Here is a 57,671-nt window from a genome sequence, read left to right as displayed (position 1 = left end):
GCGAATGGCAACGTGTGCGGCTGGCTGCGGTATTTGCGCAAATTGATCGGCAGATTAATGGGCAAGGGCAAATATTAATTTTAGATGAGCCGATGACCGCTCTCGATATTGCGCAACAAAAAGCAATAGACGATCTGATTACTGAACAGTGTGCATCGGGCCTTTGTGTGGTTGCCAGCAGCCACGATCTTAATCACAGCTTACTGCATGCCGATATAGCCTGGCTTTTATACCGTGGTAAGGTTGTTGCGCAAGGTGAACCCTCAGGGGTACTGACAGCGGATCGCTTATCCTCGCTGTACCACATCAGGTTTCGTCAGTTGGAGCTGGAAGGACGGACTTTATTAACCGTGATGCCCTAATGCGGCTGGCTTGCCACGCGCAGCGGTTTCCCGTTACATTAACGCGGTTGCAACTTAATAAGGATATGCTGCGATGCGGATGGGCTTGCTGATTCTGGTCTTGCTGTTGGCGGGATGTAGCCATCATTCGCCGCCTGTCAATGGGCGTCTCTCCGATTCAATCACCGTTATTGCGCAACTTAATGATCAACTGGGCAACTGGCGAGGCACACCGTATCGCTATGGGGGCATGAGTCGTCGTGGCGTTGATTGCTCTGGCTTTGTCTATCTTACCTTCCGCGATAAATTTGATTTGCAGTTGCCCCGGACAACGCTGGCACAAAGCGATATCGGAACGCGCATCAGTAAAGATGACCTGTTACCGGGCGATCTGGTGTTCTTCAAAACCGGTAGCGGTGAGAATGGGTTGCATGTCGGCATTTACGATACCGATAATGCGTTCATTCATGCCTCTACCAGCCAGGGCGTGATCCGATCGTCGCTAGATAATGTCTATTGGCGAAAAGTCTTCTGGCAGGCAAGACGGATTTAACAATGTGAATATACTGTTGCTTAAGTCCAATTTAAATCAGAAAAATCCTCACGTTTAAACTCTTATTTTAAATGGTACTTTACCTGAAACGATTTTAATTATAACAATAACCCTACATTTAAATTTCAGGATTGCTGAAATTGCTTTTCACTATATTTGGCTTAAGGATTCCATTCATACGGCAAACGGCAATGGAAGCATAAAGATATCCATCACTTCCATCGTTTGATACTATTGCCTGGTTGATTTCAATCATATACGATGCGTTAATCGCCGTGTCTTCTGGCTACCGAAATGAAAATTCACTTAAGTGCCGACTATCAGTCGGAAATTTGGTTTTATCCTGCCTATACAATGAATGGGCAGTTAACCGCTGTAGAACTGGTGAGTCAGTTCGTTCATGAAAGTGCGCCAATTACGCTGCCGCAGGATTTGCTGTTGCCACAGCTAAGTGATGCTCAGCAGCTGCGCCTGTTACAAAGCCAAATTGCACTGCTGGAGCAGAACTACGCTTTTTTGCTCAACATAATGTTAAAGCGTCGATGCGCATCGATCATAATATGTCGGTTACCCTACTTGAAAGTGAGTTTTTGACGCGCAAAGTAAAACAGCTGCCTTTTTTACTGCTGGATATCAGTGAAACGTTTCCGCAACTCTCCCAGGGGATTAATAATCCCTTACTGGCCTCTCTTAAGCATGAATTCAAATTATCGCTTTCACAATTTGGGGCAGGGAAGTCACCTTCCAATGCGATATATGATAATTTATTTACCTGTATCAAACTTGATAAACAATTTGTTCACTCGCTGGCAAAGCGCGCATCGTTCCAACCCTTTATTCAAAGTATCGTCGATAATTTCCATTCACACTGTGAGCAGATGATTATTTGCGGAATCGATGACGATCTTATGTTGAATAAAATCGCCTTTTTGCCCGGTTTACATATTCAGGGCGCATTATTTCCAGTGGTTAAATCCGATGCGCTTGATAGCTTGATCTGCGCTGACAGTTGCGCTCCGCCTTCATTACACCCGCATTAATGCTTTCTGTCCTGTCTCTGTTTTCAGCGTTACACTAAAAGTTTTACAACGACGGCATGTACCCTCGCCGCTCGGGAGAAACGATGCAATTTGAAAACAGTTGGTTTCATGAACTGCAAGGCAGCTACACCGCACTTAACCCTACGCCACTGGCGGGCGGTCGTCTGCTGTATCATAACGCGCCTTTAGCGGCCTCTATGGGAGTCGATGAAAATCTGTTTCAGGGAGAAGGCCATGGCGTCTGGCATGGCGCGGACCTGTTGCCGGGTATGCAGCCCCTGGCGCAGGTTTACAGCGGTCATCAGTTTGGCGTCTGGGCTGGACAGCTTGGTGACGGCCGCGGCATTTTACTGGGTGAACAACGCCTGGCTGATGGCGGCAAGCTTGACTGGCATTTAAAGGCGCTGGGCTAACGCCTTATTCACGTATGGGTGACGGGCGAGCCGTTATTCGTTCGACGGTACGTGAGTTTCTGGCCTCTGAAGCGTTGCATCATCTTGGTATTCCCACGACGCGTGCGCTCACCATAGCGATTGGCGATGAACCAGTGCGCCGTGAAACCACCGAGCGCGGCGCAATGCTGATGCGCATTGCGGAAAGCCATCTTCGCTTTGGTCACTTTGAACATTTTTTTACAGTAATCAGCAAGACAAAGTGACCTTGCTGGCAGATTACGCTATTCGCCATCACTGGCCCCAGTGGGCCGATGAGAGCGATCGCTATCTGTTGTGGTTCACTGACATCGTGATGCGCACCGCGCGTTTAATTGCGCAATGGCAAAGCACAGGTTTTGCGCATGGTGTGATGAATACCGATAACATGTCAATTCTGGGCCTGACGCTGGACTACGGCCCGTTTGGCTTCCTTGATGACTATCAACCAGACTTTATCTGTAATCACAGCGATTATCAGGGGCGCTACAGCTTCGAAAACCAGCCGATGATCGGGCTGTGGAATCTTAATCGTCTCGCGCATGCACTATCGGGCTTGCTTACCACGGATCAGCTTAAACAGGCACTGAGCCATTATGAGCCAGAGCTCATGCGTGAATGGGGTCAGCGCATGCGCGCAAAACTGGGTTTGTTTACCGCTCAGGACGAAGACAATGAGATTCTGTCCGGCCTGCTTACGCTGATGGAGAAAGAGCACAGCGATTATACTCTGACGTTTCGCCTGCTGAGTAATACGCAACAAAACGAGGTGCGCTCACCGTTGCGTGATGAGTTCATTGATCGCGATGCCTTCGACAACTGGTATACGCGCTACCGTGACCGTCTGCTGAAGGAAAACATGCGTGATGAAACGCGCCAGGCGCAGATGAAAACCGCCAATCCGGCGCTGGTATTGCGCAACTATCTGGCGCAACAGGTGATTGAAGAGGCAGAACGGGGCGAAACTGAGGCGCTGGCGCGGTTACATCATGCGTTACAGCAACCTTTCAGTGACGAAACGGCCGCTGAATATCGTCAGCGGCCGCCAGACTGGGGAAAACCCTGGAAGTTAGCTGCTCCAGCTAATTAAAACCGATGTGAAACAGCCTCGGCGAGCAGGGCCAGCACCGCTTCGCTGTCCTGCCAGCTGAGGCAAGGATCGGTAATCGACTGACCATAAACCAGCGGTTTTCCACTGACGACTTTTTGATTGCCTTCTTCGATGAAGCTCTCAATCATCACGCCCGCAACCGCACGCGAACCCGCCTGAATCTGTTGCGCAATATCCATCGCCACGTCGCGCTGCCGACGATGCTGCTTCAGGCAATTACCGTGGCTGAAGTCGATCACCATCTGCTCTGGCAGATTAAATTCACGCAGACTGGCCGCTGCTTCGGCAACATCACTGGCGTGATAGTTCGGCTGTTTACCGCCGCGTAAAATAACGTGTCCATGTGGGTTGCCACTGGTTTGATAAATCGTCATTTGCGCGTGTTTATCGGGCGATAAAAACATATGGCTGACGCGCGCGGCGCGAATGGCATCCACAGCAATACGGACATTGCCATCGGTGCCATTTTTAAAACCGACCGGGCAAGAGAGGGCAGACGCCATTTCGCGGTGAATCTGGCTTTCCGTCGTGCGTGCTCCGATTGCGCCCCAGCTGATGAGATCGGCAATAAACTGCCCGATCACCATATCAAGAAACTCGGTGGCGGTTGGCATGCCGGTGGCATTGATATCAATAAGCAATTTTCGGGCAATACCGATGCCGCGATTGACATCAAAGCTGCCGTCCAGATCGGGATCGGAAATCAGTCCCTTCCAGCCGACAACGGTACGCGGCTTTTCAAAATAGGTGCGCATGACGATTTCCAGGCGATCCTGATACCGCTCACGCAGTACATTCAGGCGTTGCGCATAATCCAGAGCCGCCTGGGGATCGTGCAAAGAGCAGGGGCCAATGATTACCAGCAGGCGCGGATCTTCGCCGGAAAGAATACGGGCGATACGCTTGCGCGCCGCAATCACATTTTCGGCAATGGCGGCAGAAATGGGATATTCTGCCGCCAGCATAGCAGGCGTAATCAGGCTGCCAATGCGCGCCGTACGCAGTTCGTCTGTTTTATTCATGAGTGTCTCGAAAGCTGTTCTTCGCAACGGTGAAATACCGGGAAGTGATGATGGTCACAATAAACCATTAGCTTGCGAATACAACCCGGTATGCAGAAAACGAGAAAATATCAACGGCAGCCACGGTTTACATCATAATCAGTGGGGAATTAATACATTCTGCGCGTCAGCCCCATGATGTCGAGAATCTTAGTGGCAATCTCTTCTACCGAATAGTTGGTACTGTTGAGATAGCGTATTTGATGGGTGCGGAACAAGGCTTCAACTTCACCCACTTCCATTCGGCACTGGCGCATTGATGCGTAACGGGTATTTTCCGCACGCTCCTGCCGAATAGCCGCCAGGCGTTCTGGATCGATAGTCAGGCCAAACAACTTATGTTGGTGCTGGCGCAGCGCGGGCGGTAGCTTCAGGTTATCCATATCATCGGCGATAAACGGATAGTTAGCGGCGCGGATACCAAACTGCATAGCCAGATAAAGGCTGGTGGGCGTTTTGCCACAGCGCGATACGCCCAGCAGAATCACCTGGGCATCTTCTAAACCGCGCAGTGAGATACCATCATCGTGCGCCAGCGTGTAATCGATAGCGGCAATACGCGCATCATATTTTCCCAGATTACTGGCATCCAGACCGTGGGTGCGATGCGCGACCGGGGCCGGTGATAAACCCAGCTCCTGCTGTAAAGGCGCAACCAGCGCCTGAACGATGTCCTGACAGAACCCTTCACTCTGGACAATGATGTCACGTACTTCGGGCGTTACGATGGAAAAAAACACCAGTGGACGAATGCCGCTTTGCTGATAAATAGCATTGATCTGGGCTTTAACGGCCTGAGCGCGCTGTACATTTTCAACAAAAGGCAGCGTGACACTATTGGCGTTGACCGGAAACTGCGACAGCACGGCATGACCCAGTACTTCGGCGGTGATTGCCGTGCCGTCTGAAATATAAAATACGCTTCTGTCAGTACTCATGATAGATACCTGCCTCTGGCGGAGGGATGTAGGGAGATAGGATGATGATATAAGTTAAAATAAAATGAAAAATCCATATTACATCTTTATGAATGTTTTATTTTCTGAATAATTCACTGCAAATTTCCTCTTTCAATTATTGAAATGCCGTTTCTTTCTTTATAAATTTTTGCTCCAACCCAATATGAAGCGCAAATAAGGCTGGTTTTAGTTGCGCAACGGAAAAAGTGCTGTAAGTGGCTGAAATCGGTTCAAATTCATTTCCATCAATCATTTAGCAATAAATAAGCAGTTTGCGCAACATCCAGCAATAACAGGTACAAATCCGAAATTAAGAATTATCATCAGCTTTAACGATTCAACACTTAGTCTTTATTTGGGCAATGTGCCAGGCTGTTTTGGCAAATTGCAACAAGATGTTCCATGTGCCCACTCATTTTTAAAGGATAAGCTCAATGTCCAATAAAGGCGAACAGCCGCTAGTGCTCTGGTATAACCAGCTAGGCATGCATGATGTTGATCGGGTGGGAGGCAAAAATGCCTCTCTGGGTGAAATGATTACCAACTTGTCGTCGCTGGGTGTATCTGTCCCTAATGGTTATGCGACCACATCTTATGCATTTAATCAGTTTCTCGATCAAAGCGGGCTGAACCAGCGTATCTATGAACTGCTGGACAAGACCGATATTGATGATGTTGACGAACTGGCGAAAGCCGGTAAGCAGATTCGTCAATGGGTGGTGGATACGCCATTCCAGCCGGAACTGGAAGCCGCCATTCTGGAAGCCTACCAGCAGCTCTCAGCAGACGATGCAGAAGCCTCTTTTGCCGTGCGCTCTTCAGCCACCGCAGAGGATATGCCGGACGCCTCATTTGCAGGTCAGCAGGAAACCTTTCTTAACGTACAAGGCATTGATGCGGTCATGATTGCGGTCAAGCATGTTTATGCTTCGCTGTTTAACGACCGAGCCATCTCTTATCGCGTACATCAGGGCTACGATCATCGTGGCGTGGCCTTGTCAGCAGGTATCCAGCGCATGGTGCGTTCGGATCTGGCTTCATCTGGCGTCATGTTTACCATTGATACCGAATCGGGCTTTGATCAGGTGGTGTTTATCACTGCGGCGTTAGGTCTGGGCGAAATGGTAGTGCAGGGTGCCGTTAACCCGGATGAATTTTATGTCCACAAGCCAACCCTGGCGGCAGGGCGTCCCGCTATTGTACGACGCAATATGGGCTCAAAAAAGTGCGCATGGTATACGCTGACTCGCTGGAGCATGGTGAGCAAGTGCGCATTGAAGATGTCCCTGAAGCTGAACGCGATCGCTTCTGCTTAAGCGATGACGAAGTGCAGGCGCTGGCAAATCAAGCGGTGCTGATTGAGCAACACTACAAACGCCCAATGGACATTGAGTGGGCGAAAGATGGTCACACCGGTAAATTATTTATCGTGCAGGCGCGTCCTGAAACCGTGCGCTCTAACGGACAGGTGATGGAACGCTATACGCTGCAGGGTAAAGGCCAGGTTGTAGTAGAAGGCCGCGCAATTGGTCATCGTATCGGTGCGGGTGAAGTCAAAGTTATTCATGATATCAGCGAGATGAACCGCATTGAGAAAGGTGATGTGCTGGTAACCGACATGACCGACCCTGACTGGGAACCGATCATGAAGAAAGCGTCCGCTATTGTGACCAATCGCGGTGGACGAACCTGCCATGCTGCCATTATCGCGCGTGAACTGGGCATCCCAGCCGTGGTGGGGTGTGGTGATGCAACCGATCGCTTAAAAGAGGGTCATAAAGTCACTGTCTCCTGTGCAGAAGGTGATACCGGTTATGTCTATGACAATCTGATCGATTTTGACATCACCAGTTCGCAGGTCGATAAGATGCCTGATCTGCCGTTGAAGATTATGATGAACGTTGGCAACCCCGATCGCGCCTTTGATTTCGCCTGTTTGCCCAACGAAGGCGTAGGTCTGGCACGTCTGGAATTCATCATTAACCGTATGATTGGCGTCCACCCAAAAGCGTTACTGGAATTCGACCAGCAAACCCCCGAGCTACAACAGCAAATTCGTCAGATGATGAAGGGTTTTGACGATCCGGTGGAGTTTTACGTTGCGCGCCTTACTGAAGGCATTGCGACGCTTGGCGCAGCCTTTGCACCGAAACGGGTAATTGTGCGTCTTTCTGACTTTAAATCGAACGAGTATGCCAACCTGGTGGGGGCGAACGTTATGAGCCGGAAGAAGAAAACCCTATGCTCGGCTTCCGTGGTGCGGGTCGCTATGTTGCCGATAGCTTCCGTGACTGTTTCGCGCTGGAATGCAAAGCGGTAAAACGTGTGCGCAATGAGATGGGCCTCACTAACGTTGAAATCATGGTTCCGTTTGTTCGTACCGTTGAACAGGCTGAAGCGGTGGTTGAAGAGTTAGCGCGTCAGGGACTGAAGCGCGGAGAGGATGGCTTAAAAGTTATCATGATGTGTGAAATCCCTTCTAACGCTTTGCTGGCGGATCAGTTCCTGCAACACTTTGATGGCTTCTCTATTGGCTCAAATGATATGACGCAACTTGCGCTGGGACTGGACCGCGATTCAGGCGTCGTCTCTGCACTGTTTGATGAGCGTAATGAGGCGGTCAAGGCGCTGCTTTCCATGGCAATCCAGGCGGCAAAAAAGCAGGGGAAATATGTCGGTATTTGCGGTCAGGGGCCGTCAGATCATCAGGACTTTGCGGCCTGGTTGATGGAAGAGGGCATTGACAGCCTGTCGCTAAATCCTGATACCGTGGTTGAGACCTGGTTAAGCCTGGCGAAGCTGAATACCGCTTCTGATTAAAGGATTAATCTCACGTAAAAGGCCAGCACTGCTGGCCTTTTTTAATTTAGCTGGGATTACAAAGGCAAAAAAAAGCCCATCACAGGGGATGGGCAAAGACTACACACAGCAATTCTTTTCTTACTCAGGGGAAAAGGTTGTTTGTAAATCAGTGGTTTGATTCAAAACTTAATAATCATGTTATTCACCTGGCTCGCTGGCGTCTTTAAGAATCCTCTTATTAGTTTAAAGCCAATAATCTTTTGTCACGTTTTTATGTCCGCCAGAGGGAGGAAACTGTGCATAAAGTAATCTTTTTTAAGCGTGAACGGCCTTTTTTAGCCTGAAAGTGGCTTTTTTCTTAAAATTCGCTTATGAAAAATAATATTAACGTGACGAAAAGAATCAAGGCAGTTAACTACCATTAACCGCCTTAATCATTGCAGGGTTATAACGTAGGGTGTTCTTCGTCGTGATCAGCGAGTTCTTCCACAACCGTTAGCGGGTCATCACTGGGCGCGGGCGCTTCATGTACCCAGACTGAAACCAGCCGGTAAGAAACAGCCAGCACAACCGGGCCAATAAACAACCCGATCATACCAAAGGCAATCAGCCCGCCAATAACGCCGGAAAGGATAAGTATCATTGGCAAATCAGCGCCCATACGAATTAACACCGGGCGCAGCACATTATCCAGGGTGCCAACAACGCAACTCCATACCAGTAAAACGGTGCCCCATGTGGTGTCGCCACTCCAGTAGAGATAGATAATGGCAGGCACCAGCACCGGCAACGGCCCCAGTTGCACCAGGCAGCAGAGTATCATTAACACCGTTAATAGCGTGGCGTAAGGGATGCCGGAAATAGCCAGGCCGATTCCTCCCAGGACGGCCTGAACGAGGGCGGTAACCACCACGCCTAAGGCCACTGCGCGTATTGCCTGACCCGCCAGTAACACCGCAGCATCACCACGACGACCCGCCATACGAAATGCGAAGTGGCGGATGCCATGTGCCGCTTGTTCACCACGCCAGTAAAGCAATACGCTGAATAGCAGCATCACCGCAAGATGGATCATGAAGCGGCCAAAATGACCGGCCTGCGCAACAAAGAAGCCGGTTGTCCGTCCTACATAGGGCTGTAGCTTAGCCATGATTGCCGCGCCGCCTCCCGCTACCAGTTTTTGATAGCTGGCATAAAGCTTTTCGCCCACCATTGGCACATCATTCAGCCAGATTAGTTCAGGCAGCATGTGGCCTTGTGTCGCCCAGGCAATCACTGGCGCACTGTTATCTATCAAACTGTTTACCAGCAGGGCGATAGGAATAATAAACAGCAGCAGCAAAATAAGCGTCATCGCAATAACGGCCAGTGAACGGCGTCCCCACAGCCAGTGCTGAATCTTTAACATCAGTGGCCAGGTGGCAATGACCACCATACTGGCCCAGGCAAAACCAAGAATGAACGGTTGAACCACCCATAAACAGGCGATGATCAATAATAAGATAAACATTAAGGTGAACAGTATCTGCGGTAGATCCATGTCCCGGTACAGGCTTTTCATAAAGAGTGATGACCTCGTTTGAATCCTTCAAATTCGGGCTTTTCGCGCCCGGTTTAATCATGAGCTATTTAAAGGCGTTTAAACAGAGTGGGGAGGGAAGGAATTTACCTTTCCTGAAAAAACGGCAGCCGCTTAAAAAATGTGATAAAACGGGGGATTAATGCAAATAACACAGACGCAAACGTTTACAACATCTCGGTCTCACACTCATGATCCCACAGATTTCACAAGCGCCAGGCCTTGTTCAACTGGTGCTGACATTCCTTGAGTCGCTTAAAGAGCAAGGCTTTACTGGCGACACAGCGACCAGCTATGCCGATCGTCTTTCACTCTCAACGGATAACAGTATTTACCAACTGTTACCCGATGCTGTGCTGTTTCCCCGTTCTACTGCTGATGTGGCGCTGATTGCCCGGGTAGCGGGTGAGGCGCGTTTTTCCACGCTGGTGTTTACACCACGCGGCGGCGGCACCGGTACCAATGGGCAGTCACTTAATCAGGGCATCATTGTTGATATGTCGCGCTACATGAACCGTATTCTGGAGATTAATCCTGAGCAGGGATGGGTGCGCGTCGAAGCAGGTGTGATAAAAGATCAGCTTAATGCTTACCTGAAGCCGTTTGGATTCTTTTTTTCACCTGAATTATCCACCAGTAACCGTGCAACGCTTGGCGGCATGATCAATACCGATGCGTCAGGTCAGGGTTCGCTGGTATATGGAAAAACCTCGGATCACGTATTAGGTTTGCGCGCGGTACTTCTTGGTGGTGATATTTTAGACACCCGACCGATGGCAACGGCGCTGGCAGAAACCTTAGCTCAGGCACAAACCCCGGAAGGCCGAATCTATCAACAGGTCATAGAACGCTGCCGGGAGCAACGTGCATTAATTCTGGAAAAATTTCCTAAACTGAACCGTTTTCTGACCGGATACGATCTGCGTCACGTCTTCAGTGATGATATGCAGACATTCGATCTGACGCGCCTGCTGTGCGGCGCAGAAGGCACGCTGGCCTTTATTACAGAAGCGCGGCTCGATATTACGCCGATCCCAAAAGTGCGGCGTCTGGTTAACATTAAGTATGATTCCTTTGACTCTGCGCTGCGCAATGCGCCTTTTATGGTCGAGGCGCAAGCCCTGTCGGTAGAAACCGTTGATTCAAAGGTATTAAACCTGGCGCGTGAAGATATCGTCTGGCATTCCGTCAAGGCGCTGATCACCGACGTACCCGACAAAGATATGCAAGGCCTGAATATCGTAGAGTTTGCGGGCGATAATGCTGAACTGATTGAAAGGCAAATCAGCAGCCTGTGTGAGCGGCTGGATGGACTCATGACGCAGCAGCAAGGTGGTGTGATCGGTTATCAGCTCTGTAACGAGCTCAGCGGTATTGAGCGCATTTACAACATGCGTAAAAAAGCAGTGGGATTACTGGGCAATGCCAAAGGCCGGGCCAAACCGATTCCTTTTGTGGAAGATACCGCCGTTCCGCCGGAGCACCTCGCCGATTACATCGTGGCGTTTCGCGCGTTGTTAGACAGTCACGGCCTGAGCTACGGCATGTTTGGACACGTGGATGCGGGTGTATTGCACGTGCGACCGGCGCTGGACATGTGTGACCCGCAGCAGGAGATGTTGATGAAGCAGATCTCCGACGAAGTGGTGGCGTTGACGGCACGCTATGGCGGCCTGCTGTGGGGTGAACACGGTAAAGGTTTCCGTGCCCAGTACAGCCCGGAATTTTTTGGCGAAACGCTGTTTAACGAGTTGCGTCGTATTAAATCCGCGTTCGATCCACACAACAGACTCAATCCCGGAAAAATCTGTACTCCGTTCGACAGCCACGACGAGATGATGCAGGTAAGTGCCGTGACACGCGGCGCTTATGATCGGCAAATTCCCCTCACGGTGCGAAACGACTGGCGCGGAGCGATGGAGTGTAACGGTAACGGCTTATGCTTTAACTTCGATGCGCGCAGCCCGATGTGTCCGTCGATGAAAATCACCCGTAACCGCATTCATTCGCCAAAGGGACGTGCCACGCTGACGCGTGAATGGCTGCGCCTGCTGGCGGAGCAGGGGTGGACCCACTGGTGCTGGAGAAGCAGCTGCCAGAGAATCGTCTTTCACTGCGCGCCTTGATTAGCCGCACGCGTAATAGCTGGCATGCTAACAAAGGCGAGTACGACTTTTCGCACGAGGTGAAAGAAGCGATGTCAGGTTGCCTGGCCTGTAAGGCATGTTCAACCCAGTGCCCAATCAAGATTGACGTCCCGAATTTTCGTTCGCGCTTCCTGCAGCTTTACCACACGCGTTATCTGCGCCCTGTGAGCGATCATCTGGTGGCTGCGGTAGAAAGCTATGCGCCTCTGATGGCAAAGGCACCGAAGACCTTTAACTTCTTTCTTCAGCAGCCGTGGATGCGTGAGATGAGCAAAACCCATATCGGCATGGTCGATCTGCCGCTGCTCTCTGCACCGACTCTTAAGCAGCAGCTCAGTGGTCATCCGGCGATGAATATGACGCTTGCGCAGCTGGAGACGCTGAATGAGGCTCAGCGCGCAAATTGCGTGCTGGTGGTGCAGGATCCTTTTACCAGCTTTTATGAGGCGAAACTGGTCAGCGATTTTGTCAAACTGATTGAGAAACTCGGCTATCGCCCAGTGCTGTTGCCATTCTCGCCTAATGGCAAAGCGCAACACGTCAAAGGCTTCCTGCAACGCTTTGCGCGTACCGCCAGCAAAACCGCCGATTTCCTTAATCGGATAGCGAAACTCGGGATGCCTATGGTGGGTGTCGATCCCGCGACTGTGCTCTGTTATCGCGATGAATATCGTCAGACACTGGGCGAAGCACGCGGTGATTTCCATGTGCAACTGGTGCATGAGTGGTTACAAACGGTGGTTGCAGAGCGCGCGGTGCAAAACGCGAGTGGCGAAGCCTGGTATCTGTTTGCGCACTGCACAGAAGTGACCGCGCTGCCCTCAACGCCTGAGCAGTGGCGGGATATTTTCTCGCGCTTTGGTGCGAAACTGGAAAATATTAACGTGGGCTGCTGCGGCATGGCGGGCACTTACGGCCACGAAAGCAAAAATCTCGATAACTCGCTGGGAATTTATGGACTTTCCTGGCATCCGCAATTGCAAAAGCTGCCACGGCAACGCTGCCTGGCGACCGGCTACTCCTGTCGCAGCCAGGTTAAACGTGTTGAAGGCAATGGGATGCGCCATCCTCTTCAGGCGCTGCTGGAAATGGTGTAAAATATTACCCGCGACGTTATGGTGCGGCTGGATTAGAATATCCAGCCGGCGTGACGGACAAAGTCACTTTGCAGGGCGGTGGCTTTGTCCCATTCGCCCACCATCGCTAACTGATGGCAAAGCCGGGTTAATGACAAACGCGCCAGTTGGTAAGCTTGAATACGAAATAATCGGTCACGATCGCTATTTCCCATCTCTTGCACTAAACGGTGATGAAGTTTGCCCATGGCATGTAAATAGCTGTGATCGTCCCCGTTGAGCTGGCAGATCTCTGCCATATCCAGGCAGGTATCGTTGAACTGACGTAATTGCTGAATGGAACAGTCGGCGCGGTCAAGTTTTGCCTGCGCCATATAAAAATCGACGGTAATGTCACGCACTGAAAATTTATATTCATCGATTTTATGCTGTAGCCAGGCAGAGACAGAAAGCGTCATAGTGCCACCCCGAACGTGAATGATAATAATTATCATATTCAACTGGGCGCGGAATGCAATTACTCAGGCAGAAAAAATTTATTGATTTACATCGCCTGTTAATAAAATCGGAAATAACAATCTGTTTACATCGCAGAAAGGCGTAACCTATCAATAACCCTGTTATACAAAAGTGATGAAATGCAATTTCACTATTTATTAACAAGTTACATTGCATATCTTCACTTTTACTCTCTCACCGCAAAGTGAGTTGAAGAGACTATGCTTAATAAAGCAGCGATTAAAAACAGCACAAGATGATTATCCCTGCAAAACAAGAGGTTGAAGTGATCGACCAGATCACTACCATAGGGGATAGCCTGAAAAGGTCCGGACTCAAGAGGTACTAACATGGCATCTGTTAATGCAGACTCTTTCTCACCTGACGACTTTGTCTGGAAAGGGCTGACGCTGACTGAAACCGCAGCGAAACAAATTCTCAATCTGGCCGCACAAGACCCTGAAGTCAAGGGACTGCGACTGAGCGTGAAACAATCCGGCTGTGCCGGTTTTGGTTACGTCATGGATCTGGTGAAGCAGCCAGAGGATGACGATCTGCAGTTCTCGTTCCATGGCGCAACGCTGTTTGTGCCGCTTCAGGCCATGCCGTTTGTCGATGGCACCGAAGTGGATTACGTCCGCGAAGGCCTGAATCAGATCTTTAAATTCAATAACCCTAAAGCTCAGCACGCCTGCGGGTGTGGTGAAAGCTTTGGCGTCGAGTAAGTGAAATATGTCACGACACAGCGAAGCATCTGAAGATGTACAAATGTGGGAAGGCAAGCTCAATTACAAAGAGGGCTTCTTTACCCAATTGCAAACCGAAGAGTTTGCTCACGGTATCAACGAAGATGTGGTGCGAGCCATTTCAGCTAAGCGTAACGAACCAGAGTGGATGCTGGAGTTTCGTCTCAAAGCTTTCCGTGCCTGGCTTGAAATGGAAGAGCCGCACTGGCTGAAAGCGCACTACGAGAAACTCGATTATCAGGATTACAGCTATTACTCAGCGCCGTCCTGCGGCAACTGTGACGATAGCTGCGCCTCAGAACCGGGCGCAACGCAGGCATCAGGCAGTACGCCAGCCAGCGACTATCTGACGCAGGAAGTTGAGAACGCGTTTAATCAGCTGGGTGTTCCGGTGCGTGAAGGCAGAGAAGTGGCCGTTGATGCCATTTTTGACTCCGTCTCCGTGGCCACTACTTATCGCGGCAAGCTGGCAGAGCAGGGCATTATTTTCTGCTCGTTCGGCGAAGCGATTCAGGAACATCCTGAGCTGGTGAAACAATATTTGGGCACCGTGGTGCCGGCGAATGACAACTTCTTTGCTGCACTGAACTCAGCGGTCGCCTCTGACGGCACCTTTGTCTATATCCCGAAAGGGGTGCGCTGCCCGATGGAACTGTCGACCTATTTCCGTATTAATGCGGCAAAAACGGGTCAGTTCGAACGCACGATCCTGATTGCAGACGAAGACAGCTATGTCAGCTATATCGAAGGGTGTTCCGCGCCAGTGCGTGATACCTATCAGCTGCACGCCGCTGTGGTTGAAGTCATCATCCATAAAAATGCGGAAGTAAAATACTCAACCGTACAGAACTGGTTCCCTGGTGGCGAAGGCGAAGGCGGTATCCTTAATTTCGTTACCAAGCGCGCACTGTGCGAAGGCGACCACAGCAAAATGTCGTGGACGCAGTCGGAAACCGGTTCGGCAATCACCTGGAAGTACCCAAGCTGCATCCTGCGTGGTGACTACTCAGTCGGTGAGTTCTACTCCGTGGCGTTAACCAGCGGCCATCAGCAGGCAGATACCGGGACCAAGATGATCCACATTGGTAAAAACACCAAGTCGACCATCATCTCTAAAGGCATTTCGGCCGGTAAGAGCCAGAATACCTATCGCGGCCTGGTTAAAATTATGCCAACGGCGACCAATGCGCGTAACTTCACGCAGTGTGACTCAATGTTAATTGGTCCGGATTGTGGCGCACATACCTTCCCGTATGTGGAAACACGTAACAATACTGCTCAGCTGGAGCACGAAGCGACGACCTCGCGTATCGGTGAAGATCAGATGTTCTATTGTCTGCAGCGCGGTATCAGCGAGGAAGATGCGATTTCAATGATCGTGAACGGCTTCTGTAAAGATGTATTCTCTGAGCTGCCACTGGAATTCGCTGTGGAAGCACAAAAACTGTTAGCTATCAGCCTTGAGCACAGTGTGGGCTGATGCCGTCACACGCGTTGCCGGAAGCAATGTGAAGGATTAAGTATGTTAAGTATTAAAGATTTACAGGTCAGCGTTGAAGACAAAGCCATTTTGCGTGGTTTGAATCTCGAAATTAAACCGGGTGAAGTGCATGCAATCATGGGCCCGAACGGCTCAGGTAAAAGTACCCTGTCAGCAACGCTGGCGGGCCGTGAAGATTATGAAGTGACTGGCGGTTCCATAACCTTTAAGGGCAAAGATCTGCTGGAACTGGAGCCGGAAGAACGTGCTGGCGAAGGTATCTTTATGGCTTTCCAGTATCCGGTTGAGATCCCAGGCGTCAGTAACCAGTTTTTCCTGCAGACCTCTGTTAATGCGGTGCGTAAATATCGCGAACAAGAAGAGTTAGATCGCTTCGACTTCCAGGATTTTATCGAAGATAAAATTCATCTGCTGAAAATGCCAGAAGATCTGTTGACTCGCTCGGTGAACGTCGGCTTCTCTGGCGGTGAGAAGAAGCGTAACGATATTCTGCAGATGGCGGCGCTGGAGCCTGAACTGTGCATTCTTGATGAAACTGACTCCGGTCTCGATATCGATGCGCTGAAAATTGTGGCTAATGGCGTGAACAGCCTGCGCGATGAGAAGCGTGCTTTTGTTATCGTCACGCACTATCAACGTATTCTGGACTACATCAAGCCAGACTTTGTGCACGTTCTGTATCAGGGTAAAATTGTTAAATCTGGCGACTTTTCGCTGGTGAAACAGCTGGAGGAGCAAGGTTATGGCTGGCTTACCGACGAAGAGTGATAGTGCGCTGCAACAGTGGCACCATTTGTTTGAATCACGCGGTGAGGTTCGCTCACTGCAGGCTCAACAGCACTGGCAGCAACTGATGCGCCTGGGCTTGCCGACCCGCAAGCATGAAAACTGGAAGTACACGCCGCTCGACACGCTGTTAGCGCAACAGTTTGTGCTGCCGCAGGATCAGGATATTTCAGCTGAGCAGGTTGAAGCCCTGGCGCTGCCGTTAGATGCGGTGCGTCTGGTGTTTGTTGATGGCCGCTATCAGCCCTCGCTGAGCGCCGCTGACACAGACTTGTTTGATATCCAGCACAGCCTGGCGGCAGAGCGTCGCCCTTTGCCTGCGCCGGTTCAGCCTGAAGTCTTTTGCATCTGACGGAAAGCCTGGCAGAAGAAGTCACCATGATTCATCTGGCGCGTGGCAAAGCGGCAGCGCGTCCACTCTATCTGCTGCATATTACCCGCGGCCAGGATGCGGGGATGAATACGGTTCATCATCGTCATCATGTGCAGCTGGAAGAGAGCGCGGAAGCTGAGGTCATTGAGCATTACGTCACTCTGAACGCATCAGCGCATTTCACGGGTGCTCGCGTAACGTTCAACGTGGCTGATAATGCCCGTTTGAGGCACACCAAGCTGGCGTTTGAGAGCAGCGAAAGTTATCACTTTGCCCATAACGACATGGTTATTGGTCGTGATGCGCAGGTAAGCAGCACCAGCTTCTTGCTGGGCGCAGGCCTGACGCGCCATAACACCAGTACGCAGCTGAACGGTGAAAATACCCAACTGGCTATTAACAGTCTGGTTCTGCCAGTGAAACAGGAAGTGGCGGATACACGCACCTACCTGGAGCACAACAAAGGGTATTGCCTGAGCCGTCAAATGCATAAAACCATCGTGCGTGATAAAGGACGCGCGGTGTTTAACGGCCACATTAAAGTGGCGCAGCATGCATTGAAAACTGACGGACAGATGACCAACAACAACCTGTTGCTGGGCCGACTGGCTGAAGTGGATACCAAGCCGCAGCTTGAAATTTACGCTGACGATGTAAAATGTAGTCACGGCGCGACCGTTGGCCGCATCGATGACGAACAGATGTTCTACCTGCGTTCGCGCGGTATCGAACAGGATGCTGCACAGACCATGATTATTCATGCTTTTGCAGCTGAACTTACTGAAACACTGGAAAACGACGTGCTGCGTCAGGCCGTTCTGCAACGCATTGCTGAACGTTTTCCCGGAGGCGACTCATGACAGACTTCGATCTCGAACGAATCAGGGCAGATTTTCCAATCCTGAAGCGTGAGGTCAACGGTCATCCGCTGGCCTACCTGGATAGCGCGGCCAGCGCCCAACGCCCGCTGTCGGTTATCAACGCCGAAAGCCATTTTTATCAGCACGGCTACGCAGCCGTGCACCGCGGTATCCATACGCTGAGTGCGCAGGCGACCAGTGATATGGAGAACGTTCGCGATCAGGCGGCGCGTTTTCTCAATGCGTCATCTCCTGAAGAAATTGTGTTCGTTAAGGGCACAACGGAAGGGATTAATCTGGTTGCGAATAGCTGGGGCGGGAGTCAGTTACAGCCCGGCGATAATCTGATCATCACCGAGATGGAGCATCACGCTAACATCGTGCCATGGCAGATGGTGGCAGCGCGTACCGGTGCGGAAATCCGCGTACTGCCATTAACCGATAACGGTGAACTGGCGCTGGAAAAGCTGGCTGGCTTGATTGACAGCCGGAGTCGTTTGCTGGCAGTCACCCATGTCTCTAACGTGCTCGGTACAATCAACCCGGTGAAGGCGATTGTCGCGCAGGCTAAAGCCGCGGGTCTCGTGACGCTGATTGATGGCGCACAGGCCGTCATGCACGATAAAGTTGATGTGCAGGATATTGGCTGCGACTTTTATGTCTTCTCAGGGCATAAGCTCTATGGCCCTACCGGCACCGGTGTGTTGTACGGTCGTAAAGCTTTGCTTGATGACATGCCGCCCTGGGAAGGTGGTGGTTCGATGATCGGCACGGTGGAGTTGCCTACAGGCACTACGTGGAACACGTCGCCGTGGCGTTTCGAAGCGGGCACCCCGAACACGGGCGGAATTATCGGTCTGGGCGCCGCGCTGGCCTATGTCCAGGCGTTGGGGTTAAAAACGATTCATCAACGTGAACGTGATTTGATGCGCTATGCCCTGGATAAACTGGCCTCAGTGCCTGATATACAGATTTATGGCCCGGAAAATCGTACTGGCGTTATCGCGTTTAATCTCGGTAAGCATCATGCTTTTGATGTCGGCAGTTTCCTCGATCAATACGGTATCGCTATTCGCACCGGCCATCACTGTGCGATGCCGCTGATGCGCCGCTATGCTGTACCTGCCATGTGTCGCGCCTCATTTGCTTTTTATAACAGCGAAGAGGAAGCCGATCGGCTGGCAGCAGGACTGACGCGTATTCATCGACTGCTGGGTGGTTGAGCTGAATAAACGGAGTAACTGATGGCAAATTTGCCAGAAAAAGAGAAGTTGGTGCGCAACTTTAATCGTTGCGCCAACTGGGAAGAGAAGTACCTTTACATCATTGAGTTGGGTTCAAAACTTCCAGAATCCTCTGAAAGCTTGCATCAGCCTGAGAACGTCATTTCTGGCTGTCAAAGTCAGGTCTGGATCAAAATGACCCCGCAGGCGGACGGCACTATCGCCTTTGAAGGTGACAGTGATGCAGCCATCGTTAAAGGCTTGATTGCCGTAGTGTTTAGCCTGTATCAGCACCTTTCTGCGGCCGATATCGTTGCGCTTGATGTGCGTCACTGGTTCAGTGAGCTGGCATTGATGCAGCATCTTACGCCGACGCGCTCGCAGGGGCTTGAGGCGATGATTCGGTCTATTCGCCATACCGCTCAGCACCTCTCCTGAGCTAAACTCAACAGACGCCAGCCGGCGTCTGTTTTTTTATCTGATGAGAAAATTGCATGAAACCTGCTTTACGTTTAGCCGGTGCATTGCTGCTGACCTGTTTTGGGCTCTCTGCATCCACATTTGCCACGGAATATCCTTTACCACCGCCTGACAGTCGCCTGATTGGTGAAAACATCCTGACCCAGGTTCCTGATAACAAACACCCCTTGAAGATATCGCCTCTCACTATAAAGTTGGCCTGCTGGGAATGCTGGAAGCGAACCCCGGCACCGATCCCTGGCTGCCGAAAGCGGGTACGCAACTCACTGTCCCGCTGCAAATGATCCTGCCTGATACGCCGCGTGAAGGGATTGTCGTAAACCTGGCGGAGCTGCGCCTCTATTACTATCCCAAAGGCGAAGAGAAGGTCATCGTCTATCCCATTGGCATTGGTCAGTTAGGCGCGGCAACGCCCGTAATGGTGACCAGTATCAGTCAAAAAATCCCTAATCCAACCTGGACACCTACAGCGAATATCCGCAAGCGTTACGCAAAAGAGGGCGTCACACTGCCTGCGGTGGTGCCAGCAGGTCCTGATAACCCTATGGGTCTGTTTGCGCTACGCCTGGCACGCGGAACGGGCCAGTATTTGATTCACGGCACTAATGCCAAATTTGGTATCGGTATGCGTGTAAGTTCTGGCTGTATCCGGCTGCGCACAGAAGATATTGAAGCACTGTTTGCTCGCGTGCCGAAAGGAACGCGAGTGCAGATCATCAATCAGCCCGTGAAATACGCCGTTGAGCCGGACGGCAAGCGTTACGTGGAAGTGCATCAGCCTCTTTCGCGCACCGACAAAGACGATCCGCAAACCATGCCAATTGCCTTAAATGCAGAGATGAAAACGTTTTTGAAAAGCGACAAGAGCGATACAGCCCTGATTAAAGAGGCTTTAGCGCGTCGTTCAGGCATGCCCGTGCTGGTAAGCAGTGGAGAGCCCGTTAATCACGATACGCCGCTGCCAGCTGTGCTACAAGCGCCACAGCAAGCACAAGGACAAACGATCGGTGAAGCGATGGGAGAAACAACAACTTTATCGCCGCAGTAGCGACAACGCCACGGAAGGCATGATAAACAAAGGCAAAAAAATGGCGCCACATGGGCGCCATTTTTAAACCAGAACTCTTACTTACGGTAAGAGTGAGCCTGGTTGTCCAGACGCTGGTTAGCGCGAGCTGCGTCATCTTTAGCAGCCTGAACGTCTGAACGCACTGCGTTCACGTCGTTGCTCAGCTGGTCAACTTTAGCGTTCAGAGTCTGAACGTCTGAAGACAGCTGGTCAATTTTAGCGTTGCTTGAGCAACCAGCCAGCAGAGTTGAACCCAGGATTACCGCGCCCAGTACCAGTTTAGTACGATTCATTATTTATACCCTCTAGATTGAGTTAATCTCCATGTAGCGTTACAAGTATTACACAAAGCTTTTTAAGTTGAGAATAAATTTTTGATAAGAAGATGCTTAAACGTGTTCGTTCGCTCAAAGAAACAGCGAATCGCAGAAGATGATAAAAAAATTTAGCGAAAACAGAGAGATTTAATCGGATTAACCTTAATTTAAAGGGAATTTGAATAGTTAATTTCGATTGGAATTTTTCTGAATTTGTATTAAGTGTGAAATAAAAAAGCGCCTAAATAAGGCGCTTTAAATAAGAAGGTTTAAAACTATTATAAAACGTGTACTGACGCAGTATTTGTCGTTCCACTTGGTACTAATGCACCAGAAACTAATACGACGACATCGCCTTTTTGGCCGTAACCACTTTCCAGGGCGGCTTCTTTGCCGAGACGATAAAAATCATCGGTAGATGCAATTTCATGCACCAAACGCGTCTCAATACCTTTGCTCAGAATTAACTGACGCGCTGTAGTGGCATTCGTGGTTAACGCCAGAATGGTGGCATTTGGGAAGTATTTACGCACGGCTTTAGCAGACTTACCGCCTTCGGTCGCAACCACAATCAGTGGTGCTTCCAGTTTTTCCGCTGTCTCAACGGCACCGCGGCAAACAGCTTCGGTAATGCGCAGTTTGCGAGCATCGTTCTGGCTATCAATACGCGGTTTCATTACGCGATCGGTGCGCTCGCAGATGGTTGCCATGATGTTAACCGATTCCAGCGGATATTTGCCTTTAGCACTTTCGCCTGACAGCATAACGGCGTCTGTGCCGTCAAGAATCGCGTTAGCGACGTCGCCGGCTTCAGCGCGTGTAGGGCGGGGGTTTTTGATCATTGAGTCAAGCATCTGCGTTGCGGTAATCACCACTTTGCGGGCTTTATTACACTTTTTGATCATCATCTTCTGCGCGAAGATTACTTCTTCAACCGGAATTTCAACCCCTAAATCGCCACGAGCGACCATGATGCCGTCAGAAGCATCCAGAATCTCATCGAAGTTATTCAGGCCTTCCTGGTTTTCAATCTTAGAGATGATCTGAATATGCTCGCCGCCGTGCTGTTTCAGGTGCTCACGGATTTCCAGCACGTCAGAACGTTTACGAATGAAGGATGCCGCAACGAAATCGACGCCTTGTTCGCAACCAAAAATCAGGTCTCGCTTGTCTTTTTCAGCCAGAGCAGGCAATTGAATGGAAACACCAGGCAGGTTAACACCTTTGTTTTCACCCAGGTCACCGTTGTTCAGCACTTTACATACCACAGTGTTTTCGGTGACTTCGGTCACTTCCATGCCGATCAGGCCATCATCCACCAGAACGGTGTTACCAATTTTTAGATCAGCGGTAAAACCTGGGTAGGTCACAGCGACACGCTCACTGTTACCGATCACGCTTTGGTCGGTAGTGAAAGTGAACGTCTGGCCCGCTTTCAGAGACGCATCATTGCCGCCTTCCAGTTTCATAGTACGAATTTCAGGGCCTTTGGTGTCCAGCAAAATAGCCGCCTGACGACCGGTTTTTTCCATCACGGCACGCATATTTGTGATGCGCTGGCCATGTTCGGCATAGTCACCGTGAGAAAAATTAAGACGCATAACATTCATGCCAGCCTCAAGCAGTTGAGTCAGCATATCTTCTGATTCGGTTTTTGGACCGATAGTACAAACGATCTTAGTCTTTTTCATGACAGGTTATCTGTAAGTTGTGTTGGATGATAAAGGTCTGGATTCGATGGCACGGCATCGAAGTGAAAATTCTGATTGAAATCGAAACGGACGGTACAAAGTAAGAATAGGTGACGAAGGCCAGACGTGCAGGGAAGTTGTGTGGTTACGTTAGTGAACCACCCTGTTGTTGTTGCGCAAATAATCTGAGTTATCGCTGTAAGCACGTGTGCGCTGAAACCTTTCAAGTGAACAACGCGGCACAGTATAGACGCTAAGTGTGCGAAAACCAATTAAAAAGCGGAGCGGTTAAGCGACGCAGATCAAGAAAAAGGGAGTTGCGCAACAGAGAAAAACAAGAAGTGGTGCGCTCTAATGGACTCGAACCATCGACCCCCACCATGTCAAGGTGGTGCTCTAACCAACTGAGCTAAGAGCGCATTTCAATATTGGTGCGTCCGAGTGGACTCGAACCACCGACCCCCACCATGTCAAGGTGGTGCTCTAACCAACTGAGCTACGGACGCACTTGGTGCGCTCTAATGGACTCGAACCATCGACCCCCACCATGTCAAGGTGGTGCTCTAACCAACTGAGCTAAGAGCGCAACACGCTGTCAGGGCGACAGCGGGGACGAATATTAACGGCAGCCTGAGAGACTGGCAAGGGGAAAAATGCTTTTTTCGTAATGACTGCTGAGCAACTGCGCTATGCGCCGTTTTTTAGCCGTTACGGGCCTTTTCAGGCCCGTTCAACCACTTAGCGCGCCGCACGTGTCAAAATCACCTGCGCGGGCAGTTGCTGCAACCGGCGAATACGCCATAGCATCATTATCGCGGCCGAAGTCAGGCCGATAATAAATCCGCACCAAAAACCAGCCGGACCCAATGGTGCAACAACCCAGTTGGTTAAGCCTAAAATATAACCGGTGGGCAAACCCAGCAGCCAGTAAGCAATAAACGTGATAAAGAAGATGGAACGCGTATCTTTATAGCCACGCAAAATGCCGCTGCCAATCACCTGAATAGAATCAGAGAATTGATAAATGGCTGCCAGAAACATCAGTTGCGCTGCAAGCGTGACGACCTCAGGGTTATCGTTATACAGCAGCGCGATTTCATGCCGAAAGGTGACGGTGAAAATTGCCGTCACGGCGGCCATGCTTATCCCGACGCCCTGCGCGGCCCATGCTGAAACACACGCCTGTTCAACAGAGCCTTCGCCCAGTCGATGTCCCACGCGGATCGTCGTAGCGACGCCAATCGACAGGGGTATGACAAACATCAGAGAGCTGAAGTTAAGTGCGATCTGGTGTCCGGCAACATCAACGATACCGAGCGGGGAGACCAGCAGGGCAACCACAGCAAACAGCGTAACTTCAAAAAACAGGGCCAGCGCCACGGGCAAGCCCAGCGTAACTAAACGGCGCAGCACAGGCCATGAAGGGGATGACCAGCGGCTCGCCATGCGAATATCTCGCATACTGCCCATACGGCGTACCCAGAAGCGCATACAGAGAAACATCACCCAGTAAACGGAGGCTGTCGCAACGCCGCAACCGACGCCGCCCAGAGCGGGCATGCCGAAGTGTCCATAAATAAAGATATAGTTAAGCGGGATATTCACCATTAAGCCGATGAAGCCCAACACCATACCCGGTTTGGTCTTTGATAAGCCTTCGCACTGATTACGCATCACCTGAAAAAACAGATATCCCGGTGCGCCAAACAGCAAGGCATGAAGATATCCCTCCGCTTTTTGTGCTAAAAGCGGATCGATATCGTGCATTGCCCGGATCAAATAGCCGGCATTCCATAGCACGAGCATAATAAAAATAGCCACGAAAGATGCCAGCCAGTAACCCTGACGAATTTGCTCAGCGATACGTTCGCGGCGGCCTGAACCGTTGAGTTGCGCAACGGTGGGCGTCAATGCAAGAAGAAGACCATGACCAAACAGAATGGCCGGAAGCCAAACAGACGTGCCGACAGCAACGGCGGCCATATCCGTGGCGCTCACCGCGCCGGCCATAATGGTATCCACAAATCCCATTGCGGTTTGAGCCACCTGAGCCAGGATGACAGGAATCGCAAGGGCCAGCAATTGACGCGCTTCTGTTAAATACTTCTGCACGTAAGCACCTGACTTAATAGTTAAACAAGAGAGCGAATAAGCCCCAAAGAAGAGCGCGACCTAGTGTAACTGGCGTAATAAGTTTCTCCAATCTTTGTCACACAATGCGGTTTCTCGGGCTGTAAAGAGCCGGACACGCCTGAAACCTAACAGCTTGCTTTAGCTGTGATAAACTAGCGTAAACTTCGCAGAGGCAACGACTATGTTTACCGGTATTGTGCAGGGCACCGCAGAAATTGTGTCCATTGAAGAAAAAGAGCTGTTCCGCACTCATATTGTCAGACTCCCGCCAGAATTACTGCCGGGCTTAGCGTTAGGCGCATCGGTAGCGCACAACGGCTGCTGTCTGACCGTGACGGCCATTGACGGCGATTTAGTAAGTTTTGACCTTATTAAAGAGACGTTACGCGTGACCAACCTCGGCGATTTAAAACAGGGTGACGTAGTCAATATTGAGCGCGCAGCGAAGTTCAGCGATGAGATCGGTGGGCATTTAATGTCAGGTCATATTATGACCACCGCTGAAATCTGCAAAATTATTCAGTCAGAAAATAATCGGGAAGTGTGGTTTAAAATTCAGGATCCTTTGCAGATGAAATATATTCTGCACAAAGGGTTTGTTGGCATTGACGGTATTAGCCTGACCGTTGGCGATGTGATGAAAACTAAATTTTGCGTTTACCTGATTCCTGAAACGTTAGAGCGCACTACGCTAGGCGCAAAAAGCTTTGGTGATCGCGTTAATATTGAAATCGACCCCCACACTCAGGCAATAGTCGAGACGGTGGAGCGCGTACTGGCGCAACGTGATGCCGCCGCCCTGAAAGCATTAGCGGAACAGCCTCATCAGGAATAACGCTGACAAATTAAAAAGGCGCTTATGCGCCTTTATTGTTTATTATCTTACTTAACGCGCGACGCGTAATCCGCCTTCAACACCGCGACTAAACACCACTTGCCATAACTGAATATCCCGTGCGCGGAACGCGCCTGCACAGGCGTTGAGATAATAGGAGAACATACGCCTGAAGCGTTCACCATAGTTACCTTCCAGTTGCGGCCATGCCTGCAAAAAGCGTTCATACCAGGCCATTAATGTCGTGTCATAATCCGCGCCAAAATTATGCCAGTCTTCAAGAATGAAATGTGGCTCGCTGGCATCAGCAATATGACGAACGGAAGGTAAACAGCCATTAGGGAAAATATATTTGTCGATCCAGGGATCAACATTCATATTCGTCTTGATTGCGCCAATAGTATGTAACAGAAATAACCCGTCTGGCGTTAAATTACGATCAGCGACATCGAAATAGGTCGCGTAATTTTTGGGGCCAACGTGTTCAAACATACCGACAGACACAATACGATCAAATTGCTGATTAAGGTCACGATAATCCTGCAGCAGAATAGTAACGTCTAAACCTTCACAGCGGTGCTGTGCCATTTTCTGCTGTTCGGCTGAAATGGTAACACCATGAACCGCGACGCCATAATGCCGTGCCGCATAGGCGGCCAGTCCCCCCAGCCACAACCGATATCTAAAAGCGACATACCGGGTTCCAGCTGCAATTTGCGACAAATCATATCTAATTTGGCTTCCTGCGCTTCCGCTAACGTGGAGGCCTCTTTCCAGTAACCGCAGGAATATTGCATGTAAGGATCGAGCATCAGTGAAAACAAATCGTTTCCCAGATCATAATGCTCTTTACCGACGATCCAGGCACGCTTCCTGGACTGTAGATTAGTCAGGCGAGCGGCAGCGATACGCAACGTATCTTTGAAATGGTGTGGCAGCTTTTGGTCGAGTTTATGTTTAAGCACGCGGTGGAAAAACATATCCAGCCGCTCGCATTCCCACCAACCGTCCATATAGCTTTCACCCAAGCCGAGCGAACCTTCCTGTAAGACACGTTTGAAAAATTCAGGGTTATTTACCTGAATATCCCAGGGCGAGAGCCGTTGATTTCGATATCAGCCTGTTCCACCAATTCATGAACGATACGATACCAATGGTTTTGTTCAAGGCTCACTTCTTCTATACACGATGAACTCATAGCTTCTCCATCACCTGTCCGACCTGAACCTGAGAAAAAGAATAGTCAATTTCTCCAGGGTTGTGAGAAAAGTCACGGAATGGCCCGTGCGCCAGATATCCGACGTATTACAGAGGATTGAAACGGAACAATTTCAGTCTGACACAACGATAACGTACATCGTGCAGACACCATCCCAGCGACAAGGTCGCCAAAAATTTCCTGCTATTATCTTGTTGATTTGGTGCAGATTTATTGACCCGAATGAGTATATTCTCACGCGGGTCAATATTCAACGGCTTATTGTTAGGGTGCTAACTAAAAACAATGCCGTCTTATTAATTATCCTGGCAGGCAGTTTTGGAGGAGGCAATGTCAGTTTGTGCGCCAGAATAACGCTGCAGGCGATAGCCCAGTAATGCCAGCAAAATGGTCAGCGCCATAATAAGCGTGGTGGTAATAAGCGCATGCTGAAGTCCTGCAGAGACCGCCAGGCTGGCAATAAAGCATAAACCTAACTGTAGGGTATTTTGCAGCGCCGCGGCTTTACCGGTGGCGTGAGGAAAAGGCAGCAGGGCGCTGGAGACCACGATGGGATAAATAGCCCCGTTCGCTAACGCCATGCCGCAAAACGGCAACAATAACGCGAGCAAATTATTCATTCCGGCCAGCGAAACGGCAAACAGCGCCAGAATACTCAGGCTGTAAAGCGCCAGCAGCCCGGGCAAAAGTTGTTTACCGTTCAGTCGGTTGAGCAGGGCGCGGCAGCCAAACCCACCAAGTAAAAACGCAAGAGTCTGCGGAATATAGCTAAGGCCAATATCCGCTGGCGTTAAGCCTATAGCAGCCAGAATAAACGGCGAGCCGGTAAGCCAGGCAAAAAAGCTGGCAGAGCAAGCGGAATAGATCAAGACGTTGCCGCTGTAGACTGACGAACGTAACAGGGTAATAAAACCAGGCTGTTTAGTTTTTCCATCCACCGTTTTATGCACTGTCGGTAAACGCAATGTCACGAGGATCAGCATCAGGGCGACAGCAGTCAGAAGCAAAAAAATTGAACGCCAGTGGAAATGGCTGATCAGCCAGGCACCGACCAGCGGCGCTAACGCTGGCGACAGCGCGACTAACGGCATAATGGTTGCAAAAACTTTATTGGCCTGAGACGGTGAATAACGATCGACAACCAAAGCCTGCCAGCTTACTGCAGCAGCACACACCCCAACAGCCTGAATGAAACGCAGCAGCAGCATCAATACACTGTTGTTTACCCATAACATCCCGGCGCAACCGAGAGCAAATAATCCCAGGCCCGCCAGCAGTACAGGTTTACGACCGATACGATCGGACAGCGGTCCCCAGAAAAGTTGCGCACAGGCAAACCCCGCGAGGAACAGACTCATACTGGCGCTGATGATGCCGGGTGTCGTATTAAAGGTTTGCTGCATCGCACCAAAGGCAGGCAAGTACATGTCTGTGGCTAAAAAGCCCAACATACTGAGCAGGGCAAGATAAGGCATGAATGTTTTATTGGTTAACATTAGGTTCTCATTTTTAAGCAATGAACGCGGCAGAGTGTAAAAGGTGCACTTCGTGCTGTGAAACGCTAATATTTGCCGATTGCTGTTAAATTTTTTGCAGGCAGATTATGTGGTCAGAATATGCGTTAGAAGTGGTTGATGCCGTGGCCAGAGGCGGAAGTTTTAGCGCCGCTGCGCAGGAGCTGCATCGTGTGCCTTCTGCTATTAGTTATACCGTGCGTCAGCTTGAAACCTGGCTGGCGGTGCCCTTATTTGAACGCCAGCATCGTGAAGTAGTTTTAACCCCGGCGGGTGAGCATTTTGTACGTGAAGGGCGGAGCGTCATCAAAAAAATGCTGGCTACCCGACGGCAATGCCAGCAGCTGGCCAATGGCTGGCGCGGTCAGTTGAGCATTGCAGTTGACTGCATTGTCAAACCTGAACGCACGCGACAGCTGGTAAAGATTTTTATCGCCACTTCCCGGACATGGAATTACACATTAGCTATGAAGTTTTTAATGGTGTCTGGGATGCGCTGGCTGACGGGCGTGTCGATGTGGCGATCGGTGCAACGCAGGCCATTCCGGTGGGAGGGCGTTTTGCCTTTCAGGATATGGGGGCGCTGAACTGGCGTTGCGTGGTGAGGCATAACCATCCATTGACACAGGAAAGCCAGCTCGATGATGACACGCTACGGCGCTGGCCTTCACTGGTGCTGGAAGATACCTCACGGGCTTTGCCACGCCGCATGACCTGGACGTTAGATAATCAGCGTCGGCTGGTGGTGCCGGACTGGCAAACCGGGCTGGATTGTGTGCTGGGAGGATTGTGTGTGGCAATGATGCCGGGCCATCTGGCACATCCGCTGCTTGATGCAGGCGAGTTAGTGGAGTTGACGCTGCCAGTCGCTTTTCCGGAAAGCCCTTGCTGCGTCAGCTGGGCTGAAGATCGCGCATCACCGGCGCTGGGCTGGTTGCTCAATTACCTGGGTGATGCGCAAACGCTTAATCAAGAGTGGTTAAGCGAAGTTTAGCGGCGATAGTCGCGGAAAGGGCCATAACCCACTGAGCGACGTTCAATTAAGGTTGGATGGACCTCAATAGTTTGTGACTCTTCACGCTTGCTGGTAATACGATCCAGCAGCATCTCCAGCGCCTTTTCGCCAAGCTGAGCTTTCGGCTGATGCACCGTGGTGAGAGCCGGCGTGAAATAGCGTGCGTTGCGCACATTATCATAGCCAATGACGGAAATATCCTGTGGTACGCGCAAACCCATCTCATCAGCCGCACAGATCGCGCCCATCGCCATAATGTCGCCGCCGCAAAATACCGCAGTAGGCCGCTGTTTTTGCGACAGAATTTGCTGCATTGCCTGATAACCTGAGTCTGGCTCAAAATCACCCTGTACAATCCACTCTGCGCGGGGCTGAATACCTGCTTCTTCTAACGCTTTCAAAAAACCGGCATGGCGGCCGCCTCCGGTGTTACGTTCCAGCTGGCCAGGAATTGCACCGATATCGCGATGTCCGCGCTCTATCAGATAGCGGCCGGCAAGATAGCCACCCTGAAAGGCGTTATCCAGAACGGTATCGGTAAAATCGGCGCGAGATTCGCCCCAGTCCATCACCACCATAGGGATGTTGCGGTTCTCTTCCAGCATTTTTAGCAGATCATCAGGATACTCTGAGCACATCACCAACAGCCCGTCGACGCGCTTTTGCGCCATCATCGAGAGATAAGCACGCTGTTTTTGTAGATCGTTGTGCGCGTTACCTAAAATCAGCGTGTAACCCTTGTCGAAACAATGGTTTTCCACCGCTTCAATAATTTCAGCAAAATAAGGCGCTTCGCTGGAGGTCGCCAGTAATCCCAGCGTTTTGGTGTGATTCACCTTCAGACTGCGGGCAACCGCGCTGGGTGAATAATGCAGTTCCTGAATGGCTTGCCAGACTGCATTGCGCGTTTCTTCCGCCACAAAACGCGTTTTATTGATGACGTGAGAGACGGTCGTTGTAGAAACGCCAGCACGTTTCGCCACATCTTTAATTGTTGCCATGAAAAAGGACTCCCGGACTTATCGCAACTCGCTGATAAGCATAATGTTAAACGTTTGCGTCTGCTAAGGGTTTTGCCCGCAAATATGCAGTAATTTTGCCGGTAAAAAGGCGTCTGGGCGGGTTAATTACGCCAAAAGAAGACTGCGAACGGAACCGACGTTGCGCGCGTTGCGCAACAAAGGCTGGATTCTAACAAGGCTGAGCGGATAAAACGAGATTTTTACCGGGTCGTATGGGAAAATGCCTTATCCCTACAAACTGTGTGACTAAGGAGAACGAGATGAGTACCGATCTGAAACTGGCGCTGGCGACCACGGGCGCGGCGCTGCTGATGATTGTGGTGTTTAGCTTTACCGCGATTCTGCATTAATAAAAAAGCCGGGACAGTTCCCGGCTTTTTTGATCTGACGTTAACGAATCGTTTTTGGCGTCATCATACGCCGCGCACCGATATAATGTCGTTGCCAGTAATCCTCGCCAAGGGCGCTGATCTGAATATCTTTGCCGGTCCGTGGCGATTGAATAAATTTGCCATTTCCGAGGTAAACACCCACATGATCGGCGGTGCCGCGGCCATTAATACGGAAAAAACCAAATCGCCTTTTTCCAGGGATTCGCGTTTAACCGGCGCTGCATCACGCAAATGATACATTTCATTGGCGGTGCGTGGGATTTTAAATTTCAGCAAATCTTTGTAGGCGTACCAGACTAATCCACTGCAATCAAAACCGGTATGAGGCGAGGTACCGCCCCACTGATAAGGTTTACCCAATTGCCCCATCAGCTTTGCCATCGCGGTTTCACGCGCTTTTTGATAACGCTGCCGGTGAGCCTTACTCATTTTGATGGTGCTGATAGCGTTGCTTTTAGCCGCCACAATGTCAGATGAACGCTGATGGCCGTAACGCTTTTTAGCTGTTTTAGGCGTGCGTTTTTTAGCGGACGTCGGTTGTGCAACCCCAACGTGTTTTGCTTTTTTAGTTTGAGTTTCTGCGTTGTGGCCTGGCGTGATTTTTTTACCGATGCTTTTACCGGACGTCGCTTGCGTCGTTCATCTTCACGTGCACTTTTTGTCTCCGCTTTATGCGAACTGGCATTAACCGGTGCCTGCGGTGAAGCAGAAGCCACGTTAAAGAACAGCTGGGCAAATGCCAGGATGAAAAGCGTAATCAGTAAACGCATAGTCCGGTTACAGGTTGAGCTGTCAGCTTAGAAATACGCCTGACAGAGTTGGAAAAATCTGATCAAGGATCAGTGCCGGGGCCATTCTAGTCCAGTTTTTTTTTAAAAAAGTAAGTCCTTTTTCTTTTAATCTGTTAATGGCTGACATTTGAGCTGAAAATGAGCAATTTCAGCACTTTATATCAGCGGAATTATTGCAAATTATTAATGCTTTTATCGCGGTTAAAACCGCGATGGGGGGTTCGTCTTAAAATGACTTAACAAACATGGCGATTTAACCCCAGGGCAACAAATTCTCATTTTGAGTCCGAGGGTGAAGTCGCTACAATAAACAAACACGAAGTAACGAATTAAGGAAGGCAATTATGAGTACTGTAGAAAAAATTCAGCGCCAGATCGCAGAAAACCCGATCCTGCTGTACATGAAAGGTTCGCCGAAACTGCCAAGCTGCGGTTTCTCTGCCCAGGCGGTACAGGCACTGTCGGCCTGTGGTGAGCGTTTTGCTTACGTGGATATTCTGCAGAATCCTGATATTCGTGCAGAACTGCCGAAGTACGCTAACTGGCCAACCTTCCCGCAGTTGTGGATTGATGGTGAGTTGGTTGGTGGTTGTGACATCATCGTGGAGATGTTCCAGCGTGGCGAATTGCAGTCGCTGATCAAAGAAACCGCTGAGAAGTTTAAAGAAGCGGAATAAGAAAAGGCCGACAAATGTCGGCCTTTTTTTGCTTTTATTCGGTGGGTTGCGCTGCGGTATCATCCTCTGCAAAGGGCAACGGCCAGCCACCGAGGCGTTTCCAACGGTTCACCAGCTCACAAAACAGAATTGCAGTCTGCTGAGTATCATAAAGTGCGGAATGCGCCTGGGTACTGTCAAAATCCATGCCTGCTGCTTTACAGGCTTTCGCCAATACCGTCTGCCCCAATACTAATCCGCTGAGTGCTGCCGTATCAAAGGTGGCAAAAGGGTGAAAAGGATTCCGTTTCAGGCTGGCACGTTCTGCCGCCGCGGTCATAAAGTTGAGATCAAAGGTCGCGTTGTGGGCCACCATAATGGCGCGATTACAGCCCGTATCTTTGATACCTTTACGCACCATTTTGAAAATGGCATGCAGTGCTTCATATTCGCTAACGGCACCGCGTAAAGGATTGCTGGGATCGATACCGGTAAACGCTAACGCTTCTGGGTGCAACAGCGACCCAACAAAAGGTTCAACGTGGAAATGCAGTGTCTGGTCAAGGTGCAGCCAGCCCTCTTCATCCATTTTCAGCGTGGTCGCGGCAATCTCCAGCAGCGCATCGGTTTTTGCGTTGAAGCCTGCGGTTTCAACATCGATCACGACAGGATAAAAGCCACGGAAGCGTTGATTGAGCGCGTTTAGGGAATTCGATTCAGACATCAGGATCTCATTGCAGAAAAAGGGCAGCGCGCATTATGGCAAAAAACAGCGTTGGGTGCAGCAGGTCCAACAGGAATGGGTTAATGCTTCAGCCTGCCGCCGCGCAGCAGGCTGAACAGGGCAGGCTTAGTTGCCCAGGCCGTGACCGGCGTGTTTGTTTTCAATCAGTTCGATTTTGTAGCCATCCGGATCTTCTACAAAAGCGATAATGGTGGAACCGCCTTTTACCGGACCCGCTTCGCGTGTCACTTTTCCGCCATCGTTGCGGATGCGTTCACACGCGGCGGCAACATCATCTACGCCCAGTGCGATGTGACCGTAAGCGTTGCCCAGATCGTAGCTATCAACACCCCAGTTATAGGTCAGTTCAATAACAGCGCCTTCGCTCTCTTCGGTATAGCCTACAAACGCCAGAGTATATTTGTATTCAGCGTTTTCGCTCTGGCGCAGTAAACGCATGCCCAGCACGCGAGTATAAAAATCGATTGAACGTTGCAAATCGCCAACGCGAAGCATGGTGTGAAGTAAACGCATAACATCCTCTTTATTAGAAAAATGGCTTAAACGCTAAGTATAGCGATGAACAGCACAGAAAAATAACCGCTGCCGTAACAAGTCGTTACGGCAGTTTAATCACGACAGCGTTGGGTAATCCGTGTAGCCTTCAGCGCCGCCGCCGTAGAAGCTTTCCGGACGTTGTGGATTGAGCGGAGCATCTTGCTGTAAACGTTCAACCAGATCCGGGTTAGCAATGTAATCGCGACCAAAAGCCACAGCATCGATCAGCCCACGGGCGATAAGATCATCTGCTTTTTCTACCGTATACGCACCAGCACCGATAATCGTATTCGGGAACAGTTCACGCACTTTTTCACGGAAGGTATCCGTGTAAGGCGTGCCGCCAGCCCAGTCTGGTTCGGATAAGTGCAGATAGGCGATATTGCGTTTTGCCAGTTCGCCAATGTACCACAGCGCCGCTTCTTCCTCGTCCGGGCCGTTGTCCAGGTTCTGGAAACTGCCAACCGGTGATACCCGAATACCAATACGATCGGCTGACCAGTTAGCAATCACCGCATCCACCACTTCCAGTGCAAACCGGCCGCGTTTTTCCATGCTGCCGCCATATTCGTCGCTACGCTGATTTGACCCGGGCGCAAGAAACTGATGCATCAGATAGCCATGTGCAGAGTGCAGTTCAAGCAGATCAAAATCAGCTTCGCGCGCATTTGCCGCAGCCTGTCCAAAGTCTTTAATAATTTGCTGAATTTCAGTTACGCTCAGCTCACGCGGTGTTGAGGTCTCTTCACGATATACGCTGCCATCAGCGGCACGCAGCGAGGTACGGGTACCTGCAGAGAGGGCCGAAGGGGCAACGGGCGCTTTGCCTTCAGGCTGCACGCTGTGGTGTGAAATGCGGCCGGTATGCCACAACTGTACGGCACAGTGACCTCCTGCAGCATGAATACCTTCATTGATCGCTTTCCACGCGGCGATCTGCTGCTGCGTGTGCAGGCCTGGCGCCCCTGCATAGCCTTTCGCCTGAAAAGAGATCTGGGTCGCTTCAGTAATAATCAAACCTGCACTTGCACGCTGGCGGTAATATTCGCCCATCAAAGGCGTAGGAATGTCGCCCGGCTCAATACTGCGCAGACGGGTCAGCGGTGCCATGAAAATGCGATTGGGAACGGTAATTGCCCCGACTTTCAGTGGACGAAACAGCTGGGTACTCGCCATGGTGACTCCTTATAAACAGACCGGTCGTATATAAAATATCTTTTTAAAATCAGGGGGTTTTAGCCCACTATTTAAAAGTATGGTGCTGAAGGTGCAGCGGGGGCACCGCCAGGTAATTTTGCTTTGTAAACGTGTGGTTAACTACAAAAGCGAGAGCCAGGTCTGCCGTTTGTGTCAGAAGAGGGTAAGTTCAGCACAATCTGCTGCCGGGCAGAACGCTCAGCCTGTTGCCGGCACCGCGCTGTCAAACCGCATTGCCTTAACAGATCGCACGCTTGGTTGCTAACTGAGTCTGATCAACCCTAACCGCGCGGCAGACAGAACGGCTTGGCTAAACCTGCAAAAATCAACAGGTTTCATTGGGTTGTAGCGTCTCGTTCACAGCGACCAGCCTAGTAGACCCGTGGGTTCGTTGCAAGCATGCCACGGCTCTCAGGCACATACTGTTCAACGTGATACGTCATCGTGCGTTGAAATTCGCAGCCCAATATGATTATTTCTTGCACAAACGCGCTAAGCTCTCTTCAATACTCTTTTTGTTTTATCCGGAGTCGTTGTGGCGGAACAGCTTGAATTTTTCCCGGTTCCCAGTCCGTGTCGTGGCATCTGCCAGACGGATGCGCGTGGCTTTTGTCTGGGATGTTTACGCAGCCGTGAAGAGCGGTTTAACTGGATGCGGTTTAGCGATGCGCAGAAGCGCGATGTGCTGCGTCTTTGTCACCAGCGTCGGCTACGCCTGTTGCGTCAGCAGAAAAAGATGAGCCGGTTGATCCACAACAACCTTCATTGTTCTGACGCTTTCTCCGTTTCCGTTATACTCCCTGACACGCGTTTTCACCTCTGCAAACAGGGAGTTCAACATGCTACAGCCACAAGCTATCGCTCCACAGGGTCCAAATTTTTCACCGCTGGTCATGGGATACTGGCGCTTAATGGAATGGGACATGACGCCGCAACAGCGGGTCTCATTTATAGAACATCATCTGTCGTTAGGGATTTCCACCGTCGATCATGCAGATATTTATGGTGAATATCGCTGTGAGGCTGCCTTTGGTGAAGCATTAAAGCTGGCGCCGGGCCTGCGCGATCAATTACAGATCGTCACCAAATGTGGGATCGCCACCCGCGCTAAGCCTGAGCACCAGATCGGTCACTACATTACTGACAAAGCCCACATCCTCACGAGTGCAGAGAATTCACTGCGTCACTTAGCCACCGACCGGCTGGATCTGCTACTAATTCACCGCCCCGATCCGTTAATGGATGCAGATGAAGTCGCTGAGGCTTTCATTGCTCTGCACCAGAGCGGCAAAGTCTTGCATTTTGGTGTCTCTAACTTTACCCGCGCGCAGTTGACCTTATTGCAGTCGAGACTGCCGTTTTCACTGGTGACCAATCAGCTTGAAATTTCGCCAATACAACAAAATCTGTTAATGGATGGCACGCTGGATCAATGTCAACAGCAGCGCATTCGTCCTATGGCCTGGTCATGTCTGGGCGGTGGGCAATTATTTAACGATCCGCATTATCAACCGCTGCGTGATGAGCTTGAAGCTGTGCGCCAGGAAATCGGTGCATCGTCGATTGAGCAGGTGGTTTATGCCTGGGTGATTAAATTGCCAAGTAAACCGTTGCCAATTATTGGCTCAGGTAAAGCCGGGCGGGTAAAAGAGGCGGTTGGCGCGCTGAGTTTAACCCTGAATCGTCAACAATGGTTCCGCATTCGTAAAGCGGCGCTGGGATATGATGTGCCCTGAAGCGTAAAACTGCGTCAATCACAGGCAGGATAACGCAACACAGGCCAGGCTTATCAGGAACCCTGGAACCTAAAGGAGCAACAATGAAAACCAAAGTAATCGCTTTGCTGGCAATGTTGAGCTGTGGTGCGGCGCAGGCTGCTTCAGAACAGGTGACATTGCATCAGGTTACAGCAGAGGGCGTGGGTAAATCACTGGGTACGGTGACGGTTGAGGAAACGAAGTATGGCTTGCAATTTACGCCCAAACTCGAAGGTTTGACGCCGGGCATTCACGGTTTCCACGTTCATGCCAAAGGCAGTTGTGAACCTGGCCCCTCTGAAGGAAAAGTGGTTCCAGCCGGTGCGGCGGGTGGGCATCTGGACCCAGGCGGCAGCGGTAAACATCTTGGTCCGTATGCTGAAGGCCACTTAGGCGATCTGCCCGCCCTGTATGTAGATGACAAAGGCATGTCCAGCTATCCGGTGTTAGCGCCGCGTATCAAATCCCTGAGTGAGATCAAGGGCAAAGCGTTGATGGTTCACGTGGGTGGGGATAATCATGCCGATCATCCTCAGCCGTTAGGCGGTGGCGGTGCGCGCTATGCCTGCGGCGTAATCTGACTTTTCGGGCGGCAGCCCTCTGCCGCCTGCTTTCTTCGGTGTTGTTTACTCTTCAGCTATATCATCCCGTTCATTTCCCACCTATGATATTGATTCAGGTAAGAAAGCTTGAAAGGTGAAGGAGCGGGGAAATGAAAAAGTCGGGCGTGTTACTACTGGGATTGCTGCTGGTAGGATGCGAACAACCTAACGACACGCAACTGGTGACGGAAACCGGGCGGCAACTTCAGCGCACCATTGATGCCAGTCCGATGCGTAACACCTGCGAAAACATTGCCAAAGGGCGAGAATGGTTAAGCCGTCATACGATAAGCAAGCTGGAAGCACAAGGCTGTCAGTATGTATTGCGCAGCGCCACTGAAACCAATTTTACCGACACCGCCATTTATCACCACACAACAGCCATGGTTTGTGGCGGTATTACGGGCAAAAGTTTTACCGGCACGGATATCAGTCGGCGTTTTATCTTTTCACCCGATGAAAAAGCACTGGTGATTGAGCCTATGGCTGAGGTCGATAAAACGCGCTTTGAAGGGCATAAAACCTTACAGCAATTGCAGGCCGATTTTAATCGCCAGCAGCAGCAATATTGCCAGTAATTCATCAGGGATCGCTTGTCTGAGCGAGATCAAAACGCAGCGCGAGGGCCAGCGTATTAACATCACTGTTTTCTCTGACAGCCACTGATCGCTAGCAGAATTAAACTCAGTCAGAGCCGCCTCAGGCCAATCCAGCTTTACGCCACAACGGCCGGTAATTCGCTGGAGAGTTGGCACGCTGCTGTCCCGCAATACAGCAAAGGGAATTATCCGTGACCGGTAAGCCCTGGTAGGGCCGTAATGCAGGACGCAAACAGTAAAAGATTAAATAAGGTGGGATGCGGCATTACCGACACAGGCCCAGTCGTGGATCATGGTGTGGATGAGCCGCCAAAAAAGAAGCCAGACAGAACGGCCTTAAAAACCGCTGAAAAAAACAGGGAAGCATCGGAAAGGAGATCGGTAAGCGGTTCGGCATGCGAAAAAATAGCTGTCGCCACGCACATCATCCTTGCTAACTCCGGCGTCTGTCTCAAAAAGGGGAGATGAGTAACGATGGCTTGCCTGAGATTTGTAATTTGTCCTGTAAACTCGCAGAATAGAGTAAAATCAGGCTTGATAGCTAGCAAGCTAATTATAAGGAGATGAAATGGATACGCCCCTCGGAACGGACTTGTCTCGCCTGGTGCGCATCTGGCGCGCCTTGATCGATCAGCGTTTGAAACCGCTTGAATTGACTCAGACGCATTGGGTTACGTTACACAACATTCATCAGTTGCCACCCGAGCAGTCGCAAATTCAGTTAGCGAAAGCCATCGGCATTGAGCAGCCTTCGCTGGTAAGAACGCTTGATCAGCTAGAAGAGAAAGGTTTAATTACGCGCTCAACCTGCGCTAACGATCGTCGGGCTAAGCGTATCAAGCTGACCCATCAGGCTGAGCCGATTATCGAACAGGTCGAAAATGTCATTGATGCGACGCGCGATGACATCCTTTCCGGTATCAGCCGCGATGAAATTGCGCAAATGGTTACGCTGATAGCCCGGCTCGAAAAAAATATTCTGGAATTACAGAACCGCGAGAAATAAAAAAACCGACGCCTTTGCGTCGGTTTTGTCTGTTCGTTTCTTAACGTGGCGAAACAGTAATCTGGCTGCCATTGGAGGCCATGACTACGCGCTGACCCACCGAGTAGCGGCTGGCTGCTTGTTTCTGCACCACCATGATGGTATTGCCATCGTCCTTACGAATTTCCAGCTCAACGCCATCAGTTTTGTTGACGGCACCTTGTACGCCCTGACCCGCGACACCACCTAAAACGGCACCGCCTGCCGTGGCCAGACTGCGACCGCTACCGCCGCCGATAGTGTTACCCAAAAAGCCGCCGAGTACCGCACCACCAATAGCACCAATCACGTTACTTTCATCGCCGCCCTGAATTTTGACCGGGCGAACAGAAACCAGGGTGCCATAAGAAACGCTCTGTACTTGTTTGGCTTCGCTTGCGCTGTAGGTATCACCTGACAACGTATCTGTGTTGCTACATCCTGCCAGCATCACACCGGTCAAAGCGACCACAATTACACGCTTAATCATTTGAAAACTCCTTTATTCGAAAATGCGCCACGTTTATCGCGATATCCTGCAAACAGTATAAGACACAAACCCGACCTTTTAATGATTATCCGGGTAAAACGCGACTGGGCGGATCATAGACCCTGCAGTATCAACAATAATTCAATTAAAAAGGAAAAAATTGATATACGTTATCGGATGCGCCATCACGGAAGAAACAAGTATTTAATCATAGAATTAGGCTGCTGAATTTGGCAGGCTAATTTGAAAAATCACTCTTCCTGCGGGAAGTAAGGAACGGCAATGAAATCAGGACGCTATATAGGCGTGATGTCCGGTACCAGTTTGGATGGTGTAGACGTGGTACTCGCAGCGATAGATGAAAATATGGTGGCGCAACAGGCAAGCTATTGCCATCCGATGCCGTCAGATCTACGGCAGGCCGTTTTAGCCATGTGTCAGGGACAAAGCTTAACGCTATCGCAACTGGGGCAGCTGGATACGCGCCTGGGGCGGCTTTTCGCTGAAGCGGTGTTGACGTTAATGAAGCGCGAATCTCTCGAAGCCAGCGATATCGTCGCCATTGGTTGTCATGGACAAACCGTTTGGCATGAGCCCCTGGGCGACGCGGCTAACACGTTACAGATTGGCGATAATAATCAGATCGTGGCCGCAACAGGCGTGACGGTGGTCGGTGATTTCCGGCGACGTGATATGGCACTGGGAGGCCAGGGCGCTCCGCTGGTGCCTGCGTTTCACCAGGCGTTACTGATGGATGCGGTTGAGCGCCGCATGGTGTTGAATATTGGCGGCATTGCCAATCTTTCACTGCTGCTGCCAGGCCAACCGGTACGTGGATACGATACCGGACCAGGCAACATGCTGCTCGATGCCTGGATTTGGCGCAATCAAGGCAAACCTTACGATAGCGATGCGCAGTGGGCGCGCAGCGGTACACTAATCCCGGCCATGTTAGAGAACATGTTAAGCGATGCCTGGTTTGCGCTACCGCCGCCAAAAAGCACCGGCCGCGAATACTTCAATGCCGCCTGGCTGGAACAGCATTTGCGTCATTTCCCCGGCGTGGCTGCTCAGGATGTGCAGGCAACGCTCAATGAACTGACCGCCGTCACCATTGCTCAGCAGGTGCAGCTCAATGATGGCTGCGATCGTTTATTAGTCTGTGGGGGCGGCAGTCATAATCCGCTGCTAATGGCGCGTCTGGCGGCCCATTTACCGGGAACCGAAGTAACGACGACAGATGTGGCTGGGATCAGCGGTGATGATATGGAAGCACTGGCTTTTGCCTGGTTGGCTTTCCGTACCCTGTCAGGCCTGCCAGGGAATTTGCCCGCTGTCACTGGCGCGCGTGAAAAAAGCGTTTTAGGTGCCATCTACCCGGCAAATCTTCTCTATCCTCACTAATCAATCTAAACCCGTGGCGTGCTATATGCTGGTGCCACGGGCTCGCCCGTGACCTTATGCTGTTTTACCCGCTGGCATTTGCTGCTAACGCATAATTGATAATTATTATCATATACTGACTTCAGACAACATGGAGAGTGAGTGATGAAGCCCTTTACCACTGAAATCGTATCTGCAGATTGCTGTATTGTCGGCGCTGGCCCGGCAGGCCTGATGCTGGGGTATCTGTTTGCCCGGGCAGGCCTGCGTGTGGTGGTAATAGAAAAACATCCTGATTTCCTGCGCGATTTCCGTGGCGACACCATTCATCCTTCTACTCTGGAAATTATGCGCCATCTCGGTTTGCTTGAGGAGTTTTTGCAATTGCCGCATCAGCGCGCTGAAAAACTTCAGACAGAAGTGGGTGGAGAGCAGATTACAATGGCGGATTTTTCGCGCTTGCCAGTGCAATGCCGCTTTATCGCGTTTATGCCACAGTGGGATTTTTTGACTTTTCTGGCGGCTAAAAGTGCGCAGTTTGCTGGTTTTACACTGATGACCTCGACGCACTTCGATGATTTTATTTATGACAATAATACCCTCTGCGGACTGACTGCATTGAATGGCAACCGCCTGATAAAAATTCGTGCGCGGCTGGTCGTCGGCGCAGATGGCCGTCAGTCTGCTGTGCGCGCAAAAGCAGGGCTGACCTGCCAGGTTTTTGGCGCATCACGCGATGTCATCTGGTTCAAATTAAGCAAACAAGCCGGCGATCCGGAGTGGGGAATGGGGCATAAAGGGCCACGGCACAATTTCATTATCATTGATCGTGGCGATTACTGGCAGTGTGGTTTCAGCATTGCAAAAGGTGAATTTGAAGCGTGGCAGAGCAAAGGGCTTGCGGCACTCAGGCAGAATATAGCAGCCGTCGCGCCCTTTAATGAGGCGCGCATGGCAGAGTTGACTGCCTGGGATCAGCTGAAGCTGCTCTCTGTTCGCATTGATCGCCTCGATAAATGGATGAAGGCCGGCGTGCTTTGCATTGGTGACGCTGCGCATGCAATGTCGCCAATAGGTGGCGTAGGCGTCAATCTGGCCATTCAGGATGCGGTCGCGACCGCCAATTACCTCACGACACCACTTTTGCAGGGGGAAGTGCGGATGAGCGATCTGGAAAAAGTACAAAAACGGCGACAGTTTCCCACCGTCGCAACGCAGTTTTTGCAGATAAAAATGAGCAGCAATAAAGGGCAATCGAAACGCCCAGGCAAGATGCCAGCGATCGTCCGACGCCTGCCTTTTCTGCGTTTTATCTTTGGTCGACTTATCGGGTTGGGTTTCAGAACAGAAAAGCCGCAACGCTTTATCTGACGTTGCGTTGCTTACTCCCGCTGACCGCCTGCTGCATTATTCTCCATCCTCTTTCTGCTACGCCTAAGCCTTTGTATAACTTCCTGAACATCGCACACGGATTAAATTGTCTGATCTGCGATGCTTTCTGTTTTTTGTGCCAGGATTAATAGACGCATCAGAACTTATTGCTTGTTATTTTGTTAACGAAAACATTTTCTAATAATGAATGGCACAGGTAAAAGGAAAATGAAAAGCCAACCCCCAAGAATTCCTCGCGTGATGATGACGATGTTGTTCTTCCTTTGGCTAAAGAAAACGTCTCGGTAACACGAGAGGAAGTCGTTGACAGCCGCATCAAAGTCACTCGTTCAACATCTGAACATGAACAAACGGTGAATGCGCTGCTCAAACACGAAAAAGTCGATATTACCCGCATCCCTAAAGGTGAGCGTGTCGACGTGATGCCCGATATTCGTGAAGAGGATGGGGTGCTAATTGTACCGGTTGTTGAAGAGGAAATTGAAATTGTTCGCAAGCTGGTGCTGAAGGAGGAGCTGCATATTCGTAAGACCCGGCAAGAGATCCCATTTGAAGAGGTTGTGACGCTACGCAAGCAACAAATAAGTGTGAGCAAAGACGATAACGATACCTAATCTGACCTATCACTGAGGAAAAAATCATGGCTCATGAAAAAATCGTAACGATGTTCAATAACATAACTCATGCTGAAGGTGCCAAAAGAAGCCTGATTAAGGCTGGCTTTTCTGAAAATGACATCGATATTATTTCGGGCGAACGGCTCCAGTCAGAAGGGCATGAGGCGCGACATCCGGGTCTTTGGCAGCGTCTGTTTGGCGACACTGTTGATGAAGAGCAGGCGGGCGTGTACGAAGATGCCATGAACTCAGGCGGCGTTGTGCTTTCGCTCCGGGCCGAAGAGGAGCAACTTCCTCGCGCCCTGAGTATTATTGATGCCCATGATTCAGGCGATATCTCTCAATATGGTGCATCGCGCTTACAAAGCGGACAGGCGGGCTACGCCGATGATGCAGGCCTGCGAGACAGTCAGGGTGATTATGCCGCGACTGGTGTAAAAGAGAATCAGGATGAGTATACCGCTGCGGGTTTGAAAGGCAGCCAGGATGAATATACCTCGGCGGGCCTGGAAGGGCGTCAGAATGAATATTCTTCAGCAGGAGAGGTTAACGATCCGTTGCTTGATATCAAAGAAACCACAAACACTGCTCCCGTAAGAACCTCTTTAACCGGGGATGAGACAGAAGAGGAAGTGTTGCGTCTGGCAGAGGAAAGGCTGGAAGTCGGTAAACGACTGGTCAGTGAAGGCTCAACTCGCGTAAGACGCTACACCGTTACCGAACCGATTACTCAGGAAATCTCACTGCATGAGCAGCATGCCGATATCTTCCGTCGTCCGGTCACGCAACAGGCTGCACCGGGCGAGGTGGACTGGTCCGAAAAAACGGTCGAAGTGGCTGAAACTCATGAGCAGCCGGTGATCAACAAAACTACCCATGTGACAGAAGAAGTGGTGGTGCGCAAAGATGAAAGCGATCGTGTTGAGACAGTCAATGATTCAGTGCGTCGTCAGGAAGTCGATATTGATCATGCAAGTTCAGAACGTGTCGGTGAAGCAGACACCTTAGCCTCTGATGCCACCATCCCAGGCGCAACGCCTGCCAGCGCAACCGGCGCAGATGCCACCACTTCAGACATGCCTGATTATCTTAAACAAGATAAGAAAGAAAGCCTGACAGATAAAGTCAGCGACGAAGCATCATCGCTTAAAAATAAAGCCGAAGATAAATTTAAACCGTAAACAGCTTATCGATAAACTCTTTGATTTTTTTCATGGTTTATCTTTTAACTACATCAAGACCCGCAGAATTATGCGGGTCTTTTTATTTCGTCAGCAAGAAATAAAAGGGGTTATTAAAGCAAATATTCAAAATCAGGATGTGTGGAAATTCAGTCAACAAACTTGTCGAACGATCGCCAGCCCACAACTTTGAACTTTCTTTCCGCTTACGCTTGCAGAACGCCTCTGTTTGCTTACCTTATAAGATTCAGGGATTTCCATTTCCGTAACTGGAATGGTAATAAGATGAGAGTTCTGGACTGTTAATATCCTGTTTAAGGAGATCTGATGAGTGCCAAAAATAAATCTGAACGATCCTCTGATAACGACCGTGGCGTGGAAAATGATCCTGACAAGCAAGAAGATAGTCAGGAAAGTGAGCAGGAAAAAAGAGAGGAAGAAATTTGGGCGTTATTTCGTGAGATGGAAGAGGAGTCGGACCCTGAAAAGCAGATGATTATACGTGAGCGCATCTGGGAACTGGCGAAGCACGGGAGTAATCGTTGAAAGAACAGTTGGTTAAGTCAGTGAGCAAGGTAGTCCCCGGACTTTGTATAGCAGCCTAATTATTTTTTATCTCAATATTTGTGCCTGAATATTTTAAATGTTTAGCATGTTAAACAGATGCTTTGATTATAATGCAATAAGGATTTTGGATAAAAATCAGTGCGTTTCACAATTTACATATCTTTATCGCGGGCGCAGCGTAATATCAGTAAATAAAAGAAACGCTATAAAAAACATGGTAATGAAAATAGAAAAAAAGGCGTGTTAATCTGAAATTATCATGGTGTTTGCATCCGTGGAAATAAGCTGGCGTATACTGGAATTATTCCTTCCTTCAGAACGATTGCAGCAGCGAAATGTCGCTCTGTACTGGCTGTAGCTGTGTTGCTTTTATGCCGGACAGGCGGTAGTTATCAAAAATAAACCATTTATTTCTGTAAAACCAACCAGGATCAAATTTTATTGTCAGAAAAGCGTAAGGATAATTAAAAATCAATGCCCGGGGTGTATCTTGCTTCAAAGAGGATTGCAGTCATGCAGATGTTTACGCAAGCCTGTCTTTCTGTTCAGAGCAGGCGCAGCCCGGTAACTTATTGGTGAGATTAAAATGAGCCATCTCTGTACCAGATGTTTTGCTCCTTTATCAATTGAAGAAAAATTTTATTTTTACTGTAACTGCGAAGCGTGTGAACTCGACACGATGATCGTGATAGAACAATCGAAATTAATTATTAAATCTCCCTTATTTTTTTACAGAATGGCCCTGTTTTATTTGCGACGGCTGTGGTTTAAATTAAAAGCAAAGTAAAACAGGAAAATTGATAGTAATACAGGGACAAAAATTTACCTGAAACGGTGTATTACGCAAAGCCTGTCAGACAACGTTTATCAGGAACACTTTATCAACGTTATAACTGTCTACCTGTTATACCCTCTGTTCTGCAGATACGCCTCTTTACTGTATGACCTGCGCTGGAAGCTCTGCGATAAGTCTCTGAGAAGCAGCCTGAAGTGTGAACATGCGTATGTACAGTGCAGCAATTTGCAGGCCCGCGCAGCGACTCTGCCTGTTTTTTATACATTTGGGTTAAAATCCCGGCGGGGTAGCGATTTACCGAGAATATAAGTTGCATATAATTTACAGGTTTTATATAAAAATGGTTGACAGATTTTGTGTCAGCCGAAATCCACATTTTGGCTAACAGCCTGCTGTCACTGCGAAACAGCCATCGGACAGGGTGGCTGTTTCGCGCCGCGTTTATGCCGTTCTGTCTCACTAAAGCGAAAGGGCATTTTGTCTGTGAGCCGGTAAAATTCTCTTTTCCGCTATGCCTGATCTCCCGCCAGCGTCTATACAGTCATAACTTCCTTTATTTTATGCGTTCATCTACAGACAGGATCAAACCAGCCCGTTGTATATCGGGCTCAGGAGGCTGTATGAGTGTGGTTGTCATTACGGGCGGGACAGCGGGTGTAGGCAAAGCAACAGCAGAGCGATTTGCTCAGGCCGGATTTGATGTTGCAGTGATTGCACGCAGCGAGGCGGGGTTAACCGACACAGTAACGTTGCTGGAGAGTTATGGCGTACAGGCAAGCGGCATCAGTGCCGACGTTGCTGATGCCAGCCAAATGAAACATGCGGCAAACCGCATCGAATCGACGTTTGGCAGCGTAGATATCTGGATCAACTGTACCATGTGTACCGTGCTGGCACCCTTCGAAGAATGCAGTGATGAAGAGTTTCGTCGCGTCACAGACGTCACCTATCTGGGTTACGTCCATGGCACGCGTGAGGCGCTTCGGCTGATGCGCCCACGCGATAAAGGCACCATTATTCAGGTTGGTTCAGCACTGGCTTATCGCTCAATTCCTTTACAGTCGGCCTACTGCGCCGCCAAAGCAGCCATTCGAGGTTTTACCGATGCAGTGCGCTGCGAGCTTCTTCATCGCCGCAGTGCTATCCAGCTGACGATGGTTCAGCTACCGGGCGTGAATACACCACAGTTTGACTGGGCACGAAACAAACTCTGGCGATCTGTCAGGCCCATGGCACCGGTTTATCAGCCAGAAGCCGTGGCGCAGGCAATTTTTGATGCTGCCCACCGCCATACGCGCGAGGTTTGGGTAGGAAAAACCAGTATTCAAACCATTCTTGGCAATATGTTGTTTCCCGCATTCCTCGACAGGCAGTTAGCGAAAAAAGCCTGGCAGGGGCAGCAGGAGGGAGAGCCTCTGACACGTCCGGCACCAGGTAATATCACTGAACCGGTGGAGGGGCTTCATCAGGCAAGAGGTCGCTTCAGCGCAGAAGCGAAAAGCAGGGCGGTTTCAATAGATTCCGTGTTGCCTGGAAGAGTAACACTGGCAGTGGCGGGCCTTGCACTGATTGCACTATATAAGCGTTGTAAACGTTAACACAACGGCCCTGGCGATGCCTGCTTCAGACATCGCCGCACTCAGTCAGGCGGTACACCAGAAGGTGAAAGCGTAAGGCTTACGGGTAAGCGGCAATAACAGCCCGGCTAAAGTCAGTCATATCAAAGCAGTCAAAATCGGGCTGCAATCCCACCGTAAGCGGCGCGTTGTGCGGTCGGCGGATAAGGGCCGCATCCCAGTCAGCCGCTTTTGCGCCAATGACATCCCAGGTATGACAGGCCACCAGACAAAACCGGTTATCACTCCCTGCTTCACGCTCAACGTACCGGTAGGTTTCAATTGCAGGTTTAAAAGCTTTCGCACCCTCATCCACACTGAATGTTCGATCAAACAAAGAGGCGAGTCCGGCATGCTCTAACTGTGCGTTCTGTACCTCCATACTGTTATTGGTCAGAGTACAGAGACTAAAACCCGCAGCTTTGAGCTCTTCCAGCGCCTGTCTGACATCCTGATGCGCGGGTAAGGTTTGCATAAGCGCACTGAAGGCTTCTTTATCCGCTTTTGTGAGCGACACGCTTGCCAGCGCCGCCTGCATTTCCAGCACTGACTGACCTAACTGGCCAAAAGGCATGTACTGACCCGTCAGCGAAAAAGATTGTGAATAAAGAATCGTCTGGGCAAACCAGCTGCGCATCGCGCTTGCTGTGCCCCATTTCTCCGTAAAAAAGGTGCCAGAAAGTCGATATCCAGCAAAGTTTCATTTACATCAAATACCAGGACAGGTTTGTTACTCATGCTCACCTCACTTTTTCAATGAAATACCACCCGAAGTAATGAGAGTAGACAAAGATTGCGCTTTTCTGGCACCTGCTGTGCCAGATAACCAGACGCAGAGGCCAGTGAGTTCAGGGTTGCTCATTGACTGACCGATGAAGCGTGACCGTTAATAAAGCGTGAAAACCTGTCGGACGAAAGCAAGGGCGCGATAACCGCAGCAAAAAGTGTTTCGGGTGATGCTTCATTAATTTTCTGAATGTAACAGTTTGCGAGGGGAGTGGCGCAGGGTTTCCTGCTATGCCCGGCGCTAAACAGGTAATATATCAATAAAAAAAATCTTACCGTTTTGCTTATAAATGTACAGGGCATGTATCGCTGTACATATTTATCGCTTTTTGGCCGGAAATATATTTGCAGTAAGTTAAGTCTCTTCTAGAATGAATCTTGCAACACGAAATAACGTCCGGCGTAATTAGCATTATGCTGGTTGCCATTAAGTTAATGACAATAGGTTCAGGAGGATATTATGGCCGAACATCGTGGTGGTTCAGGTAATTTTGCAGAAAACCCAGAAAAAGCATCTGAGGCGGGTAAAAAAGGCGGTCAGAACAGCGGCGGTAATTTTGCCAACGATCGTGAGAAAGCATCAGAAGCAGGCAAAAAGGTGGCCAACACAGCCATGGTGGTGGACGCAAGCCTGAGTAACAGGGGATTTTGATGTATTTCCCCACGGCCCCGACATTTATATGCCGGGGTCGATGTTTTTATCTCTTTTTGCTGTAAGAAAATACTGAAAAATCAAAAGGTAACGCTTGTTCCGTGCGATTCGTTTATTTGATTTTTGCTTATTATCCCGCCGATTTACTTTTGGTTAAAAATACACTTTAGAACGCAGGATTTTTCAAACAATTTTACCAGAGAGTTAAATTTAATTTTCTCTAAAAAAGAGAGGTCAATAAAGGGAGTATATTTCTCTGTGGCTTGTCTTTTTTAATTTTAATGGATTCATTGCCGCTGTTGTGTGAATTAAATATTTCTGTAGTCGGACAACGAAAATGTGACGTCGGTGTCAGGGTTATCAGGTTTCGCTTCGATTATCAAAGAAAGAACATTATTTTTGGTTTGTGCAAGGGATTTCCCCGTTTTGTTACCGCTTTTACGCTTAACTCACATCTTGTACTCAATTTTCGTTATTTTTTTCCTCAAAACGCTAAAATTAAATATACCCATATTGTGTAGAAAGGAGATTAATATGTCAGAAAGACCCGATGATACAGAGCCAGTTTCAGATGATGGAGAAGTCCCCGGTAGCGTAGAAGATGTACCTGGCGATGATGGCGAGATGCCAGAAGATGCTGAATTTCCGGAGGATGAAGATCCGAAACATTAAGTTAAAGCAGGTTTTGAGCGATACAGAGATTAATTAAGGCACATCATCTGGCAGGGTTGGGTGATGTGCCTCATTCACGCCACACAGGTTCTATACTGAGTGTTCACATTTACTCACAACAGGAGCACGAAATGTCAGAACGTCCAGTAAAAGGTGATATTCCTGATGAAACCCCTATTCCTGAAGAGATCAGGAAACAGGTTGATAAAGGGCCCTCAGAAGGGGCATCAGGCGATAAAGACGATGTTGGCAGCGCGCCTGAGTCAGGTGATAAGTCGCCTGACTAAACCTGATGTGTAACCGCCTGCGGGCGGTTTTTTATTGAAACCTCACAGCCGCTATGTCTTTACAGCACACCGTAGCTCTTTTCAGCCAGTGCGGTGATGCCGCTTTTATTTCTCCTTAAAACTCCGCAACAAAAGCACTTCCGGTGCCCTGAAAAGGCAAAAGGGGCCGACACACCGCATTCAGAGAAGTCAGCAAAGGGCAGATCGCCTTATTAAGAGTCAGGAAAGGCCAGAAATGGCAGATCAGGGATTGTAACCTGTAAAAAATGCATGCATTAAAAACCGTTCAGGCAGGTTTTCTTCTCTGCTTCGCATTTTGTGGAAAATCCTTATTCAAGATGCAAACATAGAGGACAGGAAAAAAATTACTTAACATAGTATAAAGTTCCTTAGTGTAACTAACAAAAATTAAGTGCCGCTTTCCTTTTATATTTACGCGCTAAAAAGTTTATCGTCATCTGAATTTTATCTACATTTTTCGCCCGGATGCGGGGAGGCCTCAGTGCAAAATGATCAAATTGGCAATCGCGAAAGTCGTCTTAACGCCGTGAAAGCACTTATGTCACCCGATGAAAGCAGGGATGAGGTGCTGGAGACGTTTGTTCATCTGGCCGGTGATTTACTGGGTATTTCAGGCAGCTTTATTTCAATCATTGATGATAATAATCAGTACATTAAAGCCGCACGAAATTTCGCCCTTAAACAGTCAACCCGACAAGATTCCCTGTGTCGCCATGTTATTGATGGTGAGGGAGAGCTTGTTATTACCGATACGCTTCTTGATTCGCGCTTTTCGGCACATCCTTTTGTTCAGGGGAGCCGCATATCCGGTTTTATGCGGGGGTCGCACTGGCAAATCATGAAGGTTCAGTTGTCGGCACCCTGTGCGTCACTGACGTGCAGCCCCATGACTTCAACCCGCTTAAGCTCTCAATACTGAAATCTCTGGCGAATCTGGTCACCTCTTTTCTGGATGCCTGGAGTCATGCTGGCTTTGCCGACATGATTACGCATTTACCGAATCGTCAACGTCTTATCAGAGACATCCAGCAGTTAACCTTAACCAATCCCGGGCAAAGCTTCAGGCTGATAGTAATCGACTGCATTGATATTCCGCGCGCCTATGAATTAGCGCGCACCGTTGGCACTGCGCCTGTTGAAAAACTGCTCAGGCAAATGGCTGCGCTGATCTCGCATCGCCTGGACCTGAATGCTGATGAAAAATTATACGCTTTCGCGCCGGGTCGTTTTGCCGTCCTTCAGGAGGTTAAGGGCAGATTTACCGCAGCCAGTGTCGTTGATGTTCTCAAAGAGATGAATGCTGATTTAGGGGAGAACATCTCCATTGATCTGGAAGTATTTACCGGCGAAACGGTGTTCATTCCAGGCGACATGCCGATAAATGAAATATTGCGCCAGGCAGCGAGCGCCCTGCATGAAGCGATTGGTGAGAATGTCAGTGCCATGTCCTTCCATGAGTCTTATGACACGCGCCGTACTGAAGACTTCCTGATGATGAACGATCTGGCCACCGCCCTGAAAAAAGATGAGGGCCTTTATCTGGCTTATCAGCCCAAGGTTTGCTTAAAGAGCGGCAGGACGGTGGGTCTGGAAGCCCTGATCCGCTGGAATCATCCTGACAGAGGTGAGTTATTCCCCTCCGCTTTTATTCCTTTAGCCAAAAAAACCAACCTTTTATCCGATCTCACTGAATGGGTTATTACGCGGGTCATTGCACAGTTAAAGGCGTGGCGTAAAGAGTACGCATTGATACCTGTCTCGATTAATGTGAGTGAGAAAGATTTTTCTAAACTCAGCTTCGCCAGCGCGCTGGCCGCAAAAATGCGCGAAGCTGAACTGCCTGCCTCGCTTTTAGGTATTGAATGTCTGGAGAATGAGCTGATCACAGAAAGTGATGTTGCTATCAAAGGGCTTGAATCCCTCAAATCGTATGGATTTATTCTTTCCCTGGATGATTTTGGCACCGGTTACAGCAATATCAGCTATTTGCAAGATATTCCGCTGGATGTGATAAAAATTGATATGTCATTGATTACGCCGCTGGCCAGCGATGCTTCATCAAGAATTATCGCTAAAAGTATCATTCATATGTTGAAAGAGCTGAATTACACGGTATTAGCCGAAGGGGTGGAAACGGAAGCAACGCTGGTCTTACTGAAAGAGTATGGTTGCGATCAAATTCAGGGCTATTTCTTTGCGAAGCCGCTGCCCGCCAGCGAGATCGAACACTGGCTGTTTCAACACTAAGCCTGACAGTGACTGGCGCTGGCTAATGCCAGCGCCATGTTTCAGGTACCTCAGCTAAAAAGAGACTCAGACGGATTAAAAGAGGGCGTCTTCATCCGCTTTTGCGGCTGTTTTTTCATCGGCTAACGCCTTGATCGGATCGGGTGCGCTCAGCCATCTGTCGAATTTTTGGTAGGTTTCAACAAAGGATTTAAAATAACCGCTGGCCCCGGAAATGTGTTCTTTACGGTTCATGAATGCCATTGTCAGTTCAAAGGCGTCTTGATTATCAAATTTCATCAGCGTGTTCTCCTCTGCATATTGGTGCTTTTAGCCTGGCCTGGGAAAGCCGCCTTTGCACATATGTTATGACGTAGCTTAACCCTTATTAAGAAATACTCGCTGGTTAAAAGCCGCGCTATGACGGCGCGGCAGGTGTTATAACCCGTTGTAATCTTTATGGCCGTCTGAACAGGGCAATGCTTCGGCCTTCGAGTTCAAAATCCTTTTCTCGCGTGATCACCAGGCCGTGTTTAGCGGAATCCGATGTGGTGAGTTCGAGCACCCAGCCGCCTTCGCCAAACTGGGGGATACGGAACGGCACGTTGCCTTCGAACGGGTTGAACAACATCAGCACGTCATGCCAGATACCCTCTACCGGCTGGAGATCGGCGCGGCCAATATAAACGCCAAGCGTTAAGCCTTCGTCCCAGTGCTCTGACTGTTGAAAGCCTCCGCCTGCATTGAACCACTTGATATCCATCCCATCGCGCCAGTTTTCACGGCGTAGTAGCGGCTGTTGCTCGCGAAGTTTAATGATATGTTGTGTGAAAGCCCGCAGCGTCTCGCCCGTTTCCGGTATCCCGTCCCATTGAATCCATGAGATCTCGCTGTCCTGACAGTAACCATTATTGTTACCCATCTGACTGCGGCCGAACTCATCACCCGCCAGCAGCATTGGCGTACCGTGAGAAAAGAGCAGCGTGGCGAGGAAATTGCGCTTCTGACGTTCGCGCTCCGCATTGATACCTTCGTCTTCAGTCGGACCTTCGGCACCGTAGTTGTAGGAACGGTTGTCGTTATGGCCGTCATTATTATCTTCGCCGTTGGCTTCATTGTGCTTCTCGTTGTACGAAACCAAATCATTGAGCGTGAAGCCGTCATGGGCAGTGATGAAGTTGACGCTGGCCCAGGGACGGCGACCACGCTGATCGTAGAGATCGCCGGAACCGAGCAGCCGGGCGGCAAAATCGGTTGAGACATTATCGCCTTTCCAGTATTCACGCACCGTGTCGCGATATTTGTCGTTCCACTCAGCCCAGCCTGGCGGGAAGCCACCGACCTGATAGCCACCGGGGCCAATGTCCCAGGGTTCGCCAATCAGTTTCAGTCTGGAGAGCACCGGATCCTGCATCATGGCGTCAAAAAAACCGCCGCGCTGGTCGAAACCTTGCGGTTCGCGACCCAGAATGGTACCGAGATCGAAGCGGAAACCGTCAATATGCATCGATTCTGCCCAGTAACGGAGGGAATCCATCACCATCTGGAGCACACGCGGGTGTGACGTGTTTACGGTGTTCCCGGTGCCGGTATCATTAATGTAATAGCGGTGTTGATCGGGCATAGTGCGATAGTAAGAAAAGTTGTCGATGCCCTTGAATGACAGCGTGGGGCCGAGTTCATTGCCTTCTGCGGTGTGATTGTAAACCACGTCAAGGATCACCTCGATACCGGCATCATGAAAAGATCGCACCATGTCGCGGAAACCCTGAATGCCCTTTGGTCCGTAATAACGGGAGGCCGGGGCAAAAAAGCCGAGGGTATTGTAACCCCAGAAATTTTTCAGCCCTTTATCGAGCAGATGCTGATCGTCCGGGAACCAGTGAACCGGCAACAGCTCCACTGAGGTGATGCCAAGGCTTTTGATGTAATCAACCGAGGCCTTATGGCCCATACCTTCAAACGTGCCGCGTAGCTCAGGCGGTAAGGCCGAATTGAGCTGCGTAAACCCTTTCACATGGGTTTCATAGAGCACCGTATTCGGCCACGCAACCGTGGGACGATTATTATCCTGCCAGTCGAATGCGTTGGGATCGATAACCCGACACTTCGGCATAAAGGGCGCGCTGTCGCGCGTGTCGAAGGTGAGATCTTTATCCTCATGCAGCAGATCGTAGGCAAAATGCGCCTCACTCCACTCAACATCACCAGAGAGCTCGCGAGCATAGGGATCGATCAGCAATTTGTTGGGATTAAAGCGGTGACCATTTTCAGGATCGTAAGGGCCGTGAACGCGAAAACCGTAAAGTGCGCCGGGTTGCAGTCCCGGCACGTAACCATGCCAGACTTCATGGGTATATTCCGGTAGTTCCAGTCTTGCGATTTCATTTTTGCCGCTCGGATCGTAGAGACAAAGCTCGACGCGCTCCGCGTGTGCAGAAAAGATCGCAAAGTTAACACCCTCACCATCAAAACTGGCACCCAGAAGATGACTGTTTCCTGCTGTGATTTCAAAAGGCTTACCGTTTGACATTGATCCCTCTCCATCGAAATTACTTATTATTCAGTAAATACAGCGATTTATGACGTTTGCATTTCAACAGAATCATTCACTTAACAGTATTACAGGCGAACAGGTGCTGACCGCTTCCAGCGTAATGCGATCGGTTACAACATGCTCTTCTCCAGTGAGAATATTACGGTAGCGACGGTTGGCGAGCCGTTCAGGCATAATCATGCTGCCCGCTGGCTGAGCCAGATGGCCCGATATTGCGCCGAACATGAGGCGAGGGGTGATGACGATGAGGGCATCATCGTTTTCTGCCCGCGCAAAGGCTATAACGTGGCTGGTGTGCGGGTCCGTGGCCGTAAGCGGCAGATAATCACCCCGACGAAACAGCGACGGCTTCTGTTGGCGTACAGAGAGCACTCTGGCAATAACCTGTTGCTTCAGGCGTCCACTCAGCCAGCGCGCGTCCTCAGTAAAATCGGGCTGTTCATCGCCATCCAGTTGCTGTTCGAGCGTAGCAAAATCAGGCTCGCGTCGGTTATCAGGATCGACCAGGCTGAAATCCAGCGCCTCGCAACCCTGATAAATATCGGGCACGCCCGGTGCAGTCAATTTGATGATGGTCTGAGTCAGGCTGTTGACCAGACCCGCCCGGATAAAAGGTTGCAGCGCATCGGAAAAGTCCAGCAGAAAGCGTGCATTATCGGGGAGAGCAGGTGGCTGGCGTAATCAAGCACCGCTTTTTCATAAGCTCCGTTGCTGTCGCCCCAGTTAGTGCGCAGCTTCGCTTCGCGCAGCGATTTCTCTACATAACCGAGGAAGCGGGTTTTTAGCGCCTTCAGGCCCGCCTGATCTTGTGGGTGCAGTGTCGCGGGCCAGACACCAGCCAGCGCCTGAAAGAGCATCCATTCGACAACCGGCTCTGGCGCAGCGCCATCATCAAGCACAACGACGTGAGAATGATTCATCTGACGCCAGCGAGCGACACAACCGGCCCAGATTTCCGGCGCTTCGGTCAGCGTATAGAGCCGGGCGCGGGCATCCTCGCCGCGTTTAGTGTCATGGGTTGAGGTGCCGGAAAGGGCATCTGGCTGGCGTTCGAGTCGGGTTTGCATCTCCGCGTGGAAGCGGTCAGGCGAAAAGGCGCGAGGCAGCGGCTCAGCACCCACTTCGTTCAGGGCCAGCGCCATATGCTGGCGGAAAAACAGCGTATCTTCTACCGATTTCGCCATCAGCGGGCCGGTCAGTTGCTGAAAGCGGATACGGAAAGTTGTGGCCTGCTCAGCAGCGGCTGAAGAGACGTGCCCGGCGAGGATCCGGCGCAGGAAAGCAAGTGCCTCTGGATCGGGAGCGGTTTCACTGGCGGTGACTTTTTCCACCACCTGTTCCAGCATTTCAGCGCCAGCGGCAGGTAATCCTTCTGCCGTGCCGTAGGTGCGATAAACCGGGAAGGCGATCAGCAGTTCACGCAGCGCCGACTGTACGGTTGTTTCATCCAGCGTCACGTTATCCGTCCCGGCGATCTCCATGGCGAGCCTCATCAGGGTGGTAAACTCGCCCTCAAAATTTTTGGTCGCCATGAGCATTTTGGCCGCACGCAGTTCAGCGTCCATTTCCACTGGCTGGCCCACGATTTCATCGTAGGCGTTACGCAGCGCAGCGATGTTATCGCCATCTATCAGAGCGTCGGAGAGCGATGCAATAAATTCGTAACCGGTAGTGCCGGAGATCGGCCAGTCAGCAGGAATAAGCTCGCCTTCGCCAAGAATTTTTTCCACCGTGATATAGCAATCTGGCCCGGCTTGCTGGCGCAGCAGTTCAAGATAGGCTTTGGGATCGGCAAGTCCGTCGACATGGTCTACCCTCAAGCCGTCAACCGCGCCGGCGTGGACCAGTTCAAGGATCAAGCGATGGCATGCGTCGAAAACGGGTTTGTCCTCTACCCGAACCCCAACCAGACCGGTAATTTCAAAGAAGCGTCGGTAGGAGAGATCGCGCCGGGCATCGCGCCATGACATCAGCCGCCAGGGCTGGCGCTCATGCAGTTGGGCGATCTCATGCTTGTCGGTGAGGTGCAGTATTTCATGCTCACGACCCTGCCAGCTGGCAGGCGTAAGCGGATAGAAACTTTCGTAATAGGCGAAAGCGGGCTTGCCGGTTTTCGGGTCTGGCTTCACCGTAATTTCGCCATTTTCCAGCACGGCTTCGAAGGTATCGCCAAGGAAAGGCAGCGTCAAACGGCGTGACCAGTTAATGTCGAAGTACCGGGCGTAGCGGCTGTTCTCACCGTTTTCAATGACGTCGCGCCACCAGGCATTTTCCAGCGAGGCAGCCATATGGTTCGGCACGATGTCAAGAATCAAACCGAGGCCAGCGTCCTTAAGCGCCTTCACCATGCGATCAAAGCCTGCACGGCCGCCAATCGACGGCTCGATTTCGTTGGCATCCGTTACGTCATAGCCGTGTGTCGAACCCGAGGTCGCGGTAAAGATCGGCGAGGCATAAAGATGACTGATGCCGAGCCGCTTGAGATAGGGAACAAGGCCAGCGGCGCGATCAAAGGTCATGCCGTTGCGAAACTGTATACGATAGGTTGCGGTCGGGATCATCATTGGGTTTCTCCCGGGGCAAGGCGCACAATAACTGAATGCTGCGGCAAATCACGGATCCCCTGCGGCCAGCTAAAAATCGTCTCACCCGGCTGGTCAGGCAGCGGCTGCGTTGTGGCATCAATATTCAGCGCGATCGAAAGCGTGCCCTGGGGAACGTCCAGCTGACGGCGAAGAAGCCCTGCGCTGTTTTGACCACTGTGCCGCTATTACCGGCTGCGGAGGCGAGCAGGGGCACGATATGTTGTTTGCGTAGCGCCAGTAACGTTTTGGTTAGCGTCAGCCACGCTTTACCCTCGTCACTCTCCAGCTTTTTCCAGTCCAGTTTCGATAGCTCAAAGGTACTCTCTGCATTGGGATCGGGCACGCTTTCACCCTCATGACCAGCATGACCCGCAAACTCTTTGGCGCGTCCTTCGCGTACCGCTTTGGCCAGATCGCCATGGAAATCGGTGAAAAACAGGAAAGGGTTTGTCTCGCCATACTCTTCACCCATAAAGAGCAGCGGAATATGTGGCGAAAAGAGCAGCGCGGCGAGCAGAACTTTAGTGCGATCGGCGCCCGCCAGTTCAATCAGTCTTTCACCCTGGGCGCGGTTGCCGACCTGATCGTGGTTCTGGATAAAATCAACAAAAGCAACCGGTGGCTGATGGCGGCTGTTCACGCCGCGCTTTTCCCCGTTTGTGAAGAGATCTCGCCCTGATAGGCGAAACCCTCTGTCAAAATACGGGCAATAAGCTTTTCCGGTTGCTGAGCAAAATCGTTGTAGTAGGCGTGGGTCTCGCCGGTGGCGAACACATGGACGGCATTGTGAAAGTCATCGTTCCATTCGCCGGTGAACAGCGGTACAGCGCCATCCTCTTCTCGCGGGTGCAGGAAAATGACGTTGCGGCTATCTTCAGTTGTCAGATGGACAGGGCGATCGGTGATTTCCGCACGAATGCGCTCGGCAATTTCAGTCAGCACGTGTTTATCAGAAATATCTTCGATCTGATCAATGGCATCGAAGCGAAGGCCGTCCAGGTTAAATTCTTTCAGCCAGTAGAGTGGTGCCTCAACGATATAACGGCGGGCCGCGTCGACATCATAAGCGATACCCGCGCCCCAGGGGTCATGCGCTCTTTATGGAAGAAATCGGGTGCCAGCAGCGGCAGATAATTGCCTTCGGGGCCGAAGTGGTTCAAC

41 protein-coding genes, 3 tRNA genes, 1 other RNA gene and 15 pseudogenes (2 of these 60 only partly in view) are annotated in these 57,671 nt (G+C 50.4%); 34 read left to right on the top strand and 26 right to left on the bottom strand.

All coding sequences use genetic code 11. The features are described 5' to 3' along the window. The 4 genes and pseudogenes from btuD to O3W44_RS05020 all read left to right on the top strand — a co-directional run. Nucleotides 1-362: pseudogene (gene btuD, locus O3W44_RS05040) on the top strand (vitamin B12 ABC transporter ATP-binding protein BtuD) (it extends 387 nt beyond the left edge of the window). Between the two features lie 73 nt (nt 363-435). Beyond that, on the top strand, nt 436-894 hold the full coding sequence (locus O3W44_RS05035; RefSeq protein WP_269292218.1) for an NlpC/P60 family protein: 459 nt from the start codon (nt 436-438) through the stop codon (nt 892-894). 294 nt (nt 895-1,188) lie between these two features. Continuing rightward, nucleotides 1,189-1,934 (top strand): annotated as a pseudogene (locus tag O3W44_RS24660) (EAL domain-containing protein). Between the two features lie 83 nt (nt 1,935-2,017). After that, nucleotides 2,018-3,451: pseudogene (locus tag O3W44_RS05020) on the top strand (protein adenylyltransferase SelO). Here the strand turns inward: O3W44_RS05020 and O3W44_RS05015 are convergent. Both O3W44_RS05015 and ppsR read right to left on the bottom strand, forming a co-directional pair. Continuing rightward, nucleotides 3,452-4,498 (bottom strand): 3-deoxy-7-phosphoheptulonate synthase, encoded by a 1,047-nt coding sequence (locus O3W44_RS05015; protein WP_269292215.1) that lies wholly within the window; start codon nt 4,496-4,498, stop codon nt 3,452-3,454. It lies immediately after the preceding pseudogene. A 149-nt stretch (nt 4,499-4,647) separates the two neighbouring features. Further along, nucleotides 4,648-5,475, bottom strand: a complete 828-nt coding sequence (ppsR, locus tag O3W44_RS05010; protein WP_269292214.1) for a posphoenolpyruvate synthetase regulatory kinase/phosphorylase PpsR — start codon at nt 5,473-5,475, stop codon at nt 4,648-4,650. A gap of 455 nt (nt 5,476-5,930) precedes the next feature. On the opposite strand from ppsR, the pseudogene O3W44_RS24945 reads away from it, so the two are divergent. The 3 genes and pseudogenes from O3W44_RS24945 to O3W44_RS24935 all read left to right on the top strand — a co-directional run. Further along, nucleotides 5,931-6,913 (top strand): annotated as a pseudogene (locus O3W44_RS24945) (PEP/pyruvate-binding domain-containing protein); the annotation flags it as partial. A gap of 54 nt (nt 6,914-6,967) precedes the next feature. Further along, nucleotides 6,968-7,816, top strand: a complete 849-nt coding sequence (locus O3W44_RS24940) for a PEP-utilizing enzyme (protein ID WP_442954660.1) — start codon at nt 6,968-6,970, stop codon at nt 7,814-7,816. After that, nucleotides 7,738-8,316: a putative PEP-binding protein gene (locus O3W44_RS24935; protein WP_442954606.1), complete on the top strand. Its 579-nt coding sequence runs from the start codon at nt 7,738-7,740 to the stop codon at nt 8,314-8,316. Before O3W44_RS24940 ends, O3W44_RS24935 begins: the two co-directional genes overlap by 79 nt. Nucleotides 8,317-8,380: 64 nt before the next feature. Here O3W44_RS24935 and rprA read toward each other — a convergent pair. Together rprA and ydiK are read right to left on the bottom strand one after the other, a co-directional pair. Further along, nucleotides 8,381-8,487: antisense sRNA RprA (gene rprA, locus O3W44_RS05000), an RNA gene on the bottom strand. Nucleotides 8,488-8,743: 256 nt separating this feature from the next. After that, nucleotides 8,744-9,859: an AI-2E family transporter YdiK gene (ydiK, locus tag O3W44_RS04995; protein ID WP_269292213.1), complete on the bottom strand. Its 1,116-nt coding sequence runs from the start codon at nt 9,857-9,859 to the stop codon at nt 8,744-8,746. Nucleotides 9,860-10,068: 209 nt separating this feature from the next. On the opposite strand from ydiK, the pseudogene ydiJ reads away from it, so the two are divergent. Beyond that, nucleotides 10,069-13,121, top strand: a pseudogene (gene ydiJ / locus O3W44_RS04990) (D-2-hydroxyglutarate dehydrogenase YdiJ). Nucleotides 13,122-13,153: 32 nt separating this feature from the next. On the opposite strand, the gene O3W44_RS04985 reads toward ydiJ, so the two are convergent. After that, a complete protein-coding gene (locus O3W44_RS04985; RefSeq protein WP_269292212.1) occupies nt 13,154-13,558 on the bottom strand; it encodes a hypothetical protein in 405 nt (134 codons plus the stop codon). A 390-nt stretch (nt 13,559-13,948) separates the two neighbouring features. On the opposite strand from O3W44_RS04985, the gene sufA reads away from it, so the two are divergent. The 7 genes and pseudogenes from sufA (at nt 13,949) to O3W44_RS04950 (ending at nt 20,615) form a co-directional block, all read left to right on the top strand. Further along, nucleotides 13,949-14,323 (top strand): Fe-S cluster assembly scaffold SufA, encoded by a 375-nt coding sequence (gene sufA / locus O3W44_RS04980; RefSeq protein WP_269292211.1) that lies wholly within the window; start codon nt 13,949-13,951, stop codon nt 14,321-14,323. A gap of 7 nt (nt 14,324-14,330) precedes the next feature. After that, the gene (gene sufB, locus O3W44_RS04975) at nt 14,331-15,824 is read left to right on the top strand and encodes a Fe-S cluster assembly protein SufB (protein WP_269292210.1); all 1,494 of its coding nucleotides are present in this window, start codon (nt 14,331-14,333) and stop codon (nt 15,822-15,824) included. Nucleotides 15,825-15,866: 42 nt separating this feature from the next. Continuing rightward, nucleotides 15,867-16,613 (top strand): Fe-S cluster assembly ATPase SufC, encoded by a 747-nt coding sequence (gene sufC / locus O3W44_RS04970; RefSeq protein ID WP_269292209.1) that lies wholly within the window; start codon nt 15,867-15,869, stop codon nt 16,611-16,613. Beyond that, nucleotides 16,588-17,864: pseudogene (sufD, locus tag O3W44_RS04965) on the top strand (Fe-S cluster assembly protein SufD). Before sufC ends, sufD begins: the two are co-directional and overlap by 26 nt. After that, a complete protein-coding gene (sufS, locus tag O3W44_RS04960) occupies nt 17,861-19,087 on the top strand; it encodes a cysteine desulfurase SufS (RefSeq protein WP_269292208.1) in 1,227 nt (408 codons plus the stop codon). The pseudogene sufD and the gene sufS overlap by 4 nt, the downstream one beginning before the upstream one ends. 21 nt (nt 19,088-19,108) lie before the next feature. After that, nucleotides 19,109-19,525 (top strand): cysteine desulfuration protein SufE, encoded by a 417-nt coding sequence (gene sufE, locus O3W44_RS04955; RefSeq protein WP_269292207.1) that lies wholly within the window; start codon nt 19,109-19,111, stop codon nt 19,523-19,525. A 56-nt stretch (nt 19,526-19,581) separates the two neighbouring features. Continuing rightward, nucleotides 19,582-20,615 (top strand): annotated as a pseudogene (locus O3W44_RS04950) (L,D-transpeptidase family protein). Nucleotides 20,616-20,692: 77 nt separating this feature from the next. On the opposite strand, the gene O3W44_RS04945 reads toward O3W44_RS04950, so the two are convergent. From O3W44_RS04945 to O3W44_RS04920, 6 genes are all read right to left on the bottom strand, one after another. Beyond that, nucleotides 20,693-20,929, bottom strand: a complete 237-nt coding sequence (locus O3W44_RS04945; RefSeq protein WP_006118977.1) for a major outer membrane lipoprotein — start codon at nt 20,927-20,929, stop codon at nt 20,693-20,695. A gap of 302 nt (nt 20,930-21,231) precedes the next feature. Further along, a complete protein-coding gene (pykF, locus tag O3W44_RS04940) occupies nt 21,232-22,644 on the bottom strand; it encodes a pyruvate kinase PykF (protein WP_269292206.1) in 1,413 nt (470 codons plus the stop codon). A 342-nt stretch (nt 22,645-22,986) separates the two neighbouring features. After that, nucleotides 22,987-23,063 (bottom strand) — tRNA-Val (locus O3W44_RS04935). A gap of 10 nt (nt 23,064-23,073) precedes the next feature. Further along, a tRNA-Val gene (locus O3W44_RS04930) sits at nt 23,074-23,150 on the bottom strand. A gap of 3 nt (nt 23,151-23,153) precedes the next feature. Continuing rightward, a tRNA-Val gene (locus tag O3W44_RS04925) sits at nt 23,154-23,230 on the bottom strand. Nucleotides 23,231-23,382: 152 nt separating this feature from the next. Next, nucleotides 23,383-24,756, bottom strand: coding sequence for an MATE family efflux transporter (locus tag O3W44_RS04920; RefSeq protein ID WP_269292205.1), 1,374 nt, complete (start codon nt 24,754-24,756; stop codon nt 23,383-23,385). Between the two features lie 202 nt (nt 24,757-24,958). Between O3W44_RS04920 and O3W44_RS04915 the strand changes: the two genes are divergently transcribed. Continuing rightward, the gene (locus O3W44_RS04915; RefSeq protein ID WP_269292204.1) at nt 24,959-25,612 is read left to right on the top strand and encodes a riboflavin synthase subunit alpha; all 654 of its coding nucleotides are present in this window, start codon (nt 24,959-24,961) and stop codon (nt 25,610-25,612) included. Between the two features lie 51 nt (nt 25,613-25,663). Here the strand turns inward: O3W44_RS04915 and cfa are convergent. After that, nucleotides 25,664-26,810, bottom strand: a pseudogene (gene cfa / locus O3W44_RS04910) (cyclopropane fatty acyl phospholipid synthase). 317 nt (nt 26,811-27,127) lie between these two features. Continuing rightward, nucleotides 27,128-28,327: a purine nucleoside transporter PunC gene (punC, locus tag O3W44_RS04905; RefSeq protein ID WP_269292203.1), complete on the bottom strand. Its 1,200-nt coding sequence runs from the start codon at nt 28,325-28,327 to the stop codon at nt 27,128-27,130. Between the two features lie 107 nt (nt 28,328-28,434). Here punC and punR point away from each other — a divergent pair. After that, a pseudogene (punR, locus tag O3W44_RS04900) lies at nt 28,435-29,339 on the top strand (DNA-binding transcriptional activator PunR). On the opposite strand, the gene purR reads toward punR, so the two are convergent. Then, nucleotides 29,336-30,361 (bottom strand): HTH-type transcriptional repressor PurR, encoded by a 1,026-nt coding sequence (gene purR / locus O3W44_RS04895; protein ID WP_269292202.1) that lies wholly within the window; start codon nt 30,359-30,361, stop codon nt 29,336-29,338. The pseudogene punR and the gene purR overlap by 4 nt on opposite strands. A 281-nt stretch (nt 30,362-30,642) precedes the next feature. On the opposite strand from purR, the gene cydH reads away from it, so the two are divergent. Further along, the gene (gene cydH, locus O3W44_RS04890; RefSeq protein WP_269292200.1) at nt 30,643-30,732 is read left to right on the top strand and encodes a cytochrome bd-I oxidase subunit CydH; all 90 of its coding nucleotides are present in this window, start codon (nt 30,643-30,645) and stop codon (nt 30,730-30,732) included. 40 nt (nt 30,733-30,772) lie between these two features. On the opposite strand, the pseudogene O3W44_RS04885 reads toward cydH, so the two are convergent. Next, a pseudogene (locus O3W44_RS04885) lies at nt 30,773-31,544 on the bottom strand (C40 family peptidase). Between the two features lie 362 nt (nt 31,545-31,906). Between O3W44_RS04885 and O3W44_RS04880 the strand changes: the two are divergent. Continuing rightward, on the top strand, nt 31,907-32,242 hold the full coding sequence (locus O3W44_RS04880) for a Grx4 family monothiol glutaredoxin (RefSeq protein ID WP_176035873.1): 336 nt from the start codon (nt 31,907-31,909) through the stop codon (nt 32,240-32,242). 34 nt (nt 32,243-32,276) lie between these two features. Here the strand turns inward: O3W44_RS04880 and rnt are convergent, their stop codons facing one another. The 3 genes from rnt to O3W44_RS04865 all read right to left on the bottom strand — a co-directional run bounded on the left by rnt (nt 32,277) and on the right by O3W44_RS04865 (nt 34,679). Beyond that, nucleotides 32,277-32,945, bottom strand: coding sequence for a ribonuclease T (gene rnt / locus O3W44_RS04875; RefSeq protein ID WP_269292199.1), 669 nt, complete (start codon nt 32,943-32,945; stop codon nt 32,277-32,279). Between the two features lie 126 nt (nt 32,946-33,071). Next, nucleotides 33,072-33,479, bottom strand: coding sequence for a lactoylglutathione lyase (gene gloA / locus O3W44_RS04870; RefSeq protein ID WP_269292198.1), 408 nt, complete (start codon nt 33,477-33,479; stop codon nt 33,072-33,074). Between the two features lie 99 nt (nt 33,480-33,578). Next, nucleotides 33,579-34,679, bottom strand: a complete 1,101-nt coding sequence (locus O3W44_RS04865; RefSeq protein WP_269292197.1) for an alkene reductase — start codon at nt 34,677-34,679, stop codon at nt 33,579-33,581. Nucleotides 34,680-35,235: 556 nt separating this feature from the next. Here O3W44_RS04865 and O3W44_RS04860 point away from each other — a divergent pair. The 5 genes and pseudogenes from O3W44_RS04860 (at nt 35,236) to slyA (ending at nt 38,664) form a co-directional block, all read left to right on the top strand. Continuing rightward, a pseudogene (locus tag O3W44_RS04860) lies at nt 35,236-35,474 on the top strand (DUF1289 domain-containing protein). Nucleotides 35,475-35,539: 65 nt separating this feature from the next. Then, the gene (locus tag O3W44_RS04855; protein ID WP_269292196.1) at nt 35,540-36,436 is read left to right on the top strand and encodes an aldo/keto reductase; all 897 of its coding nucleotides are present in this window, start codon (nt 35,540-35,542) and stop codon (nt 36,434-36,436) included. Nucleotides 36,437-36,519: 83 nt separating this feature from the next. Next, the gene (gene sodC, locus O3W44_RS04850) at nt 36,520-37,038 is read left to right on the top strand and encodes a superoxide dismutase [Cu-Zn] SodC (protein ID WP_269292195.1); all 519 of its coding nucleotides are present in this window, start codon (nt 36,520-36,522) and stop codon (nt 37,036-37,038) included. Nucleotides 37,039-37,169: 131 nt separating this feature from the next. After that, nucleotides 37,170-37,637, top strand: a complete 468-nt coding sequence (locus tag O3W44_RS04845; RefSeq protein WP_269292194.1) for a hypothetical protein — start codon at nt 37,170-37,172, stop codon at nt 37,635-37,637. Between the two features lie 589 nt (nt 37,638-38,226). Beyond that, nucleotides 38,227-38,664 carry a transcriptional regulator SlyA gene (gene slyA / locus O3W44_RS04840; protein WP_269292193.1) on the top strand — a complete coding sequence of 146 codons (438 nt, stop codon included), beginning with the start codon at nt 38,227-38,229 and terminating at the stop codon, nt 38,662-38,664. A 40-nt stretch (nt 38,665-38,704) separates the two neighbouring features. Here slyA and slyB read toward each other — a convergent pair whose 3' ends face one another. Next, complete coding sequence (gene slyB, locus O3W44_RS04835; protein ID WP_269292192.1) at nt 38,705-39,172, bottom strand: outer membrane lipoprotein SlyB; 468 nt, start codon at nt 39,170-39,172, stop codon at nt 38,705-38,707. Between the two features lie 282 nt (nt 39,173-39,454). Between slyB and anmK the strand changes: the two genes are divergently transcribed. The 6 genes from anmK to O3W44_RS04805 all read left to right on the top strand — a co-directional run bounded on the left by anmK (nt 39,455) and on the right by O3W44_RS04805 (nt 46,706). After that, nucleotides 39,455-40,576: an anhydro-N-acetylmuramic acid kinase gene (gene anmK / locus O3W44_RS04830; RefSeq protein WP_269292191.1), complete on the top strand. Its 1,122-nt coding sequence runs from the start codon at nt 39,455-39,457 to the stop codon at nt 40,574-40,576. A 144-nt stretch (nt 40,577-40,720) separates the two neighbouring features. Continuing rightward, nucleotides 40,721-41,926 (top strand): FAD-dependent oxidoreductase, encoded by a 1,206-nt coding sequence (locus O3W44_RS04825; protein ID WP_269294360.1) that lies wholly within the window; start codon nt 40,721-40,723, stop codon nt 41,924-41,926. Between the two features lie 284 nt (nt 41,927-42,210). Next, entirely contained in the window at nt 42,211-42,561 is a 351-nt protein-coding gene (locus O3W44_RS04820; RefSeq protein WP_269292190.1) for a DUF2382 domain-containing protein, read from the top strand. A gap of 26 nt (nt 42,562-42,587) precedes the next feature. Next, nucleotides 42,588-43,745 (top strand): YsnF/AvaK domain-containing protein, encoded by a 1,158-nt coding sequence (locus O3W44_RS04815; RefSeq protein WP_269292189.1) that lies wholly within the window; start codon nt 42,588-42,590, stop codon nt 43,743-43,745. A gap of 327 nt (nt 43,746-44,072) precedes the next feature. Beyond that, complete coding sequence (locus O3W44_RS04810) at nt 44,073-44,291, top strand: hypothetical protein (protein WP_269292188.1); 219 nt, start codon at nt 44,073-44,075, stop codon at nt 44,289-44,291. A 1,437-nt stretch (nt 44,292-45,728) separates the two neighbouring features. Continuing rightward, a complete protein-coding gene (locus tag O3W44_RS04805; RefSeq protein WP_269292187.1) occupies nt 45,729-46,706 on the top strand; it encodes an SDR family oxidoreductase in 978 nt (325 codons plus the stop codon). Nucleotides 46,707-46,785: 79 nt separating this feature from the next. Here O3W44_RS04805 and O3W44_RS04800 read toward each other — a convergent pair whose 3' ends face one another. After that, a complete protein-coding gene (locus O3W44_RS04800; protein ID WP_269292186.1) occupies nt 46,786-47,361 on the bottom strand; it encodes an HAD-IA family hydrolase in 576 nt (191 codons plus the stop codon). A gap of 609 nt (nt 47,362-47,970) precedes the next feature. On the opposite strand from O3W44_RS04800, the pseudogene O3W44_RS04795 reads away from it, so the two are divergent. The 4 genes and pseudogenes from O3W44_RS04795 (at nt 47,971) to O3W44_RS04780 (ending at nt 51,389) form a co-directional block, all read left to right on the top strand. Further along, nucleotides 47,971-48,149, top strand: a pseudogene (locus tag O3W44_RS04795) (general stress protein). Between the two features lie 547 nt (nt 48,150-48,696). Continuing rightward, a complete protein-coding gene (locus O3W44_RS04790; RefSeq protein ID WP_269292185.1) occupies nt 48,697-48,834 on the top strand; it encodes a hypothetical protein in 138 nt (45 codons plus the stop codon). Nucleotides 48,835-48,965: 131 nt separating this feature from the next. Next, complete coding sequence (locus O3W44_RS04785) at nt 48,966-49,121, top strand: hypothetical protein (protein WP_269292184.1); 156 nt, start codon at nt 48,966-48,968, stop codon at nt 49,119-49,121. Between the two features lie 502 nt (nt 49,122-49,623). Then, nucleotides 49,624-51,389: pseudogene (locus O3W44_RS04780) on the top strand (sensor domain-containing phosphodiesterase). 75 nt (nt 51,390-51,464) lie between these two features. Here O3W44_RS04780 and O3W44_RS04775 read toward each other — a convergent pair. The 6 genes and pseudogenes from O3W44_RS04775 to O3W44_RS24920 form a co-directional block, all read right to left on the bottom strand. Next, on the bottom strand, nt 51,465-51,668 hold the full coding sequence (locus O3W44_RS04775; protein WP_269292183.1) for a hypothetical protein: 204 nt from the start codon (nt 51,666-51,668) through the stop codon (nt 51,465-51,467). 157 nt (nt 51,669-51,825) lie between these two features. After that, complete coding sequence (gene glgX / locus O3W44_RS04770; RefSeq protein ID WP_269292182.1) at nt 51,826-53,901, bottom strand: glycogen debranching protein GlgX; 2,076 nt, start codon at nt 53,899-53,901, stop codon at nt 51,826-51,828. 72 nt (nt 53,902-53,973) lie between these two features. Next, nucleotides 53,974-56,486: pseudogene (gene treY / locus O3W44_RS04765) on the bottom strand (malto-oligosyltrehalose synthase). Continuing rightward, nucleotides 56,486-56,982, bottom strand: a pseudogene (locus O3W44_RS24930) (DUF3459 domain-containing protein). The pseudogenes treY and O3W44_RS24930 overlap by 1 nt, the downstream one beginning before the upstream one ends. Nucleotides 56,983-57,146: 164 nt before the next feature. Next, on the bottom strand, nt 57,147-57,452 hold the full coding sequence (locus O3W44_RS24925) for a hypothetical protein (RefSeq protein WP_442954605.1): 306 nt from the start codon (nt 57,450-57,452) through the stop codon (nt 57,147-57,149). Between the two features lie 68 nt (nt 57,453-57,520). Then, nucleotides 57,521-57,671, bottom strand: the 3' portion of a protein-coding gene (locus tag O3W44_RS24920) for an alpha-amylase family glycosyl hydrolase (RefSeq protein WP_442954604.1). Its footprint extends 599 nt past the window's final position; 151 of the gene's 750 nt are visible here — the last part of the coding sequence; the start codon falls outside the window, past its right edge; it ends in the stop codon at nt 57,521-57,523.

The organism is Pantoea sp. LMR881 (assembly GCF_027157825.1).
Taxonomy (GTDB): domain Bacteria; phylum Pseudomonadota; class Gammaproteobacteria; order Enterobacterales; family Enterobacteriaceae; genus Pantoea; species Pantoea haifensis.
Note: the sequence above shows the minus strand (reverse complement) of the source record. Positions and strands in the feature narration are given on the sequence as shown.

What these genes read in the sequence shown, in the direction of transcription:
- slyB (WP_269292192.1), bottom strand. Translation starts at nt 39,172, where the DNA reads ATGATTAAGCGTGTAATTGTGGTCGCTTTGACCGGTGTGATGCTGGCA.
- anmK (WP_269292191.1), top strand. Translation starts at nt 39,455, where the DNA reads ATGAAATCAGGACGCTATATAGGCGTGATGTCCGGTACCAGTTTGGAT.
- O3W44_RS04815 (WP_269292189.1), top strand. Translation starts at nt 42,588, where the DNA reads ATGGCTCATGAAAAAATCGTAACGATGTTCAATAACATAACTCATGCT.
- ydiK (WP_269292213.1), bottom strand. Translation starts at nt 9,859, where the DNA reads ATGAAAAGCCTGTACCGGGACATGGATCTACCGCAGATACTGTTCACC.
- O3W44_RS04825 (WP_269294360.1), top strand. Translation starts at nt 40,721, where the DNA reads ATGAAGCCCTTTACCACTGAAATCGTATCTGCAGATTGCTGTATTGTC.
- O3W44_RS24940 (WP_442954660.1), top strand. Translation starts at nt 6,968, where the DNA reads ATGGAACGCTATACGCTGCAGGGTAAAGGCCAGGTTGTAGTAGAAGGC.
- sufE (WP_269292207.1), top strand. Translation starts at nt 19,109, where the DNA reads ATGGCAAATTTGCCAGAAAAAGAGAAGTTGGTGCGCAACTTTAATCGT.
- rnt (WP_269292199.1), bottom strand. Translation starts at nt 32,945, where the DNA reads ATGTCTGAATCGAATTCCCTAAACGCGCTCAATCAACGCTTCCGTGGC.
- sufS (WP_269292208.1), top strand. Translation starts at nt 17,861, where the DNA reads ATGACAGACTTCGATCTCGAACGAATCAGGGCAGATTTTCCAATCCTG.
- O3W44_RS05015 (WP_269292215.1), bottom strand. Translation starts at nt 4,498, where the DNA reads ATGAATAAAACAGACGAACTGCGTACGGCGCGCATTGGCAGCCTGATT.
- O3W44_RS04915 (WP_269292204.1), top strand. Translation starts at nt 24,959, where the DNA reads ATGTTTACCGGTATTGTGCAGGGCACCGCAGAAATTGTGTCCATTGAA.
- gloA (WP_269292198.1), bottom strand. Translation starts at nt 33,479, where the DNA reads ATGCGTTTACTTCACACCATGCTTCGCGTTGGCGATTTGCAACGTTCA.
- ppsR (WP_269292214.1), bottom strand. Translation starts at nt 5,475, where the DNA reads ATGAGTACTGACAGAAGCGTATTTTATATTTCAGACGGCACGGCAATC.
- O3W44_RS04800 (WP_269292186.1), bottom strand. Translation starts at nt 47,361, where the DNA reads ATGCGCAGCTGGTTTGCCCAGACGATTCTTTATTCACAATCTTTTTCG.
- glgX (WP_269292182.1), bottom strand. Translation starts at nt 53,901, where the DNA reads ATGTCAAACGGTAAGCCTTTTGAAATCACAGCAGGAAACAGTCATCTT.
- slyA (WP_269292193.1), top strand. Translation starts at nt 38,227, where the DNA reads ATGGATACGCCCCTCGGAACGGACTTGTCTCGCCTGGTGCGCATCTGG.
- cydH (WP_269292200.1), top strand. Translation starts at nt 30,643, where the DNA reads ATGAGTACCGATCTGAAACTGGCGCTGGCGACCACGGGCGCGGCGCTG.
- O3W44_RS04945 (WP_006118977.1), bottom strand. Translation starts at nt 20,929, where the DNA reads ATGAATCGTACTAAACTGGTACTGGGCGCGGTAATCCTGGGTTCAACT.
- O3W44_RS04790 (WP_269292185.1), top strand. Translation starts at nt 48,697, where the DNA reads ATGTCAGAAAGACCCGATGATACAGAGCCAGTTTCAGATGATGGAGAA.
- O3W44_RS04810 (WP_269292188.1), top strand. Translation starts at nt 44,073, where the DNA reads ATGAGTGCCAAAAATAAATCTGAACGATCCTCTGATAACGACCGTGGC.
- O3W44_RS04865 (WP_269292197.1), bottom strand. Translation starts at nt 34,679, where the DNA reads ATGGCGAGTACCCAGCTGTTTCGTCCACTGAAAGTCGGGGCAATTACC.
- O3W44_RS04985 (WP_269292212.1), bottom strand. Translation starts at nt 13,558, where the DNA reads ATGACGCTTTCTGTCTCTGCCTGGCTACAGCATAAAATCGATGAATAT.
- sufB (WP_269292210.1), top strand. Translation starts at nt 14,331, where the DNA reads ATGTCACGACACAGCGAAGCATCTGAAGATGTACAAATGTGGGAAGGC.
- pykF (WP_269292206.1), bottom strand. Translation starts at nt 22,644, where the DNA reads ATGAAAAAGACTAAGATCGTTTGTACTATCGGTCCAAAAACCGAATCA.
- O3W44_RS04805 (WP_269292187.1), top strand. Translation starts at nt 45,729, where the DNA reads ATGAGTGTGGTTGTCATTACGGGCGGGACAGCGGGTGTAGGCAAAGCA.
- sufA (WP_269292211.1), top strand. Translation starts at nt 13,949, where the DNA reads ATGGCATCTGTTAATGCAGACTCTTTCTCACCTGACGACTTTGTCTGG.
- O3W44_RS24935 (WP_442954606.1), top strand. Translation starts at nt 7,738, where the DNA reads ATGCTCGGCTTCCGTGGTGCGGGTCGCTATGTTGCCGATAGCTTCCGT.
- O3W44_RS04775 (WP_269292183.1), bottom strand. Translation starts at nt 51,668, where the DNA reads ATGAAATTTGATAATCAAGACGCCTTTGAACTGACAATGGCATTCATG.
- sufC (WP_269292209.1), top strand. Translation starts at nt 15,867, where the DNA reads ATGTTAAGTATTAAAGATTTACAGGTCAGCGTTGAAGACAAAGCCATT.
- O3W44_RS04785 (WP_269292184.1), top strand. Translation starts at nt 48,966, where the DNA reads ATGTCAGAACGTCCAGTAAAAGGTGATATTCCTGATGAAACCCCTATT.
- punC (WP_269292203.1), bottom strand. Translation starts at nt 28,327, where the DNA reads ATGTTAACCAATAAAACATTCATGCCTTATCTTGCCCTGCTCAGTATG.
- O3W44_RS04855 (WP_269292196.1), top strand. Translation starts at nt 35,540, where the DNA reads ATGCTACAGCCACAAGCTATCGCTCCACAGGGTCCAAATTTTTCACCG.
- O3W44_RS04845 (WP_269292194.1), top strand. Translation starts at nt 37,170, where the DNA reads ATGAAAAAGTCGGGCGTGTTACTACTGGGATTGCTGCTGGTAGGATGC.
- O3W44_RS05035 (WP_269292218.1), top strand. Translation starts at nt 436, where the DNA reads ATGCGGATGGGCTTGCTGATTCTGGTCTTGCTGTTGGCGGGATGTAGC.
- sodC (WP_269292195.1), top strand. Translation starts at nt 36,520, where the DNA reads ATGAAAACCAAAGTAATCGCTTTGCTGGCAATGTTGAGCTGTGGTGCG.
- purR (WP_269292202.1), bottom strand. Translation starts at nt 30,361, where the DNA reads ATGGCAACAATTAAAGATGTGGCGAAACGTGCTGGCGTTTCTACAACG.